Origin of the sequence: Parabacteroides sp. 20_3 (assembly GCF_964238835.1) — a bacterium.
Taxonomy (GTDB): domain Bacteria; phylum Bacteroidota; class Bacteroidia; order Bacteroidales; family Tannerellaceae; genus Parabacteroides; species Parabacteroides distasonis.
Map to the genome: position 1 here is coordinate 1 of NZ_CAXSNO010000003.1, position 57,671 is coordinate 57,671.

Genomic DNA, 57,671 nt, shown 5'->3' on the forward strand with positions numbered 1-57,671 from the left:
GTTTTATTATCCTCGCTCCGGAATCCGTTATTGTAGTCCAAAGTCATACTTCTTTGACGGTATCAATCCGGAAAATTTCTTCTCCTATACTTGTACTACTTGTTGAATTATGTAAATCTCTCAAAGAACTCTCTCGCTATCGTTTCTCGATTGCGGCTGCAAAGGTAAGGACTTTTTTTTAATCTCCAAATTTTTCGGTGAAAAATTCTCGATTTATTTTCTCTCGTCGATCTCCGGGCGGTTGGAAATTATCGCTTGGCCCAGCCAACCTCATCCCCTACCCAAGGATACCTCCACGTTTCCATCATTTCTGAAGCGCCGTTCTCTCTCGAATGCGGGTGCAAAAGTAATGCTATAAAACATACGGTCCAAATTTATCGGGCATTATTTTTCAAGTTTTTTACGGCAACGGATATCGGGTACATTATAATATAGGATACCCTATTTAGAGTCTATATTCATCTAAAATAACTAAGTTCGCATCAAAATAGAGTTGGAAGAGAGTGTCGAATTTCGTTTTCGAGTTTGTTAGCCGAACCTTAAACCTATTTCTTCATCCCTCGTACGGGAAACTAATCTGAATGCCACACTAAATTAAAAAATTATGTCGAGACCAATCAAGAAAGGATTAAGTTATTTTCCACTGGACACCGATATGCTGTCCGATCGAAAAATACGTCGCTTATTTCAAAATTATGGATGCGAAGGTTTCTCCACCTACATGGCGATCCTGTGTGAAGCGTATGGCACCACGGGATATTACATCCGATACACGGACGATTTCTGTTTTGATATCGGATTTACGCTCAATCTGAAGGAAGAACAGATCCGTGAGATCATCGGATTTTGTGTTGAGATCCGATTATTTAATCAGGAACTATTCGCCCTGCAAGGAATCCTCACATCTTTCGGAATCCAATCCCGCTATCGGGAAATCAACAAGCGGAGCATATCCCGTATCTCCCCCGAATGGGAAATCCGGGAAGAGACCGCCCCTATTTCTACGGTAGAAATATCGGTTCCTGTTACAGAAACCCCGGTTTTAGCGACAGAAACAGCCCCAAAAGGAAAAGGAAAAGGAAATAAAACAAACACGGTAACAAAAATTCAAGCTAGAAATGAACATTCGACCTCAAATGATAACGGAGAGGCAGGCCGCAGAGCCGAGTTACTCCAAATGGCAGCCAACGCCACAAGCGCTAGCCGACATGCGTAAACGATACGGAGACGCCCAAGGTTTCCTATCGATATTCACCCCCGATCTACAGATCGCCGCCGCCCGTCACCCGGAGCGGACCTATACGGGCACGGCCCCTACGCTGGCCACGATAGCCGTCGGCTACGGTGAACCGGTAGCTATCGTATGGATCTGCATCCAGCTGGAGAACGTAAACCTGTTCGCGGGGGTAAAAGAGAAAATGCCCGTCAGCCGCCAAAAAGAGCTGTCAGCCTTGATTCTCACAGAGTACCCATTTTTAAAGGCTTCCGAGATACTCCTTTTCTTCCACCGGCTGAAATGCGGACGGTACGGACGCTTCTACGGATCGGTGGATGCCTTGACCATCACGACCTCGCTCCTGCAATTCATGGACGAGCGACGGAAAGAGAGCGTCCGCTACCGGCAACCGGACACGGCAGCTCCCGCCACGACCACCCCCTCCTCGAGTGGTATCACGTATGAAGAGTATTTAAGATTAAAAGAACAAAAACAGCAACACCATGAACACGAATAGAATCTATGGCCATCAAGAGTTGGCCCTTTTATATTTCCCGAACGTACTCCCCTCCTCGGCCTCCACGCAATTGACCCGTTTCATCCGCCGGGACCCGGAGCTACTGTCTGCCCTCGAAGCCATCGGCTATCGTAAAGGCATCCGCCTTTACACGCCCTTGCAAGTGCGGACCATCGTCGATCATATGGGTGACCCCGAGAATTGGAATCTTTAATTTCCAAGCCTCAATTATCAATTTTCCATTATTAACGGCATAACGGTGATTTCTCCCGTAATCCAACTCTTTTTTTCGAGCGAATCACGGCCGTAAATGTTCTCAAAAAAACACGTACATGTTTTTCGAAAAACACGTACGACTTTTTCCGAAAATACGTACGTCTTTTTTTCGGGTACAAATCCCGACATTGACCGACACTGACCGACTGCCCTTTTTTCAGTCTCTTACCTTTGCGGAAAAAAGAAATGATGAATAAACTTGTATGTATCGGGCTAATTATCCTATCCGCATTGTCTTGCTCGGTTTCACGAGATAACAAGCAAAGGCTGTATAAACACGAGAAAGACTCCCTCTCGGCAATCCGTATCGACCATCTCTTTCGCCAAGCCAAAAGCGACAGCCGGAATCACCTATCGGCCACCCTGCGCCAAGTAACCTTCTCTTCCCCCGACAGTTCCGGGCGGCAATATCCGCTGTCCGTGACCACCGCCACCCTGCAAGAACAATCCCGGCGATCGGCAACAGACACCTCTTCCCTATCCAGCGCCCAACGATCCACGCAAACCAGTACCGCCACGCACGTATCGCAGGAGAGCAAGGAGCGAAAAAGACAGGCGACCCCTTGGTGGCTATGGCTAGCGCCGGGCCTTGCCCTCATCGTGATTCTCAAAAAACGACCTCGACAAAATAAAAACTCATCCTATGAACCATAAAAGAAATAAGTATCAGAAAAGAATAAATATACAATTAACAGTAGCCGTGATGTTATGCCTAGCCGGCCTCTCGCTGCTGTTCATGGGATTCTGGTGTAGCCCCACGGGAGAGATCCATAATTCCGTATTAATCGGCTTCGGTGAGGTCTCCACTTTCGCCGGCGCCCTATTCGGGGTGGATTACAAATATAAGGAGAAAAGGAACTATTAAGAAATAAGAAAACGGTAGGTGATAGTATAAATTTTTTTATTACTTTTACCCCTTACATATAATGGACTTATGAGAAAAACCTTTGTTTACCTCTTAATACTAGGCTTAACCTATTTTATTTCTTGTGATAGGCCAAACCATCACCCTTCAATCTTCCAGAAGGTAGAGAGATTAATGCCCCAACATCCGGATAGCGCCTTGGCACAAAAACAGTGGGAACAAGCGGCTTTATTATCCAAACGCTATGAGTTATCGCATGATTCCATAGAAAAAGCACGTCTGGAACAAGAGCTGGAAACAGAAAAGAATAAATGTATAACCTTGAGCAAAAGAAAAGACGTTCTAACCTATGTCATGTAAAAAAATAGCGGAATAAACAATAAATAAAATAATAGGCAAATGAAAACATTCAGTTTTATAGGAGTAACCATCCTGTTTGTAGTGACAGGGTGTGGAGGCAGTCATTCATCGACCGATGAGTTTATTACCGTAGATGTAAATGAAAGTTATTCAACCAAAAAAGAACTGGTACTGCAAGACTTCATGGATGTGGAATACATTCCTCTGGAAACAAACGATGAGTTTATTAATCAGGGATATGTACAAGCGGTTGGTGAAAAATACATAATAGTGGCAAATTATAATAATGATGGGAATATATTCGTATATGACCGGAGCGGAAAGGCCATCCGTAAGATAAACCGTAAAGGACAAGGAGGGGAAGAATATATAAATTTTAGATGTGTTACGTTGGACGAAGAAAACAATGAAATATTTATAAATGATCACTATAAGAAAAGAATAAAGGTTTATGATTTAGAGGGAAATTTTAAACGCAGTTTGAAGCAGAAAACAGAAGGTGACTCTCAGTTCTATTGGGAAATATTCAATTATGACAAAGAAAATCTGATTTGTTACGATGAAATCAATGCTGAGATACCCTTCCTGCTCGTATCGAAGCAGGACGGGAGCATAACCAAGGAAATAAGACCTTCCTTTAAAGAGAAGAAGTACTTTTTTCAAGTCTTACGGATGGAAAATAGTACAAGAGCTGCCGGACCGGGATCTTACAGCAGAATCACTCCGTTTAATGGTAATTGGATTCTATTAGAACCCTCATCAGATACGATCTACACATTGATGCCCGATTGCAGTTTACGTCCGTTTATCGCACGAACGCCACCTATCCATACCATGGATCCGGAAGTGTTCTTGATTCCGAGGTTGATATCCAATCGCTATTATTTCATGGAAGGTATAAAAAACGTATATGATTTCAGGAAAGAAGAAGGATTCCCTAAAACCTACTTTGTGTATGATACCCAAGAAAAGGAGTTTTCTAGGTATATTATATACAATGGAGATTATACTTCTAAAAATGAATTCTATATGGTTATGCTGACCCCTATCAATGCCCAAGGTGAATCATGGGCTACCCTGAACGCTTTCGATCTTTGCCGGGACTATCAAAAGGGAAAGTTGAAAGGCAAACTAAAAGAAGTGGCCGCGACATTGGAAGAGGATGACAATCGGGTGGTAATGTTGGTGAAATCTAAAAAGTAAAAAAATATCAACAGTGATGGAAAACAATTCATCAGCTGGTGGTCATAGGGAATCACGCCAACACGAAGGATGCCGTCATCCGGATAAGGCATTGGAACGATCTGAGGTGAACATAGAGGGCTTTACTACCAACAAAAAGAGCCTCAATAAATGCTAGACAACACCTTTACGAAAATATCGGAGATATTATTTGCTTATATACAGGAAGAAGTATATGTTTGTCGTGAGGACTCTGTAAACACAAATCATCATTCCATTTTCATGGAATGATTCAACTTGTGTAATATTCATTGTTTAAATAAAAAAACGCATGAATAAAATCATATATTACGTATCGATCACGTTACTAACGGTTGTTTCCTCATGCGGAAATAAAGAGACAAATGTATCCAGAAAGTTGACCTTGGATAATTGCCCGGTCATAGCACAGGTTATTAATCTGCAAGGAGATCCGGTGACTAATTTAGACTTTTCTTCCGTAAAGGATACATTCAATTTACCATTAAGCTCCTTGCTATCTTCCTTTCAAGTTATTCGCCTAGAAAATTCGGAAGACGCACTGACCGCCGCAGGACAAGATACCCATATAGCCGTGAGTGACCATTATATTTTAGTGAAATCTTTTAGGGCAGGCTCTTCTTGTAAGCTCTATAACCGTAATGGGGATTTCATCAGAAAGATCTCCTCCCAAGGACAAGGGCCGGATGAATATAACTTATCTATTTATGATCAGTATTTAGATGAAAATAATAATAAAATCTATCTAATGGAGATTCGTGCCTCTAAGATATTAGTGTTTGACCTCGACGGGCAGCCACAAAAACACATTCCTCTGGCCTATATAACCCATAAAGGACGATTTGTTATCAATGACGAGAAAAAAACAGTAACCGTCATGTGCATACCTTTTCAGGGAACTCCCACCGCATTGATCTGGACACAGGATTTCGAAGGCAATATCATCCAAGAATATCCGGTCTCCGACCAATTCATGTTGATCCCAAGCACTTACGATTATGAGGTACGGTAGTCCTTGAATACCAACGCTTCCGACTTCTATCTTCATAATTGTATAGCCTCGCAAGACACACTTTATCATTATGACATAGACTCGAATACGCTACACCCTGTTTTTACGATGCATACGGGTCATGAGCCGATCTGCCATTATTTCACGGAGCTGCCCAATCACTTTCTAGTCACTTGGTATACGCAAACCTCTTGGAATAATGAGTTACCCCGTTTCCCGAAAATCCTAGTAGACAAACAAAGCCTTAAAGGTTGTTTCGTGAATTTGAAATGGAATATGCTAGGGAATATAGATGGGCCTACCAATCCGTCCTTCAATCGAGGTTATTTCACTGCGATCATGGAACCTTACGCATTAAAAGAGCAATTGGAAAAAGTTTTGATTTCCAATCAAAAACTATCTCCGGAGGTGTTGAGAAAAGTAAAAGAGTTGAATAATCGAATTACCGATGATGATAATTGTATCGTCTTTATAGGAAAATTGAAAACAAAATAAAAGAAACATGAAAGCCATAATCACAATCTCAGCGATATGCATACTTTTAACGGTAGGATGCAATCGAAACCCAGAGAATCCGGATAAGTTGCGAACCATACTTTTCGAGCGATGCATAGAGACAGAGCAAAAGATGAAAATCTCCGAGATAGCCGATACCATTGAGTATTTAGAGTTGAAGACTCCACATGATATCGTAATCTCCCGCATCTTAAACATTGTCTGCGGTGATAATTTCTGGTTGATTCACACAAGGCAAGGAATTTACAAATTTACGAGAACCGGTGAATTCGTTAAACAGATAGGCCGTCAAGGACAAGGACCCGACGAATATCTCTATATTCTAGGCATAGATATAAATCCTACTCGAAAAGAGATCATCCATGCGGATACGCAACAGATCTTATATTATGATTACGATGGAAATTTTCTTCGGAAGGAGAAAATTAATGATTACTTTTTTAATATAGTCTTTGTGGATTCTGTATTATGGACTTGTAATCTTTGTATGCATATAGATAAATATATGGCTTGCGCATTGAGTTTAGCGGGTGATACCGTTACTGTCATGCCCAATCCGAATTATGGGATAGAGAGTCTCAACGAGGGATTTTCTTTTGTCTCCTCCTCTGAATTGAGAGAATTCTCGAAATATAAAGAGAATGTTTATATGAAAACCCGCTCGTCAAGAGATACCGTATATCAGTTATCGGGAACAAAATGGAGACCTTATCTCTATCTAGATATGGGTAAATACCAGATGCCCATAGAGTACGAGGCTTGGTATTCCGAGGACGCATATAACAAAAATGCGATTAATTATTGGAATATACCAAGATTGGAGGAAGACGATCGTTACTTCTTTTTCACCGCAGTCAGGCAAAAGCAGACTCAACGGGGAGAGAATGAGAATGATTACAAATTCGTGATTTACGATAAAAAAGAGAGGGAGGGTTTTGTTGTGAAAAATGAGGACGGGATGAAAATCACCGACGATATTTTAGGTGGCCCCAATTTCTGGCCTCGTTGGAGTACTAACGACCTATACATTACGACCATGGAATGGTTCGACCTAGCGCAATGGATAAAGGATAAGAAACGCACCCTATCCCCTACCTTGCAAAAACAGTTCGAAAGTTGGGGAGAGGACACAAATCAACTGATCGTGTTGTGTAGAAAAAAGAGAACAAATATTTTGGCATTTGGGCAAAGAAGATAATCCCATCATAATATTAATGGAATAATTTTTGGTAGTACGAGCAAACTGTGTCAACTAAATATTTTTCATCCGTTGTCATATCCGGCTGAGCCAAATAGACATGAACCTATCATACACGATATACCCATCCGGTTGCCTCAATATAAACTCCTTATCTATTAAGATCCTTAAGGAAGTATTCACGCTACTCACCGCCTTCAAATCATACTTTTTGATGAAGGCGGCAGCATTGACCTCCCGGACAATCCCTTCCTTGGCGATCGCTTTCAATAGCTGGATTTGATTAAATGTCAACAATTGGAAATAAGTCTGGTAGGTATATTCTTCTTCCCGTAAGATCTCCATCATGAGAGAATCAAGAAGCTCCGGAGAAAGTGTTTTTTCCGGTAAAGCGAAGAGACGGTTCAAAAGATATTGCACATACCAAGTATGCCCATCTACCCATGTGTACACCTTATCAAATATTTCTTCCGGAAGCTCCTTCCCTTCCTTCTCGAAGAAAGAATGGGCAAAGGAAAAATACACCTCCTTGCTGATCTTGTCTAAAAATAATTTTTGGGTGGATTGATAGAAGGGGCGCTTGATTGAGAAGAATATATATTCCATCAAGTGCTTTTTACTCCCCGAAAAGATAAAATGAACATTCGGCAAAAATTGAATATAAGAACGCAATAGGCCTTCCACCCCTTTCTCCGGATATTCCATGATTTGCTGGAACTCGTCAATAGCCAGATAACATTCTCTTCCAGACTGCCGCAAGTAGTCGAAAATCTCCTTCAGCGTCTCCTCCTCTTTCGAAGGGACGATATCCAAGGATACAGACGGAATGCCCGATAACTCATCCATTGTTATCACGGGACGGCAACTCTTAAAAAAAGAAAGCAAGGTCTTCAGCGTAGATTGAGAGAGACTATCCAGCTTACCTAAGATTTCCCTTCCCAACAAAGCGACAAACTCACGCAAATTTTGAGTAGAGAAAATATCTAAGTAGAAGCACTTGGCATTCTTCTCCTTTTCTTGTAGCGTATAAAAAACATTCTTGATCAAACCGGTCTTTCCCATACGGCGAGGGCTTACCAACGTGATATTTCTCCCATTATGAAGAGCGGATAAAATCACTTCAGTCTCTTTCTCCCGATCACAAAAATATTCTGGACCTTGATAACCAACTATTAAAAAAGGATTATTCATATTCAGCATCTTATTTGCATTACGCAATTCACGTAACGCAAATTACGTAATAAAAAACCAGAATAACAAGTAAACCGACTACTACTTACATATCCCGACACTCACCGACACTCGCCGATTCCCGTTTTTCAGAGGCTCTATCTTTGCATTGTCATTAGTAATTAACCTTTTAAAATTCAAAATTATGGCAGTGAAATTTAAAGTAGTAAAGCGTAAGGTATTGAACGGCGCAGAGAAAGACTCAGTAAAGAACTACGCGATCGCTAAAACGTCGGGGACTTCGGACCTCAACAAATTATGTAAACTGATTTGCTCTCGCTCCACGCTTTCGTCGGCGGACGTGAAAGCGGTGCTCGATTCATTAAACTGGGCGATGGATCTGGAACTTTCCTCCGGCAACGTGGTGCAATTGGGAGAATTTGGAAACTTCCGTATGTCTATTAACTCCGAAGGAACGAATACGCCCGAGGACTTCGACGCCACCAAGATAAAGGGGGCACGTATTATCTTTTTCCCGGGCTCGGCCCTGCGGACTACCCGCAATGAGGTGAATTTCGAGCCTCTGGAGGTTACGAAAAAGAGCGCAGATTCTGATAGCGAAAGCCCGGACGAGATATGAGAAAAATTGACCTGATCGTGATTCATTGCTCGGCAACCCGTGAGAATACGGATTATAGCCCGGAGCAACTGGAGAGTGACCATAAGGCACGGGGATTCCTCCGTGCCGGTTACAACTTCTACATCCGTAAATCGGGAGAAGTAGTGAACCTGCGCCCGCTAGAGCAAATTCCGGCTCATGCGAGAGGACACAACAAACACAGCATCGGGATTTGCTACGAGGGTGGACTGGACATCACCGGACAGCCACGGGATACCCGCACACAGGCTCAAAAGACCTCGTTGTTACGTTTGATCCGGCATCTCTTAATCTGCTTTCCCGGCTCATGGGTCTGTGGGCACCGGGATCTCTCGGAGGACTTAAACGGAGACGGGACGATCTCGCCGGATGAATGGATCAAACAATGCCCCTCATTCAACGCGATCCCCGAATACAAAGAACTCGTGTATGAGCTACGAAAAAAATAAGTAAAAAATCTATGCTCCCACTAAGGGTTTTCAAATTTGGTTGCGACTATTAGTATAGAAACAACTTAAAATGGAGAATAGCATAGATCATATTATCACAAGGATATTAAGTGGCAACAGCTCCTCGGAAGATTTTCTTTCGCTGAGCGAATGGCTGAACGCAGACGAAAAGAACAAAAAAGAATTTCGGTTGCTAAAGAGTTATTGGGATGCGGAAGTCTCGTTCAGCCATTCCTTAATGCCTAATGTGTCCCTCGATAATTTGAGAAAGAAGATCGACGATCAAAGCAGGCAAAAGAGATTGAGGCTGATCCGTTTCATCGCTACTCCCATTGCGGCGGCAATCGCCTTTCTTGTTCTGTTTTTCGCTACGACGCACTTAAATACCCGGGAAGGGAAGGTTCAGCAATTCTATACCTATATAACCGATAAAAATAAATCTCATTTTACATTGGATGATGGTACGAAGATCATTTTGAACCGGAATAGTCGCTTTACCTACTCTGACGCATACGGTACGGATCAGCGAAAGGTTAATTTGGAAGGAGAAGCCTATTTCGAGGTGGCGAAAAATCCGGAAAGACCTTTCATCGTCGATATGGGAAATGCCTCCATACGGGTATTAGGAACGACCTTTAGTGTAAAAGCCGATAAAGGGAAGGATCAGATCACAGCCGTCCTGCTGGAAGGGTCTATCCGTTTCGAAAGCCCGACACAACAAGTCTTACTAGCTCCCGACCAGCAACTTACATTCATCCGTTCAACGAACAAGATTGATATCCAATCCGTCAACGCAAAAGAAAATCTGGCATGGAAAGACGGCTTGCTAAAGTATAAATCAATAGCGCTTTGTACCTTGCTGAATGAGCTTGAGAAAAAATACGAGATCCCGATCCATATAGAAAACAAGAAACTGATGGACCCGAATGTCACTGTATCCGGAACATTCAGCGAGGATCAATCTTTAAAGGAGATTTTACAAGTAATATCTCGCAGTTTGCCGATCAAATGGTCACAAAGAGATGGAACTTACTATATTCAATAAAATAAAAATATCAACACATCTTAAAAAAAACAAGCAATGCCTATGAGATAACACGGATCATATCTTTCAAAAAAAACAAAACCGGCTGCAAAAATACAGCCGGCCCCATTAAAAAGAATTAATTCCTGCTTCTGCTACTCCACGACCAAATTTTGTGGCAGACGCATATTATCAACCTTTTATCAGTACAAAAATATGGAAAATGTTTCGTATTATAGGTCTTTTAGGTCCAAAGACTTAAAAAAAATGCTCTCGGTCCTAAAAATGTCCTTTATTTTACTTTTCTTGACACTGTTCCAAGCGGTAGCGACTAATTCCTATTCACAATCTGTAACGATTTCCGTGAAGACGGATCAGGCCCCGCTAACCGATCTATTCGCTATTATAGAAAAACAAAGCGATTTCTTATTCTTCTATGTGGATTCTGACGTAAAGAACGTAAAAGTGAGCGTGAACGCAACCGATAAGTCCATAGAAAATATCTTATCGCAAGCACTACGCAACACGAGTTTGAAATATTCGATCGAAGGACGGAATATCAATGTATTTAATAAAAACATTGTCGCCCAGCAAACTAAAAAACGTATTACCGGTGTCGTTAAAGATGCGGAAGGAAACGCTATTATCGGCGCTAACGTTGTCGAGAAAGGCACGACCAACGGTACGATTACGGATCTGGACGGTAAATACATGATGGAAGTATCCTCAAACGCAACCCTTGAGTTTTCCTATATCGGTTACATGACACAGTTGCAACCGGTAGGCGGCAAAAACGAGATCAATGTAAACCTGAAAGAGGACACTCAAAAACTGGACGAGGTAGTCGTAGTAGGTTACGGTACACAGACAAAACGTGAGATTACCGGTTCTATCACCAATGTGACCGCTGAGGATTTCAACCAAGGTCTGACTCGTAACGCAGCGGATTTGTTACAAGGTAAGGTGGCAGGTTTAACGATCAATACGGGTTCCGGCGACGTAACGGGCAACTCGACGATTCAATTAAGAGGTATGTCAACCTTGCAAAAGGACCAAGGTCCGTTGGTTGTTATCGATAATGTACCGGGCATGGACATGTCTACGGTTAATCCGCAGGATATCGAATCTATCTCTATCTTGAAAGATGCGTCTTCAGCCGCTATCTATGGTTCCCGTTCAGCGGGTGGTGTTATCCTTATCACTACGAAGAAAGGTTACGCCAGCAAACCGACCATCGCTTATAATGGAGCGTTCGGTGTATCTACCTTGGCCAACAAGCCGAATCTGCTGACGGCGGACCAATGGCGTAGCTATACTTCCTCTACCCCGGGTAAGGATGGTAAGGATTTTGACATGGGAGCGAACACGGATTGGTTCGACGAGATCACGAGAATCGGTTTCCAACAGGATCATGCCGTGTCTTTATCAGGAGGTGGTTCACACCATAACTATAGAGGTTCCCTTTCTTATATGCAACGTGAAGGTATCGCACGCGATAACTCCATGAACCGTTACAACGCCCGTTTCCAATTCTCCCAACGTGCGCTGGAGGATCGTTTGAAAGTAAGCATCACCGGCGTGGCTACCGTTACGGATAACGCACCGACAAATACGACAAACTTCTTGCTTGCCTACAATATGATTCCCGTACGTCCGGTTAAGCTAGAGGATGGATCTTGGTTCGACACACGTGAATACGACCAAGGAAACCCGGTACGTAACCAGAAAGAGAATACACATAAGAACCGCATCAATAATTTCTATGGAACCGCTGATGTCGGTTATACGATTATCGATGGCTTAGAGGCTAAAGTTCTTTTAGCTAAAAGCCGGAACACGGAAGATGAGAGTAAATACAGTAGCATCGAGTCTCAAGCCGGCTACAACGATGGCGGTAAGGCCGAACGTTGGTCGAGATTGCGTGATAAGGATTTGATGGAATGGACCGCCAATTACTCGGCCGAGTTCAATAAGCATAAGATCAATGCCTTGATCGGTTATTCTTGGGAAGAGGAGAACTATGAGGAGACTCACGTACAGACCCGTGGTTTCGTCACTGATTTATTAGGCGCTAACAATTTGGCCGCAGGACAAAACCTGAACCCCGGAGACGCGGAGTCTGAGAAATGGCAAAGTCGCCTGATCTCTTTATACGCAAGAGCCAATTATAGCTTCAATGAGAAATATATGTTGACAGCTACCGTACGCCGGGATGGTTCTTCCAAATTTGGAACGAATAACAAATGGGGTACCTTCCCTTCCGTTTCCGTGGGTTGGAATATCACCCAAGAATCATTTATGCAAAAAGTAAACTGGCTTAACGACTTAAAGTTAAGTGTCGGTTATGGTATCACTGGTAATCAAACAGGATTGGACCCCTACAAAACCCTCGAGCTTTACGGCACAGATGGTGTATATTATGATACCGGTTCTTGGTTGCCTTCTTATAAGATCAGCCAGAACGCCAATCCGGACCTAAAATGGGAACAAACAGCGATGTTGAACATCGGACTTGATTTCTCCGTATTGGATAGCCGCCTAGGAGGTCGTATCGAATGGTATAACAAAAAGACCTCTGACATGCTTTATACCTATCCGGTACCAACCCCTCCTTATTTATATAATAAGATCATGGCAAACGTAGGTGATATGCGTAATACGGGTATCGAGCTGAGTTTGAACGCAGACGCTATCCGCACAAAGGATTTCGACTGGAACATTTCCTTGAACTTGGCTCACAATGAAAATGAGGTAACTCGTTTATCCAACGATGTATTCACGATGGATAAGATCTTATTAGGTGACGTATTCATCCGGGGTGGAAGCTCCAGTGGTACGCACGTATTGGAAGAAGGACGCCCTATCGGACAATTCTACGGTTTGGTTTGTAACGGTATTGACGAGAACGGTAGATATATCTTGGTAGATAAAGACGGCGACGGCGAGATTTCCGATCCGGCGGATTACGACTACATCGGTTCCGCACAGCCGAAATTGACTTACGGTATCACCAACTCTTTCCGTTACAAGAATTTTGACTTATCATTTTTCTTGCGTGGAACGATCGGTAATGATATATTGAATGCGACCCGCATGGCATACGCTCAATCCGGATTCCTGCCGGGAACGAATGCGCTGGACGATCCATTGACCTATACGTTAAGCGAAACTCCTAGATTCTCCAACTATTATTTAGAGAAAGGATCTTTTATGCGTCTCGACAACTTGACTTTAGGATATAAGATCAAAGCTTTGAACGGTATCCGTGTTTATTTCACGGCACAAAACCTATTCGTTATCACGAAATATAAAGGTCTTGATCCCGAAGTCCCTATGGATTCAGGAGACGGTTTAACCCCGGGTGTAGAACCTCGTGAATTTTATCCGAAGGCACGCACATTCTCTGTTGGATTAAACTTGAATTTCTAATACATAAACAGTAACGATCATGAAAAGATTATTCAAAAATATAATATGTGCCGTACTCGCTCCGGTAGCGCTTGTCTCTTGCATGGATTTGGACGAGAACGTATACGACAAACTTCCTACCGACGAATTCGGGACAACGGAAAAGCAGATCAACGCAATCATGGCTCCGGCATATCAATCTTTGAAAAATATGCTAGCCTACGACGGTCCTTGGGGGGCGGCCGATATGACAGCCGATATCTTGATGGCACCGACACGTGTAGGTGGTGACTGGTGGGACGGTGGACAGTATATGGAACAATGTATGCATAGCTGGAAACCGAACTCTTACTCTGTAGAAAATTGCTGGGATTATTGTACGGGAGGCCTAACTACGGTTAACTCCGTATATAATATTATAGAGAAAAGCGAAGCCATGAGCGATGAGCTTAAGCTTCAATACTTGTCCGAGTTAAGAGGATTACGCGCTTTCTGGTATTATGTAATCGTAGATATCTTCGGTAACGCTCCACTAGTGACAGATTTTGAGGATACCTCCTTGCCCTCCAGCACAAGCCGTGCGGACATTTATAAATATGTGGTTAAGGAATTAACCGAGATCATCCCGAACTTGCGCTCCGATGTATCAGATGCCAGCTACGGTAAGTTTACGCAAGGTGCAGCCCGCATGGTATTGGCGAAGATGTACCTCAACGCCGAGGAATGGATCGGTGAACCGAACTGGAAAGGTGTTGTGGAGCAATGCGACGAGATCATGAAACTCGAATATATCATCGAACCGAATTGGAAAACCAATTTCGAGGTTCATAACGAGGTATCGCGGGAGATCATTCTCCCGATCTGCTACAAGGCATCCGATGAGTGGGGCAACTCTATCCATCTTTGGACATTACATTATCTGGATCCCGATGTATTAGGTTTCACCGGCGGTATGTGGAACGGTATCAACGCCCAACCGGATTTTGTTCGTACATTTGATACGGAAGATCCTCGTTACGAAGGTTCGTTCTTGATCGGCCCGATGATCGACCCTAGCACGGGAGAGATTTTGAAAACGACCCTAGGACATGACTTGATCCATACGATCGACTTAAATGTGGTACCGGGAACAGAGAAAACCGATGCGGACGGTAACTTAACTCCGTGGGGCGAAGTTCACCAAGAAGACGGCGCACGTATCAATAAGTGGGTATATGAGAAAGGCATGCAAAATACCAATATGGAGAACGATATCGCTATTTTCCGTCTGGCTGATGTATACCTAATGAAAGCGGAAGCCTTGGTTCGCATGGGCGGGGATCTCGGTGAAGCTACTCGTCTGGTAAACGCTATCCGGGAAAGGGCTTATGGTAATTCCGATCATAATTACACGAGCGTGACATTAGATGATATTTATAACGAGCGTGGTTATGAGTTGGCATTCGAATTTGTCCGCCGCCAAGATATGATCCGCTTCGGGACTTATCTGAAACCGAGATATATGAAGCCGAAACAGACTCCGGAATATCGTAAGATCTTCCCGATCCCGTTCAAGGCTTGGCAGAAGAACAATAATTTGGTTCAGAACCCGGGATATCCGGCATTCTAATCATATCAGTCTGTTTTTAATATCAATTCTTTAGACCCCAATTCAATTATTAATCATAATATGAACAAATTTATGAAAGAGGTAAATAAACAATCCAGTCCGACTGGAATCTCTAGAAGGGAATTCCTTGGGATGGCAGCCACAGGCGCTGCCGCCCTTACGATCCTGCCCAGCTTTACCGTAGCGGGATTAGGACATGTAGCTCCCAGCGATAAGCTTTATATCGCAAAAATAGGCTGCGGCGGTATGGGAGCCGCCGATTTGGGTAGCTTAATGAATACGCCGCATAAGAACGCGGCGATCACCTGTCTGTGCGACGTGGATGACCGTCAATCTGTCGACGCTCGCAAGACCTATCCAAAAGCTAAGTATTTTAACGACTTCCGTGAGATGTACGAGAAGGAAGGTAAGAACTTCGATGCCGTATGTATCTCCACCCCGGATCATAACCATGCGATCCAAGCTTTCGGCGCTATGCGGATGGGTAAGCACGTATATCTGCAAAAACCGATCGCGCACGATATTTACGAGGCACGTATCCTTACCGAGGCTGCCAAGAAATATAAGGTCGTGACCCAGATGGGTGACCAAGGTAACTCTTGCGACGGTATGCGTACCCTTCGTGAATGGCTCGAGGCAGATCTGTTGGGTGACATCCAGAAAGTATATTGCTGGACCAACCGCCCCGTATGGCCACAAGGTATTCCTTGGCCGAACCAGAAACCGCCTGTTCCTAAAGGCTTGAATTGGGATTTATGGTTAGGAACAGCGGAGTATGTAGACTATGTGGATAATTTGGTTCCGTTCAACTGGCGTGGTTGGTGGCGTTTCGGTACAGGCGCTCTTGGAGATATGGGTTGCCACATCATCGGCCCTCCATTCAAATTGCTTCAATTAGGTTATCCGACCGAGGTTTCTTGCAGCACGACCAATGTTTACTCCGGAATCTTCGAAGAAGCCTATTATCCTGAAAGTTGCCCGGTAGCCAGCTCGATCCGTTATAAATTCAAGAAGAAAGACGGAAGCGACTTGAGCCTATATTGGATGGACGGCGGTATCATGCCGGAACGTTTCGAGGAGATCGACCCAGATGCCGATATGACCTGCACGATGGGAGACTTGGATATGATGGACGTGGAAGGCGCAACCGTATTCGTAGGTACGAAAGGTATGGCTTCTTGCGGCTGGGGTGGTTCCGATCCAAGATTCTGGCCGAAGGGGGTAAAGGCGAACAAGAAACCTTTATTCGACAAAGACGTGAACATTCCTCATAAATATAAACGTATCGAAGGGGGTACGAATGGCCACTATTGGGCATGGATCGACTCTTGTATCGCAGGGTACGACAAGGCGGACGTAGAATCTCCGTTCGAAGGATACGCCGGTCCGTTGACGGAGACCGTATTGATGGGTAACTTGATCTTACGGAGCCATAATATCCGGGAACAAGTGAAACATAACGACTCGATCTACGGAGAGCGTGAAGGCTTCATCTATCCGGGAAGAAACAAGACTTTCCTATGGGATGGAGCGAATATGCGTATCACCAATTTCGAGCAGGCGAACCAATTCATCAAGCGGAAATACCGCGATGGATGGGAAGACCTGAAGTTATAAAAGCTAACAGGAATCTAACGGTAACCTAACAGGAACCTAACAAATTCCTAATAATTATCTAACAAGTTTCTAACAAACAACAAACATTCATAATAGCGATGAAAAAGATTTATAGCAGTATTATGGCCGTAGCCTTATTCGCATCGGCCTTGTCATGTACCTCCGGCGGTAATACCAACGATGCCGGAACGCAAACCGCCCAAACCCAAGCCCTCGATAGCGACGGTATCCCTACGGGAGGCGAGTGGATCACCATGTTCGACGGCAAGACCTTGAACGGATGGCGCGGCTATTGCCGTCAGGATGTACCCCAAGGTTGGGTGGTTGAAGACGGATCGATCACCTATAAAGGTAGCGACAATAAGGCAGACACGGGCTTCGGCGACTTGATCTACGACAAGAAGTTCAAAAATTTCGTTTTCGAGATCGAATGGAAGATCGACAAGGCCGGTAATAGCGGTATCTTCTATACAGCGCAAGAAATTGAGGGTACACCTATTTATTACTCCAGCCCAGAATATCAGTTACTCGACAACGAGAATATGCCGGACGCATGGGAAGGTTGCGACGGTAACCGTCAGGCCGGTGCCGTATATGACATGATTATGCCGGATCCACAACCCGTAAAACCGTACGGAAACTGGAACAAGACGAGAATCGTTGTCTATAACCAACGCGTGATCCATTACATGAACGACGTGAAAGTGCTGGAATTCCAGTTCGGTACACCGGTATGGCGTGCGTTAGTGGATCATAGTAAGTTCAGCAAGTTCAGCACGAGTCCGGAGAAATGCCCGGAAGCTTACGACTTGATGCTACAATGCGGAAAACAACCGGGTTACATCGGTATGCAAGACCACGGTTATGGTGTTTGCTTCCGCAATATCCGAATCAAAGAGCTCTAAAATCGTATGAGAATAGAGATTTGTCAATCTTATGAGGCATTAAGCCTTAAGGCAAAAGAGATTGTTACCTCAGAGTTAGGGCAGCACAAGGCACTTACGCTTTGTGCCGCCACTGGGGGCTCTCCTACCCGGATGTATGAGTTGCTGGTAGAGGAAGCCGGTCGCCAACCGGAATTATTCTCCCAATTCACGGTACTAAAGCTTGATGAATGGGGAGGGATCCCGATGGACCACCCGGGTACGTGCGAGTCGTATCTACGGAACTATTTCGTAGGTCCGCTTCAAATCCCGGAAGACCGGTATATAGCGTTCCAAAGCGATCCGGAGAACCCTGAGGCGGAATGTGAGCGGATCCAACAGATACTGGATCAAAAAGGCCCTATCGACATTTGTATATTAGGAATAGGGATGAACGGCCATATCGCCTTGAACGAGCCGGCTCCTTCCTTGCATACGAATTGCCATGTGGCTCATCTGTCCCAGAAATCCTTGCAACATCCCATGATCGCCGGGGATACGGAGAAACCGGGATACGGACTGACATTGGGCATGGCGAATATCTTTCAGTCACGCCTGATTATCCTTCTTATCAACGGGATAAAGAAAAGGGAGATTACTCAAGCTTTCCTTGAACAGAAGATCTCGACGGAGTTGCCGGCCTCCTTATTGTGGCTGCACCCGAACGTGATTTGCCTGATCGACGGGGAAGCGGCGCATAGTTCTAATTAAGCTTTTACAATTATCATGAAATACGCTATCGCATTAGACATTGGAGGAACAAGCATAAAATATACTCTTGTGAACCAGAATGGCGACATTCTTTACGAATCGTCGGAAACCACACAATCAAAAGAGAATCCACGCCCATTATCCGATACCATAAAAAGTATCGTACGGAAAATGACAGACTACGCCCGTTCCCGGGATTGGGGGATTTACGGAATTGGCATAGGTGTACCTTCCGTAGTAGATAATGGGGTGGTTCTCTTTGCCAATAATCTTCCTGAACTAGATAACCAACAATTGGATCTTGCGTTAGCGGAATTTAATCTACCGGTATTCATCGACAACGACGCAAACCTTATGGGGTTGGGCGAGGTGATATATGGGGCGGCTAAAGGTCTCTCCGATATCGTTTTCCTGACGGTGGGTACCGGCATAGGGGGTGCCTTGTTCTTGAACGGCCGGCTTTATGGCGGCTACCGGAATCGGGGCACCGAACTTGGGCACTTAATTATTCATGGTCTGAATGGGAATCAATGTACTTGCGGAGCGTCCGGTTGCCTAGAGGCACACGCTTCCGTAAGTGCGTTGATCGCCTTATATCGGCAATTATTGGAGAAGAACGGACGGGAGATACCTTCCCGTATCGATGGAAAATATATAGTAGAGCGCTATAAAGCTCAGGAGAAAGAGGCCGTACTCGCTATGGAGGATCATTTCCGGAATCTGTCCCTAGGCGTAGCGAGCCTTATCAACATTTTCGCTCCGCAAAAGGTGATTATCGGCGGAGGCATTTCGGAATCCGGAGATTTCTACATTGACAATATACGGGAGCAGGTCGGGAAATACGTGATGAAGGAAACCTCGTACTTCACGACTATCGAGCTTGCCCGATTAGGAAATAAGGCCGGATGCCTCGGGGCGGCGGCATTGGTGTTTAATCATTGAATCTATCTATCATGAATAAGAATAATTGGATCGTACTCCTCATCTTGTGTATTTGGTTTGTCATTTCTTTTGTTACCAATATATTAGGCCCTATGCTACCGATGATTATCGATAGTTTTGGGCTGAGCCTGACATTGGCCGCTTTCTTACCGTTCTCGTTTTTCTTGGCATATGGCATCATGTCGATCCCGGCAGGAATGATCATCGAGCGTTTCGGGGGAAAGATTTCCTTATTGATCGCTTTCAGTCTGGCGTTTTTGGGTGCGGGGCTTTTCGTCATATTCCCGACCTACCCTATCGTATTAACTTCCCTTTTCGCTATCGGTCTGGGCATGGCGATGCTACAGGTGATCATATTGCCTTTGATGCGTGAGGCGGGTGGAGAGAAAAAATATGCCTTTAATCAGGTATTGGCCCAGATCGTATTCGGGGCCGCTTCTTTCATGAGCCCGTTCGTCTTGGCCGGACTTATGCGGAAATTAACCGGTGAGGATTCGGCAAACGACTTCTTCATCCGTTTCCTCAAAGGGATAACGCCGGAGAGCTTACCTTGGAGCTCGCTCTATTTTATCTTTACGATTGTTTTTGTCATCATGTTAGTGGTTATCTCTTATGTCAAATTCCCGAAAGTAGAATTAAAGGAAGATGAGAAGGCGGGAACGGTACAGAATTATAAGGAATTGCTTAGGCAAAAACAAGTTATATTCTATTTCTTAGGGATTATCGCTTATGTGGGAACCGAGCAAGGATTGGCGAATTGGATGAGCCTTTTCTTGAATATGTATCATGGGGTCAGCCCGGAAGGAGCCGGGGCTACTACGGTTGCTTGGTTCTGGGGATTGATGTCCATCGGCTGCTTGTTGGGATTGGTGATCGTTAAGTTAATCGACTCAAAGCTGATGTTACGTATCTTCTCGATGATAGCGATCTTTAATTTAGCGATAGCGCTCTTCGGTCCTACGCAAGTAGCGATTATCGCTTTCGCTTGTTGCGGCTTCTCGATCTCGATCATGTTTTCGGTGATATTCGCCTTAGCCCTTAACTCCGTGGATAAGCATCATGGGGCTTTTTCCGGTATCTTGTGTACGGGTATTTTCGGTGGGGCATTGATTCCGTTCATCATTGGTGGACTTGGAGATCTGATCGGGTTGCGCTATTCCATGTTTTTCCTATTTATCACGCTGGGCTATATCTTGAGTATTTCCTATTGGGCAAAACCATTGGTCAAGAATGAGACCGTCAGTCTTAAGGAATTGTTGAAGCAGTTAAACCGTACAAAATAAATATGTATATCTTTGGCCTATAAAATTATCATCCATGAAAAAAGAATCAATCTACCTCGTTCTGGCATTTTTTATACTTTGCGCTCACTCTTTATATGCGAATAAAAGCGTGCGGTTGGCTTCTCCAAACGGAAAGATCAAGTTTTCCTTGGCTTTGGATAAGAATAGCCCGGTATACAGCGTAACATTTAATAAGCAGACCTTGATCCAAGACTCCCCATTGACGCTGACTTTCGATAATGGGGCGTTCGGGGAAAATGTAAAGATCAACAAACCCGTGTTCAGCACGAAGGAAGAGACCTACGAATTGATCGTCGGTAAGGCGAAACATATACATAGCCTTTCCAAAGAGGTAATCATCCCGCTAGAGGAAACCGTTCAGCCTTTTCGCAAGATTAATCTGGTCGTAAGGGCTTTCGATGACGGTATCGCCTTCCGCTATGAGTTTCCGAAGCAAAAAGGATGGGATTCGTATATCATGTATGACGAGGGAACCACCTTCAACCTACAAAGTAACCCGAACGTAACCACTTTATTCCTCCCCAACTACCAAAGTTCCCACGAAGGTAAATATACGGTCACGGATTATACCGACATGGATAATAAACGATTGATGGATATGCCCGCCCTGTTCTCTTTCCCGAACCATGTTTATATGGCGATTACCGAGGCGGCGGTTCGTGATTACGCCGGTATGTACCTATGGAAAGAAAACGGGGCTCTTCTCGGGAAACTATCACCTAAACTGGGACAAGAGCGTATCAAGGTAGAGGCATCCCTACCCCATCAATCCCCTTGGCGGGTCTTGATGATCAGCGATCAAATCGGTTCCTTGATAGCGTCCAATATCCTTACGAATCTCAATGAGCCTTGTAAGATAGAGGATACGTCTTGGATTAAGCCGGGTAAGACTACTTTTACGTGGTGGAACGGAAATGTCGTTCCGGATACGACTTTCCTTGGCGGAAACAATTTACCCACGAATAAATATTACATTGATTTCGTAGCCCGTAACGGATTGGATTATCACTCGATCTACGGGAACGCCGAGCAAGCTTGGTATGACGAGGATGGAGCCGGATTCGGTTCTCCGGGCCCGAAAGCGGACATCTTGAAAGTCGTTCCGAGCCTTAATATGCAGGAGATTTGCGATTACGCCAAGAGCCAAGGCGTACGTATCCATTTATGGACCAACTGGAAGCCTCTGTACGCGAAGATAGACGAGGCTTTCGCCCAATTCGAGAAATGGGGAATCGCCGGTATGATGATCGATTTCATGGATCGAGACGATCAAGAGATGATCCGCATCCAAGAAGAGTTCTTGGCGAAGGCGGCCAAGCATCATCTATTCGTGCAATTCCACGGAGCTTGCAAGCCGTCTGGATTGAACCGTACCTATCCCAATGAGTTCACCCGCGAGGGTACGCTTAATTATGAGCATTGTAAATGGGACAAGGATACCGATGCGGATCATGACATCCATATGCCTTTTACCCGTTTATTAGCGGGAGCGACAGATTATCATTTAGGTGGTTTCCGCTCTTTGCCAAGGGATAAGTTCAAGAACCAAGAACGTAACCCTTACGTAATGAGTACCCGTTGCCATATGTTAGCGATGTACGTGGTATTAGAGAGCTATCTCGGCATGATTTGCGATACGCCGGAGGCTTACGAGGGACAACCGGGATTCGAGTTCCTGAAAGCCGTGCCTACGACTTGGGACCAAACAGTCGTTCCGAACGCTTCCGTCAATGAATACGTAACGATCGCCCGCAAAAAGGGAGAGGATTGGTTTGTCGGTACGATCAATAACAGCCAAGCACGCAGTATCGATGTAGACCTCAAGTTCTTGGATAAGGACAAGAAATATAAGATAACGATCTATAAAGATGCTGAAGATACGAATATAGACTCGAACAAACTCGTAAAAGAGGTTAAGGAGATCACCTACAGGGATAAAATCACCCTTCCGCTGGCCTCCGACGGAGGATCGGTCTTTCATATTCAACCCATCTGACGCAATCCACCCACTGCAACCCGGGTTGCAGTGGTACTGCAAGGCTGATGCAGTAATACTGCAACGCCCATACAGTAACGCTGCAACGCCCGTGCAGTAACAAGACACAAAGCTTTCGGATAAAAGCAAGTATTGGAGGAACCGGAACAATTGATTACTTTTGTCCTCAAAAGTATATAAATGAGTTACAATTGGAATACACGGACGGAACTTTTGTTTGGAGCCGAGCGTATGGAGCGCTTATCCCGTAGCCATGTATTGGTAGTTGGGTTAGGAGGTGTGGGAGCTTATGCCGCCGAGCAGATTTGCCGGGCCGGAGTAGGAAAGATGACAATCATAGACGCCGATACGGTAAACGAGAGTAATATCAACCGCCAATTGCCCGCCCTTCATTCCACCCTAGGGATGCCGAAAGCCGAGGTCGTAGCCAAGCGTTTGCTCGATATCAATCCCCAGTTGCAACTAACCGTCCTAAATGAATTCCTGCGAGACGAACGGACGGAGGAGGTACTCCTATCGGCCCCTCTCGATTTCGTGGTAGATGCCATCGATTCCCTAAGTCCCAAAGTATTCCTCATGTACCAGGCTTATATCCATAAGATACCCATCGTGTCCTCCATGGGGGCGGGCGCTAAGGTAGACCCGTCCTTGGTACGGATTGCGGATATCTCCAAGACAATCAATTGCGCCCTTGCGAAAGCGGTGCGGAAACGGTTGCGTCCTCTAGGCGTAAGCAAGGGGATTCCCGTCGTATTTTCCACCGAGTTCGCCGATCCGGACGCCGTGATCGAAGTTGAAAACGAAACATGTAAACGTACGACCACGGGAACGGTCTCTTATATGCCGGCCACGTTCGGTTGTTTCCTTGCCTCGCACGTCCTAAGAAACTTGATATGATACAAACCGAAGGAATAACGAAAAGTTTCGGAGCCTTACAAGTATTGAAAGGCATCGACCTCACGATAAACAAGGGCGAGGTTGTCGCTATCGTAGGCCCTAGCGGGGCGGGTAAGACAACCTTGTTGCAAATCATCGGCACGCTCGACGCACCGGATAGCGGGCGGCTGGTTATCAATGGCACGGAGACAAGACGATTGGGCGATAAGGAATTGGCGGCTTTCCGCAACCGGAATATCGGCTTCGTCTTCCAGTTCCATCAATTATTGCCGGAGTTCACGGCCTTGGAGAACGTGATGATCCCGGCACTGATCGCCAAGGAGAAATCGGCCGTGGCCGAGAAGCGAGCGAAAGAGATGCTGGACTTCCTGAAACTCTCCGATCGCATGGCACACAAGCCTGCCGAGCTATCCGGCGGAGAGAAGCAACGGGTAGCGGTAGCCCGTGCGCTTATCAACAATCCGGCGGTTATCCTAGCCGACGAACCTTCCGGAAGTCTCGATACCAAGAACAAGGAAGAATTGCACGCCCTCTTTTTCGAGTTAAGAGACCAGATGAACCAGACGTTCGTCATCGTGACGCATGACGAACAACTGGCTACAAATACAGACCGTGTAATCCATATTAGAGATGGAGTGGTAGAAGCTGCTTATTGAACCCGCAGCTTCACCGTCTTCTGATCGTGGGCGATCTCCGTACGGATAATGTAGATGCCTCCCGGGAGATCGAACGTATAAGTCGGACGAGCGGGATATAAGGTACGTACCAAACGACCCATCGGTGTAAACACTTGTATCCGCTTCAACGCCTCGCTAGCACTGGCCACTACCCTACCCGATACGGCGGAATAGACAGAGATAGATTCCGCACCGCCTACCCCCTCATTACCAGTAGGCGAGCCCGCACTTAGGAAATAACGTCCATGGCTGCTGCCGTCCAAACGCAAGGTATACGTATCGTCCGACAACTCCGTACTTTTATGAGTTACGGCATCGTACAGGTAAAGCGTCTCCGCCCAATCGCCGATACCCTCTATCGTCAGTGTAACCTCGCCCTTACCCTCGCCGGCATATACGCCAAGGGGCACTTGGTCGATTCGTCGTGCTACGTTCACGCCCACGGCACGAGTCCCGGCAATAGTGTACACCTGCGGGATCTCCTCCAGTTCCGTATCCAGCAAGATTACGGCATCCTTATCTGCCTCATAGCTGTTCGTAGCATCATCCTGCCGCGTCAGCAAGGCCGTGCTGCGATATGCATCTCGCTCCGCTGTCAGCCTCAAGACCGGGTTCTTGGCCGTAGCGGTACGCAAGGAAGAAGAGACCTTCTCCGGCTCTCCTTGCATCATGGAGGGATCGAAATGAACGACCTTCAGATCGGCACCGGTTGTCGTACCTTCCGCTTTCGTTTTGGCCGCATCTTTCAGCTCTACAAAGAAGGCCTGCATAGGGGCGATAACGGCTCTGGAAGTAGCATCAGTATCTCCATTTTCCCATGCCACATCAGGCGTACCGACAACAAGACCCTCTCCAATCTTCGTATCCAATGTCCAATATTTTTGCGCTAAGATAGTCTCATTCTCTTTCAAGAAACGAACGATATCCAACGGATACATATACGGATTACCCAACAGGAAGTGCTCACCGTCGCCATCAGCAATGACACGGACGGTTCCATTATCCGTATTCCACCATTCTTCCGTTCCATTCGCATCTGTCAATACCATCTCGATAGGCTCGTTATCCGCCAGCTTGCCGGCATTGATCCGTTCCGCTAAAGTCGGGGCTTTGGTCATGGCTTTTGTCAATGGCTCGTATTTGTACCCCGTATCCGCTTTCGGTAAGCGTACCAATACTTTCTCGCCCAAGCCGGTCGCATTCTTCTTTTCTACGCTGGCATAGAATCCCTTTCCCAAAGCGTAGGGGACGTTCACATCATTGTATTCACGGCTCCAATTGGATTGGACTATCTCGTAATTCTTCTTGTCTAATTCATCGTTCCCCAAAATCAGATTGGGATTCTTATTAAGATTCGGATCTACCGGATCGACCTCACTCTTCGGCACGTACATCGTGATCGCCTTGTCCCAGGCTTTCTGGTAGAAGGCAGGGGCTTGGCGGTCGTTGTTGGCCGTGTTGTATTTGATATCAGCGAAGGCGTAGGTATTCTGTCGGCCCGTGTTCTTTACGGTGTACATATCACCGGCGAATACACTTTGCAAAGGCGATGCCATCCAATACTTCGCATCAGGTGTCATCTCGAATTCCACACGGGCGGTGTCGTACGTCAGGAATTGCTGACGGCGTAACTGCGCCTCGGGTTTGAAATAGATGGCCTTTACCTTATTTATATAGTACGGGGTTACGATCGTACTATCTCCGTCTTTGTCTACCGCCATATCATATTGGATATACTTGGTAGCCTTTGATGAGTTCGCTTCGGGAATCTGTAACAAATGATCTTTCGTCTTCAAGCCTTCCAATTCCAGCGTCTGCCCTTCCGGGATCGTGATACGGGTGAAATGAAGCGGGGCGAAGGCGGCGGTCAAGTCTGCATCATTGCCGTTGGCATCCGCATTGTTTGTTCCGTTTGGATCTATATACAATTCCCCTTTCGTAGACTGATGCCAGTTTCCGTCATTATACCATACTTCGGCATTCGGGCCTTTCCACGTCAAGTATTCCGGTACGATCTTGATAAGTAAGGTAGCATATCCCTCGCAAGAGCCTTCTACGAAAGTTCCGTTCTTATATTCACCGAATGGAATATAAAGTGAATAGATTTGCCCTTCAGCGAATTTTTCATAGGCACCCTCCTCAAAGGTCATCGAGAATAACCCGCCGCCATTATCAGTTTCAGTTTCAGCTTTCGCAGACAAAGCCGTCAAATTACCTACCTCTATATAAGTCTGTCCTTGCCGCAAGAATATAGTCGTAGCGTTACCGTTAGGTTTACCCAATTGGTCAGATCCTTCCATACCCATTGTCAAGCCTCTTCCTTGAATAGGAATATTGGTTATGCTTCCCTCCACGATATTCGGCAAGCCGATACGCAGGGGCACATTGGGATAATGCTCCATATCTTTCGGGTACTCCACATCCGGAAAGCCGGCTAACAATGTCGGGGCGGGAGCGGCTTCCAATGTTTTTTCCTGAGGTTGTTCGCAGAAAAGCCACTCGCGTCGATTGCCTTCAATAATTTTCTCTGGCAGATAAGGAATCGCTACCACTTTTTTTACCCAACGGAATTCCGCATATCCAAACTTCCCGCCAATCACTAATTTTGGCTCTGTGTCCACATCACCTAAGAGCAATGTCTTCAATTCCTTAATTAAACGCTGATCCGTATATTTGTCTTCACAATACTCAATCAAAGCTTCCGCCGGGAAAGACAAGGCTTTCTTGTCATCAAGAAGTTGATCTCTATAAGACCTCAATATCCCATCTAATGATTCCCCATACCTCTCATTGAACGACGCAAATTCCAGCGAGTCGCCCAAGAACCAATCGAACGTATATGAATAATCCTTGAAAGCTTCTATCTCTTTAAACTTATTCAGTTCCCCTGTCGGATTTTGGTTATCATCTAACTCTTCAACCCATACGGTCGCTTCCTCAATCTGACTGATCCGTCCCTCGCAAGCAATCATGCCCTCCGGCAAATCACTTTTGGTATTCGCTACGACCGTGAAGGAAGGGAGTACGGTGAAAGGGGTGGTCAGCAAGCAAGGATCTTGGAAACTACTTCCCGCATAGGCATTCGGGAAATCCACGACTTTATCGCTAGTAACTGTCGCGGCCGCACTAAAGATTACCACATCATACTTACCGGAGGCAGGCTCTACCTTCGTCCCGCTTCCGTAAGGTCTCTCACCTTTATATCTCAACTCAGTCTTGTCCACATCAATGGCACTTAAATGGATGATGTTTGAATCTTCCCCATCCCACCAAGGCACACGAGGACGAGAAATACCCATTACCGAACAAACGGCTCGTATCAGTTCTTCGTATATATCGTCATATCCATTCATTATTCTATCTATCTGGTCCCCTATTGTTTGCGGATCAGGAATGTTATAGTCCCATTCTGAGTCTGATTTACCACAAAGCTTTCCTAAATTTTGTTTCAAATATGCGATATACTCATCTTTCGGGAACGGATCCCCATTTGTTTTTTGGGCACCCTCTTCTATGTCCTTATCCCAAACTCCTTGCTCAGCTGCATCATATAAGAAATCATTGATCATACGCAGGTTTACGACAATTTGTCGTCGCATCGCAGTTTCATAATTTGTCAGATCCTCAAATCCTTGATGCTTTAACCCATCTTTAGTCGGAACGATAATACGATACACTTTGCTTCGGTTGTTATAGTTCTCATTCTTATAGTCCTTCAAATCCGTATTCAATGTAATCCAATCGTATGGTTTATCTATAGCTCCGGTTTCCCTTTTATCGGTAGCTCCAATATAAACGTTGCCGATCGTAGGATTAAGATGACTTTCCCTTTCCTTTGGATCTCCACCCATCAAACCATAGCGGTATTTCCATATATGCTTTGAATCTTCCGTTATTTTATTCCCCATATTCAGATCGGACAATACATCCGGATTAATGCTCCAACCCATATTCTTGAGCAGAAGTTCGTAATCCGTGGCAACGGTCAAGTTGGCAGAAGAGCACACGTCTACTCGCTTTACGTCGATCTTGGGCTTGGTACGGTAGATACGCAAGCCGTCGATAGCGTAATCCGCGCCGTTAGCATGGATTGTGTTGTTTTGTACCTCCAGATAAAACTCTTTATATACACTAATATTTTGTACTAAAGAGAAAGTATAAACTAACTGTTGCCATTCACCGAGACAGTCATCTCCATCTATCGCATCACCGGAAGTAAAGCGATGCAAAATATCCTCTTTACCATCCTCCTTTCTCCCAATAAAAAACAGATTAATATTAGGAGGAAGATTCGCTGTACCTTTACCTGTCATATCATTCACCCAAAAGTTCACTAAAAGTCCCGTATTCGCACAGATAGTTCCCTGATCTAACGGGATTTTAACCAAACGTCCCGGCAAGTTCGCAGCATCCACATAATAGAAATATCCTAATTTTTTACCTTTTGTATTATAATAGGTTCGATCATATACTTCTTTATCCACACCACTATTAGCAAAAAACCAAAAATTTTGTCGGTCATCATAGAAGACTTCTTTCTGTTTGGATATACCTTTAACATTTGCTGTACGGAACAATCCATATTGGTTTTGAAGTGTTTGAAAACGAGGATCCCCCCCCCATTTACCATATGCTTTTTGTATTTTATAATTATAAGGCGCATAACCTGTCATGTCCCGCTCTAACCAATATCCTGCAGTGTTTTCTTCAGTAGGGAAACCAATATTTGATATATTTCTCAGAGGTTCGGCCTTTAACTCTTCAATCGTTATCGAATCTTTTCGGTCGAAGTTTATATAACCTATCAACTCATAAAGTTCCTGATTATCGTCCGGATTTCGCGCTGGATACTTCGACCTTTCCGGATCTTTTTCCAACATAAAACCGGCACCCTTCTGCTTAATAATATTATACCGATAAATCAAGGGACTCTGATTCTCTAATGAATCAACCGCCCAAATCGTCAACTTCGTAGTATCTTTAGTAAAAGATAAACTGTCTACCATTGTTTTCCAACGATTCAACTCTTTTACAGTCCCATCTATAGCATATTTATACTTCTCCCCCACAATGAGCTCTCCGTCTGTATACCAGGCATAGTTATTAGCGGTCATACCTATTTGCACATTGACATTTCTCGCATCCTCTGAAACATACAAATTTTCTTCGATAAAAGGTTTATCAAGGATATTAGCACCGGAAGTTTTAATCCGTTCCGCAATTTCAGATGCAGGCCGAATTATAAACTTATAACGTACTGAAAGTTCAGGTTCGGTAAATGTTCTACCATCTGCGCTTATTTTATAATCATCCGCATTCAAGCTCACATCGCAAAAAACACTATCCTCTGCCACTACATCCATATCATATACGACAGTAGAAGCTCCTGTCGCATAATTACCAGCATCTTTATTAAAAAATCCTTTATACCAAAACAGAGAAGTATCAATCTTTCGTAATGATGTCCTATAAAGCTGATTACTTAATGAACCTCCATCTACATAAGAACCATCCGTCATAGGATTTATATCTTTTCCTGTTATACCCTTGCTAGTCAAATTCCCATTTTCATCAAATCGATACCAACGGACATACCAACGATAATTTTGATCAGTACTTCCATCATTGTTTCTCAGCTCGGGTATAAACAACTGTTTCTCTTTGCCTTTCTGAAAATACACCGTATCCACACGCTCCGAAACAACTTGACGTTTGCCAAATTTATATTCTATTTTTGTAATCTGCGCCGGCGCAACCGCACTAACAGACAAGATCAACAAGCAAGTTAATAACAAGGATTTATATCGTAGGTTGATTGATGGTTTCATCCGTCGGGTCCTCCTTTCTTAGTTTTAGTTACTATATTATGGTTATTGTTTGTAATTTCTTATCTTGATGGTATAAGGGATTTGCATCTCTTGCTTCTCCTGATCCACGTAATAGTTTATAATGAGCGTGAGGATGACCGTGGCCTCCGCTTTTCCACCCAGTTCTTGGGTATGGATCGTGAAGGAGCCTTTCTTTCCTTCCTTGACCGAAGCCTCGGGAAGGTAGAAACGCTGTTTCTTGTCACAATCCTCTCCATTTACGGCCGTAATAAGGTGCTTATCATCATCTTTCACTTGGATCGAACTAAATTTCACCGTTTCCGGGACTGTTTCATCCTGCGGGAGACCTTTGATCGTGAAATCTCCTGTCACGCCTTCTATCCTAGATATCTCGAAACGGATCGACAAGTCACCGGCGGCTTGCAGGGTATGCTCAACAGGCGTCAGTATCTGCACGCCCGTCTTCTCACCATAGACCAAGGCGGTCGGGTAGACCCCGATGGGGAGGCGTTGCTCGGCTACTTCCAATTTCGTCGTGATGTTGGTTATCAAGACAGGGATGACCAGCAGGTCATTGCGGCGTACGAAGTCGAAGCCCGTGAGGTGCTCCGTACGAGGGCGGCCTTCGATCTCTACACCGAGGTGGATGCCACCGCCGTTCTCTCCGACGGCCGCATTGGTTTCAGGAATGTAGCGAATATAAGCTCGTTTACTACCGTTCTCGCCGTCCACAGGTTTGGCTTGTATTTCTTTTTCATTATCACCGGGTTTGATAGATTCAGTATAAAGATCCTCTAGACTTACTACAGAAGGATTCGCATCTTTCGGAAAAGATGGAACCAAAGGCTCTTCCAAGTCCTTGTCATCCTTAAACTCCAAATAATTCTCATTTCCCCAAGGCAAGAGCCAAATCGGCAGGCTTCCCTTGCGGAGGTTCATGATGTCCAATCGGTTTACGGTTATGGATTTATCTAAGTTATTGGTTATCTCCACTTGCACCTTGCCGATCATGCGGATCAAGGGAATCTCGAATTTGTTCTCTGCCGGAACGGGCAATACCGTATGCTTTTGGGCGTAACTGCTCATAGGGATGCGCTTTCGAGACGCTTCCTCGCCTCCGAATTTACCCTTTTTCTCCTCATTCCTTGTATCGATACTCGTTCCCGAGTCCAATATCTTCACCTCCGACAGTTCCGCCAAGGAATGTGCCCCGGTAATTTTTTGATACAACGATGTACCATCTTCCAGCGACTGCAAATTGGCGAACGCATAAAAAGAGTATTTGCCGAGAGGCAACTTCATCTCTACCTCCGTACGAGAATCAGGATTATTGATACCCGGCGTCCACGTACCATTGCTAGATGTATATCCGGCCAATTCAACGTTCTCATCATCATACGCCACCACCAGCCAGTCCGTGATGTCTCGCTCGTATTGATCCTCTTCCTCTTCCCAAAAATCCGCCTTCGTCATCATCTCGCCGGCTTTCGTTTGCGGCGGTCGTGCCGAGCGGGAAGTCCGCAGGGTGATGGTCACGACACAACTGTTCGGGTCATCGTTGGGGAGATCGCCCCCCCGGTCTTCGCCGCAGGCTACGCAGAGCCAGCAGAGGCAAAGACCGGCGGCGACCGCCATCAATTGGTTATATAGGGTATAACGTCTCATCATTCGCGCTATTTAATAAATCTCAGTTTACAATATACCATCGTTGATACGGATCACCCAGTCTTTCACCTGTATCTTGAAGCAGGCGTACCCTACGATCGTAGGGTCTTCCGGATCAGGCCCATCGGGATTATCCGGGTTGTCAGGATTGTCAGGTCCCGGCGGATCCGGAGGCGTAGGCTTATCCGGGCAATCGGGGCATACCTTCGGCGTAAGGAAGAAGATGATCGAGTACTCATCCTGCCGGTCCAGATACTCCTGCGGGGAGATACGGTGCCCCTCCATCTTGGTGAGAAGGAGGTAATCGTTGAGGTTCACGTTCAGCACATCCTTCTCCCATCCGTGGTGACGGATGATGAGGCGGTAGTTGCGACCCGCCATCAGGCGCATGGTGTTCATCTCGGCCACGGCCACGTATTGCCCGCCCACGGTAGCGCCGGGAGTCGGGTCGGCTCCCAGCTCCACGTTCTCCGTATAATAAGGCAGGTAGTGGATGGTGGGATCTTGCAGCAGGGAATTGTCGTAATCCATATACCCGTTGTCGGCCACGATCCGGAAGGAGAAGTTATTCACGTCCATGTCCTCCCCCATCACGTTTTGCAGCACGACACGTAGCTTGTTGGTATTCTTGGCGAGGCTGATCACCTTCTCCTCGGGCATGTCGCGCGTCACGGTGAAGGTATCGAGGCTATGCCAAAGCGGGTGCAGCTCGTTGGGTTGTGTCGTATCGTCCTCACGCAAGGTACGTACCTTGACGTCTTGCGCCCTCTCGACAGCCCGCGACGCCTCGGCGGGATCGTTCCACGCGTAACTGCCCTTGTCCAGCCCGGCCCAAGAGACTACCTGATAGGTACCCGGCTCCATGTCGAGGGCGATGGAGTTCCGCTCGTCCAGCTCGCTCTTCTCGATCCGCCGCTGGAAGAGGAAGTTCCCTTCTTGGTCGCAGAAGAAGAGCGTAACGAAGTCTACCTCATGCTGGAAAGCGTCGGCGAATTTCATATTATAGTCGTACTTGAAATACAGCCGGAACTCGCAAAGCGGCAGCGAGTCGTCGTGTATCCAATCGCAAGCGTATAGCCCCACGGACAAGGCAGCTACGCCAATCAACTGTTTGCAGGTATGAAATAAACGGTTCATAATCATTTTATTAAGATACACAGTAATCCTCCGCCCGTACTACCGGGGATGGAGGTAAACCATGATGCCCATTATAAGGTTCTTATGATGGGCATCGTAAGGTGGCTTGGATGGGCATCGTAAGAAGCTTACAATGCCCATCGTAGGAATCCCCCGGAGGGGTAGGGTTAAATAATGATGTCTTTGTTCGTACGTTTCACCCAATCTTTCACGTAGATGGTGACGTCGATGGTAACATCATCCGTCTCATCCGGTTTGTCCGGCGTATCCTTACCCGGCGTGTAAGGCAGCGGGTCACCTAAGCCACGCACACCCGTCACGTACAATTGGTACACGTTGTTACGCACGATACAGAACTCCATCACGCCCATCATACCATCGTTCCCGTTATCGTTATGACGGATCCAGAACTTGTAATAGCTCTTTCCGCCTTTGTATAAGGAAACGTTGTAGAATTGGTACAAATTACCGATCTGATCCGGGGTGAAATCATTCGGATCAGTGTAGGTATCAGGGAGATGACCACCGCCATTCTCATTTTGTTTCTTTCTAAATTCAGTATAGCATAGGAACGTTATTAGCTCTTCCTTCCAGTTTGTTTCGCCCTTAATCATGTCACTAAGATATTTCTTAAACGCGATCTCAAATCCGTTCTGATCAGACATGGAATTAATCGCCTTTTGTACATCAGCAAAATTCGGTAATGTTACCCCATCCCAGCCATTCATTAAGCCTTTCAATAAATTAGGATTCGAACCCTCTTCCAAATTAAATGCGCAAGCGGCAACAGACGGAAGATCTTTATAGACAGAACGGACAGTCGCACCCTCACCGTTCTTATGGACTGCCAAAAGGAATGTTTTATTGTCATCTAAAGGAACAGACTCAATAGAACCCGTTTCTTGATTATAGAAACTGACTTTAAAATTATCACTATCTGGCATAAACTCAGACTCGAAAATAACGCCGGTAGAATAACCATTTACTTGCGCCTCACGATCCAACGTGTTCTCCTTGGTGTACACGACGGGGTAATATATTCTATCATTCAATCCTTTATAAAAAGCTTCAGTATTAGCATCAGGAATCTTAGCCATATTCTCAACCCTATTTAAGTCTTTGTTTTCCGGATTAAAATAGTTGATATAAGAGTCCTCGAATTGAGTCCAAGGATCATCGCCTTCATTCATAGGTACCTTTTTTCGGTTGATCGACGGATCCAGCACATAATTATAAGAGCCATCCGCATTATTTAGCACCGTCATAGACCATACTTCATCACCCAAATATTTAAAGTCATTACCACTTTTAGTATAACTTCCAACCATCGCATCCGTTAAACTTGACCCTTCGCCAAAGTTCTTTGTCGCTTTAGGAGAGACCTGCTTAAACACGTAGCAGTTACCCTTCCATTGGTTCACGACTTTGTAACCCGTCAATTTGAATGAGCCTTTATTCTTTACCGGAGAGCTTTCGAGTATTTTATCTGTCTCTAATACAGCAGCATATCCCAAGTCGATACGTGCGGCCATACGCTCCACGAATACGGTTGTTGTCGCCGGTTTCGTCTCATCTGTATTTTCCACGGAAATGCGAACAAGCGAATTCCCTATGCCATCTACGCCTTTCATCTTGTGCGTAGACATAATGAAGTGATCCGCTTTCGAAACCTGATTAGTGCCAGTCCATAAATCCTTTAAAGTTACTCTGTCTCGTAAGTCACCCAAAGTAGTAATACCCTCTATTCTATTTCCGGCATTAACTACTGTAAAGACTTGATACGTATGTCCTTCTGTTGTCAGCTCCTCATTCATCGTCACCTTCATCGTCACTTTTCCGGCACTGTCATGATTAGGCTCGCCACCTCCACTCGGATCAATACCGGTCTTAGATTCATACCAACCCTGTCCGGCAATCTCTAAATTTTTATTTGCGTCATCATTAAAGAAGTCCAAGGGGTTAGTGCCAAATGTATTACCGTCATATTTCACCAAGAAGATATTAACATCATACACCTTACCCTCATTAGCGCCATCGAACTCTTCCAAGAAACCGTTGCCGTCCTCGCCCCATCCGGCACCACCGTCATTAGGATTAGAAGGAGTTCCTCCCGCCTTCGTCAATGCCCCCTTCGACACCGTGGAGACGTTCACTGTCATATAGACTTTGCCGCCATCGTCCTCACCACCGGAATTGCCTCCGTTTTCGATATCATCGGAGCAACCCGTAACCGCCAGCAAGAAAGCGGCGGCCGCGCTTAATAAATAATTCTTTTTCATGTTTCTCATCCGTTTTTATATTTGACACTCATTATTATCATCCTGCGATCACGACTCTCGCCATCAATCAGCCAGTTCCTCCCGCTTCGCGGCGATCTGCCTCAAGTTCTCCTCCACCTGCGAGGCTACGGAAGGATCGTCGGACAACTTACCCAGTAGAGCCTCCGCCTCGTCCAACCGGTTCTCCAGCATAGCGATGGCCGCCTCCGCCAAGGTACGCTCCGCGGAATCGGAAGTCTTCGCCAAATAACGACGGGCCGATTCCAAGCGACCTGCGTCGATCGCCGTAAGGGCGGCGTTCAGGTTCGACACCGGATCGTCCGGATACATACGCACGGCAATCTCGAACACCTCGCGGTAAGTGTCGCTACCCGGTTCCATCGTCTGCGCCACCTGAAACATCTCATTTAGACTCAACTGCCTAGGGTCCGAATAGATCAGCTCACGGGCCTCCTCCACCGTAAACGAACGGATCGTGTAGCGCACCGCGTAATCCGAATGGCGCAAGGCTGGATAAATATCGCGCAAGAGCACCCGATACGAGGCCCCCCCGTTCAACGCCTTCAGCTTCGCCTCGCGGCGGTCGTAATCCTTCGGTTCGTCCGCACGGATGATGGCCAGCAGCTCCTCCTTGTCCGCAAGCGAGGAGTTCTCCACCCGTTTCTCCAATCCGGCCCAGTCCTCCGGCTCGAAATCCACTGTGAAATGGGCCTGCTCAAAGTGGTAAAGGCCCTTCACATATTCGATCAACGCCTTGGCGCGATGCTCGGCCAAATAAGTGTTATGCTTATAGGTACCTTCGGGCGATGCGAAACCCTTGATATATACCTCCGTGATGGTAGCGTAAGGATCCTCCTTCACCGACGACACGGTCTCAAGGATCTTGCGTAACTCCGAGGGATTGTCGCGATACTCGGGATATATCTCCGTGCGGTTTACCGGGAAGTCGAGGAAGGCACTTCCTTCCTTCACACGCTCTTTCACACGTTCCGCCTCCGGCGTGACGTAGGCCAAAAGCGGCTGCAATACCACAGGCTCCGCAATTCGGATCGGGAAAAGCGGCGACTTATCATTACTCAACGCCTCCCAGCCGCAACCGCAAAAATCGGTTACCAGCGACACCTCCGAACGCTCCATCCACTTGACGAAAGGAATGGAGGCATAGTAATCGAACGTCTGTTCCTTCCCATTGTAACGGCGTAAGACACACCCCCCGTTCGCCGTCGCGTCGCGCCCGGACCGGTCGTACTGGATCTGGCGGTTACGCCCGTTCACGATCACGGGAGGCAAAGCCCTTACGCTATCGCCCCGCTCGATCAGCGGCGTACAGACCAAACTCCGGTTGGCCGGTAGCGACAACTCGTCCAACGCTAGTTTCATATCAATTATCAAGCGATCGCCCACATGCTCCACCAACCGCTCCTTCACGACGATGGCGGTAGCCGTCTGCTGCGCCTGTACGGGAATCGTAGTACCCACACAACCGGCCAAACAAGCGATCCCAAGTATCATCCATCCTTGTAGATTCTTCATTTTTCAGTCCTCCATCGATTTAAAATTGGTAAATGAGATTGATCGCCGCCTGCGTAGGCCCGAAGTAATGCTTCTTGATCCCTTCTTGCTTGCGGCCGCAATTCGCGCAGGGATACTTGTCCGACTTCAAGTACAGATAGCCCACGCCCACCGTGGCCTCCAAGTTCCAATGGCGAGACAGCAGCCACGAGTATCCATAACTGATACCGGCTCCCGCGCCCCATCCCTGGTGACGCTCGCCCTCTGTACCCAGCCATTTGATATCGGCTACATTATATAATAGGTACGGAGTATGCACGCCGAGGAAATGGCCGTTAAACGTCTCGCAAAACCAATACCTCAACTCCGGGTGCAGACGCAAATGCTTCAGTGAGCGGCCATAACTCCCATCATCGTTCTTGCCGCTGAACGGATTCAAGCCTGCCTCCAACTCAAGTGTCCAATGACGGGCGAGATAAACTTCAGCCCCCAAATTAAACGTGGCAGTAGCCCAATAAGGAATATTGCTCTTGATCCCAATCATGGAGCCTTTCCCTTCGACCGGCACCCCCTGCGCTCTCGAAAGAAACGGGACTGCCAACAAGAATAGCATGAAAATCGTCTTCTTCATTCTTTCTTATTCATTATGGTTGTTAATCTTATATCTTCTCACCCTTCTGCCCCTCAAGACCCAACTTCCTAAAATCAACTAACGGCAAGAATGGCCCGTGGACTTATTTATGGAATAAGGTTTAGCGTTTCAAAAACGTCAGCGGAGAATAAACGTTAAACAACATTTTATTGTCGTTTATATAGTATATCAATAGACCACACGGAACGTTTCAGAAAAACATGTACATGTTTTCCTGAAAAGACGTACATGTTTTTTGGAAAACACGTACATGAAATCCAATAAATATTATGGTGTTTCTATACAGCTATCAATCAATGGCTTACATATAGGCCTATCCAAACGAGCTTATTGTATTATTTGTTTTTGATATTCAGGAGGAATTTGTAGAGTATAGAAATTCCTCTTTAGTTGAGAGAGTGAATCAATAAAGGTGAATATGGTTCATTTTAAAGACATAGCTTCCCCTAAATTCCTTATTTGGTGAAAAGAACTTGACAATTTTAATGCAGAAAAGTTGTGATAATAAAATATTTATTATGTATTTTTGTGAACTAATAGGGAGGAAGTTACTATTTTAACGCTAAAACTCCTTATTCCATAAATAAGCTCACAAACCATCCATCCTTTTCTCAAGAATCCGATTTACAGAGCCTATCACCTTCATGTTCGCATGAGCCAAACGTGATATATCCAATTCTTCCAGATAAAAACGAGTCGTTTTCTCCGACGAGTGCCCCAACGCCTGGCTGATCAAGGCCATCGGCATATCGCAACGTAAAGCTTCTGATGCCCAGCTATGGCGAACAACATACGACGTAAACGGATTCGGTAACCGTAAAGTTTGCCCAATCCGTTTCAGCCGGGCATTATGCCGAGCCAAGCTACGCTTATACCTCAAATGGTCCGGATTCCCGGGCGGAAGAATCGGGAACAAATACGGTGATCCGCTCGCTCGCTGCCGATCCGCGTATTTCCGGATCAATTGCAACATACTACTGGTTATCTCCAACCGGATCATACGTCCTGTCTTATGACGGTGATATACCAACTCATTTCCCCGGATATTCTGCCTCGTCAAGTACGCTATATCCACAAAAGGCATCCCGCAAGCCATAAAACTGAATAGGGAAAGATCTATCGATAATTCCACTTGCGGGTCATCCGCCACCTTGATCTGAGCAATTTGCTGAAACAAAGACGCAGGAATCGCACGCCTCGCCGTCATCGCACGCCGGAGTTTCAAATTCTCAAACGGATAATACGACGCAGGAATCAACGACTCTTGGCAAGCCGTATTATAAAGCGCCCGCAAACTACTGATATACGTATTTACCGTATTAGTAGCTAATCCTTTTCCCTGAAGATACGTGATGAAATCTATCACCAACGCACGATTCAAATCGGCCAAACAGAACCCCGGGTTCTTCACGAATCTTAAAAAATGCCTTACGGCCACCTCATACAACTCAGCTGTCCCTTCTTTCTTTAACTGCCGTTTCATGTCTCTTCGTTTTCCCATATAATCCATCAATGAGATTGCTAACTTTTTCTTACGTCCTCGTTTCATACTCCTTTCACTAAATTATTTATACTTTACACGAACAAATTAATTCAAATTATTACTTTTGCTCCTGAAAATAAGAAAATAGGTAACAATTAAAAGCATAAAAGCAACAATAAATAATATGGCAAACAATCGAGTCACATTCGGTAGTAAATTGGGCGTAGTACTAGCTACCGTAGGATGCGCCGTCGGATTGGGAAGCGTATGGCGCTTCCCGTATATGCTGGGAGCAAACGGAGGTGCGGCCTTCCTACTGGTCTACATACTTTTCATGATATTCTTGGGCATTCCGGTAATGATAACCGAGTTTTTCATCGGCCGGCATTCCCGCAGCAACACGGTGGGTTCTTTCAAGAAAATGGCTCCCGGTACAAAATGGTGCTGGATTGGGTACAACGGTATCTTGGCCGCGTTTTTGATCTTAAGTTATTACTCGGTCGTCTCCGGTTGGACGCTTGAATATGTTTGGCAAACGCTAAGTGGCCGTTTGTATGGACAGCCGGATATAGACTATACGGCCGATTTTCAGGATTTCGCTTCCAATGTCTTCCGTCCGATCTTTTGGATGGGCGCTTTTATCGGGTTGACTCACTTCGTGATTGTCTCGGGTGTAGAAAAAGGTATCGAACGGGCCTCTAAGATCATGATGCCGCTTTTATTCTTGATCTTGCTGATCATGTGCGTACGTTCCGTGACCTTACCGAACGCTGAGGCCGGATTGCTTTTCCTTTTCAAGCCAGACTTTAGCAAATTGACTTCCTCAGTGGTCTTGAGCGCACTAGGACAGGCTTTCTTCTCTTTGAGTTTGGGTATGGGCTGCTTGATCACTTACTCCTCTTACTTCGGGAAAGATACGAATATGCAGGCCACCGCTTGGCAGGTGACAATCATTAATACGCTTGTCGCCGTATTGGCCGGTATCATGATATTCCCGGCGGTATTCAGTTTCGGCATCACCCCTTCCGCTGGCGCGGAACTCGTGTTTATCACGTTACCGAACGTATTTGGGCAATTACCGCTGAGTGGCTTGTGGTCCTGTATTTTTTATATCTTGCTAGCGATGGCGGCACTGACTTCCACGATCTCTTTACATGAGGTAGCTACGGCCTACGTTCTTGAGGAGTTCCATATGACACGCAAGAAAGCGGCTTTGATCGTTTCCTTAGGAGTCTTTTTCTTAGGTATTTTCAGTTCACTCTCATTCGGGGTGATGAAAGGATTCACGATTGGAGGCTTGGCCTTTTTCGACGCGCTGGATTACTTGACCGCCAAGATCATGCTACCGCTGGGAGGTATGCTCACTTGTATTTTCGTAGGTACACGTGTCGATAAAAAAGTATTGAAAGCCGAGTTGACCAATGAGGGGACTCTTAAGTTCCGTCTTTTCGGCGCTTACGTATTCTTTATGAAATATGTGGCCCCAATCGCCATCGGTATCGTATTCTTGAACGAATTAGGGATCTTGAGATGGATTACCGGTAAATAATACCGAGAATTCCTTGTCAATAGAAACGGAACTTCTACCTTTGTCGGTGGAAGTTCCACAAATCAAAACATAAGACTATGAAATGGCGTGATTTACTTTATTTCTCCAAGGGGGAAAGGCAGGCTCTTACCCTACTCCTTTCCTTAATAGCGATGGCATGGATCGCAATTATCGGGACGGATTTCTACCGTTCCCAATTTCAAACAGTTCCATTGGTAAACACCGGAATCAAACAAGATTCCTCACGGATCTATTCGAATAAAACACCTTCAAATTCCATTCGGAAAGAAAAAGAATCCCATTCGAACGAAACTAAAATCCCTTCCGAATGGAAATCCAAACGCATCCGAAAGGAATCAAAGCCCCATTTTCCCTCTTATCCCCAAGCAGAAAAATGGCCGCAAGGAACGGTTGTCGAATTAAACTCGGCTGATACCACCGCCCTTAAAATGGTTCCGGGAATTGGTAGCGTTTTTGCCAAGCGGATCATTAAATACAGGGACTTACTAGGAGGATTTTATTCCGTGGAACAACTAGGAGAAGTATATGGTATTGACGAGGATCGCTATGAAGCGATGAAATCGTGGTTTTCCGTGGACCCGTCAGTTATAAGTCATCTATTTGTCAACCAACTGTCAGCTAAAGAACTGGCCAGTCACCCATATGTCAGTTATAAACAAGCTAGGATCATCGAGAAAATGATCCGGAAAAAAGGGAAATTACAAGGTTGGGAGGATTTATCCCTATTGGAAGAGTTTCCGGAGCATGAACAACAACGATTACGATATTATCTTTCATTCCATTGATATTTTCACTATGTTTGTAACAAAACATATTCTGTATGATCTATCTGAAGCAAGTCAAATTACTGGACCCGGACTTGGTAGCCGGCAATCCCGAAGAACTAAAATACCCGTATAAGGCTCCGGCGGTACGTTTCACGGAATCATTCATTTTCCGCAAGCCGGTTACTTTCCTTGTTGGGGAAAACGGGGCGGGAAAATCTACTCTGCTGGAAGCGATGATGAGTAAATATGAGGAGAGGGATGAGGAAGAACCGGGTATGCTCTATGACGGAACCGAGGCCTACAAGATTTACGCCAATGTCTTACCCGAGCATATTAAGCTGATCGAGACCCGAAAACCGGAAAAGCATTTCTTCTTCCGGGCAGAATCCTTTTTTAACCATGCGGCCGAATTGGATAGGCAAGCCCAACTGGAATTACGTAAGTACAGCAAGATCTACGCCTATAAAGCTTACGGTGGCAGGAGTTTATTGGAGCAATCGCACGGCGAGAGCTTTCTCAGCGCTTTCCTGAATTATGCCAGCCGCAATACATTATTTATATTAGACGAGCCGGAAGCCGCACTCTCCCCACAACGGCAGCTGGCCCTTTTGGTGCGTATCCATGAACTGGTGAATAACGGTTGCCAACTGATTATCTCCACGCACTCCCCGATCTTGATGGCTTATCCGGACGCGGACATTTATGCCATCGATGATACCGGAGCGCACATCACCCCGTATGAGGAAACAGAGCATTACCAGCTCACTAAATATTTCCTCACGCATACGGAGCAAATGATGAAAGAACTGCTTGGGTGAGATTACTTCTCCCAAGCATTTACGATCTCGGCAATGTAAACGATATGCGCATTGCCGTTCTTCTCATCATACCAACGAGGGAAAACGCTAGGATCTAAAAACTTAGCCTCCTCGATCTCGGACTTATAGACCACTTTGCATTCCAACGTAAGGCGAGCTTCCTCGAATACAGGATTACCAGCCTCCGTAAAGAACGGTGTCAACCCCGTAGCGGCCACTTTATCAATCTCCCGGCCGGATTTAGAGCCACAAATGCTATGGGCTTTCCGGTGCTCCGGTCCTAGGAAAGTAATCGTGAACTCATTTTTAGCGTCGATAAACTCACGGGTATAACGCTCCGGACGAATAAAAGCAAACACCACCGGACGGTTCCATAACACTCCCACGCCGCCCCAACTGGCAGTCATCATATTAAACTTCTCCTTATCACCGGCGCTTACCAGCATCCACTCCTTACCAATCAACTCGATAAAGTTGTCTTTGATCTCATTCGGATTAATCGCTTTCATATCTCATTTTATTTTCCCTCAAAGATATAAAATATTCCCTTATTTACCGGTACTCATTACCCCCGAGTCATTATCGGCATTATTCACTTTCTTCTGACCAGCGCTAAATTTACGGCCGAAAGAGAAGTTATAGGAAATCGTCGCCACAAACAAACGGGAACTTTCCTTGATGTAATTCGAACGGTGGAAAGAGGCGTATTGGTTCCAGTTCTCGGTCTCCTGCTTATAGTTATCCGTAAACGGATTAAAGACACGCAAGCCAACCATCAAGTCTTTATGCCTATAACCGAGCTGGATTCCTTGGATATTCTCACCCCCACTCATCGTCTCGCCCTTAAACCAGTTCCAATTCGTCATCAACATATACATGAGTGACCAATTCTTCCAAGTAACGGAAACATTCGCGTCGCACCACCAGTTCGTATATCGATGCGTGTAGGTATTACCGTTACTCATATAATGGTTCATACCACCATTGACTGAAAATTGCAAGATGTCCTTGATCGGACCGACCCGCAAGTTGACGGAAGCGACAACCCGTTGCCAGTTTTTCTGATTATCCCAAGTCTGGATGATCTTATTCCCTTCCAGATATTTCTCGTCCATGATAGCGTCCGGCTGATACTCATAAGCGCCCAAGGCATTCACGTAAAACAGACCTTTGCGAAACTCGTAATTCAATTCCGTATAATAACTCATATAAGACTTCAAGTTAGGATTACCCCGCTGTATTTGCAAGGAATCGATCACTTGGTCGATAGCGCTCAGCTCACCCAAAGAAGGAGTCACATTCCCCATCGTTGATTTCAAACGGATGGAAGATTCCCCGGGCAAAGCATAAAACAAGGTCAACCGGGGACTCACCGTATAACGTTCATAATCCGCATCCTCACCCCGTTGGCTATAAGACGATCGATTCACGGTCACACCCAATGAGTAATCCAGTTTTTTCACCTTTCCCTTGAATTCCGCATATACGGAACTCTCCATCTGTTCCATATGCGTCTTATAGTTATGCCCATTGATATAACTGTTATCCGAGAAAGATTGGTTATGGCGTAAACCGCCGCTCAACCGATTACCATTCGTTAATTTCTTCTCATAGATAGCCTCGCCGATAATCGAGTATTTATCACCATCCACCACATTATTTACATCAGTCAACAATTGTTCATGTTTACTCTCTTGATAGATACGGGTCGATTTCGTTTGGTTATAAGTCCCTACCACGTTAAACACCAAGGTCTGGTTATGCTTCAAATTCCGTTGGTAATACAAATCCAGCGCAGGAGCTTGATAGGCTGATCCCGATAGATCGATCATATCCACTTTATCCTCCGGATTCGCCTTATTCATCAAGACTCCTTGATAATCCCAATGCGGTTGATGATTATTCCGGTAGCGGAACGTGGCGTTAAACATATACTTATCCGGCTTTTGATAGCTATAGTTCACATTCAGGTTATGCATGAACAAACGAGCGCGCGAAGGTTCGCCTATTTCCACACGGTTCAAGGTCGTTCCATTCGCTAAATGGAACTCTTCCTCGTTATTCCGTTTCATTCCATAGAAATCACGAGGACCGATCCGATAAGAAGCGCCCCATTCCGAGTTCTTATGATTGATCTTTCCCCAAGCATTATGTTCACCCCACATGGAATTGATACCTTGCGCCATGTCCAGACCAAAACTACCTCCCGTATCCGGCCGGCGAACAATATAATCCAGCACGATATCGGCATTACCATAACGTAAGCCCGGGTTATCATGATATTCTATACGAATGATGTCCGAGGGATTCAAGGCCTTGATCTCATCCTGTTCCACCTTCACGCCATTGATACGCACTTGGACTACCCCATTTCCCGTGGCCTTGATCTCACTGTTCAACAAATCCACCTGCACTCTCGGTAGCATCATCTGCTGCAACAAATCCATACCGTTTCCCGAAGCCTTCATCTGGCGCTCCGATGGGAAGACCACTTTTTTATCGGCATGGCTCGTCTGGGCAGAGGCGCTAACCGTCACCCCGTCTAAGGATACCGCATCATCATTTAAGGATATTTCTCCCAAAGAAATATTCTTGGACAAGCCTTCCAAGGAAATATACTCCGTCTTAAAGCCTAGACTAGAGACAGATAGAATATAACTCCCTTTTTTAATCTTATTTAATAAAAAATGCCCCTTCATATCCGTAGTCGTACCCGCTACAAAAGAAGAGTCCATTGTTTGCAATACCACATTTGCAAATTCCAAGATTTCTTTGTTGCGAGCGTCCCACACCATTCCCTTTATCTCTAAGTTCTGAGCAAAAGCTCCCTGTACCATACCGCCTAGCAGTATGATCCAAATCATCATCCGTTTCATTTTTATCGTATTTTTTCCGAATATAGCAGGGTGGCCTTTCCCGCTTATCATTTGTTTCTAACTATAAGACGACAGCCGTTTGGAAAACGTTACAAGAAAATGATAAAAAAATAATATTTCGATGAATTTGCTTCGTAGATACGTATCTTTGTAACCAAACAACAGATTATAAATCATGGAGCTATTGAATAATTGGATCAACGGAGTCAACGATATATTATGGTCATACATCCTTATTATCATGTTATTGGGATGCGCCGTATGGTTTACGATAAAAAGTAGGTTCGTACAATTCCGCATGATTGGCGAGATGATCCGATTATTAGGCGATTCTGCCGGGAAAGGAGAAAAAGGGGAAAAGCATATCTCCTCTTTCCAAGCCTTCGCCGTATCTTTAGCCAGCCGTGTAGGGACCGGAAACCTAGCCGGTGTAGCGACAGCCGTAGCGATCGGCGGATCCGGATCCGTATTCTGGATGTGGCTGATCGCTTTATTGGGTTCTTCCAGCGCATTCGTGGAATCTACGTTAGCTCAATTATATAAAGAAAAAGGGAAAGACTCGTTCATTGGCGGTCCCGCTTACTATATGCTACATGGTTTGGGGTTACGATGGATGGGCGTATTATTTGCCGTATTGATTTCGATAACCTTTGGTTTTGCCTTTAATTCCGTGCAAAGCAATACCATCTGCGCAGCTTGGGAAGGCGCTTTTGGCATCGATCATGCTTGGATCGGGGCGATTCTTACGGTACTTACGTTAATCGTCATATTCGGAGGTATTCAGCGCATCGCGAAAGTAAGCAGTATTGTCGTACCGGTCATGGCATTAGGATATATAGCATTGGCGTTGGGAATCGTACTGTTTAATATTACCCGCCTACCCGCTGTTATAGAAACCATTCTGTCAAACGCTTTTGGTTGGGAACAGGCGATAGGCGGCAGTGTCGGAGCGGCGTTGATGCAAGGGATTAAACGAGGTCTATTCAGTAATGAGGCCGGTATGGGATCGGCACCGAACGTAGCGGCTACGGCGCATGTCTCCCATCCGGTCAAACAAGGATTGATCCAAGCATTAGGCGTATTTACCGACACGCTGATTATCTGTACCTGCACAGCGTTCATCATCTTGTTTAGCGGAGCGCCATTAGACGGCTCCATCAATGGAGTCCAGCTCACGCAACAAGCTTTGAGCAACGAGGTGGGTAGCATCGGCAGTACGTTTGTCGCTTTAGCGATCCTTTTGTTCGCGTTCAGTAGTATTATCGGTAATTACTATTACGGAGAAGCGAATATTCGTTTTATCACGTCCAAGAGAAGTGTCTTATTTATTTACCGTATATTAGTCGGTGGAATGGTCATGTTCGGTGCGTTGGCTAGTTTAGACTTGGCTTGGAGCCTAGCAGACGTGACCATGGGACTGATGACGATCTGTAATTTGATCGCGATCTCATTGTTGAGCCGTCAGGCGTTCCTATTATTACAGGATTACGTAGCCCAAAAGAAAGCGGGTATTAAAAGCCCTGTATTCGATAAGAACAAGATACCCGAGTTGAAAGACAAAGCGCAGTGTTGGTGATCAGACAAACGTATTGAAGTATGATAAAAAGCAAGATGATAAGCTTTTACATAGCGGTCATGATGATATGGACCTGTACGGTAAAAGCTCAAGATGATAATAAATCCCTAATCCACAAAATTGGATTCGACGTACGTCCCTCGTATGTCGCCCCGACTAGCAAATTCCTAAAAGATGATGGCTATGGAAACGGGCTTACTTTACGTAAGGCGGCTTCATTCCATTTGAAATACGGGTTCCAACTGAATCCTAACTCTAAGGAGGGCCAGCTCTATCCGCACACTTACCAAGGAATAGGCATCTCTTATAATACCTTTGGCAATCGGCAGGAAGTAGGTAATCCTTGGGCGGCGTATGTTTTCCAAAGTTCCCGCATCGCCAAGATCTCTTCCCGGCTATCCTTCGATTATGAATGGAATTTCGGAGCCTCATTCGGGTGGCATCCGTATGATGATAACAATAATTACCGTAATAAGATCATCGGTTCTAAGATCAATGCCTATATCAATCTGGGATTTTTCCTCAACGCGAAACTATCCCGTTATTGCAACCTGCTCGTCGGGGCGGATTTAACGCACTACTCAAACGGAAATACTCATCTTCCGAATGCGGGATTGAATACGATTGGCGGCCGGATCGGACTCGTCTACACGCTCAATCCTATCGAGGAAAGCCATCATGAGATAGGTACCGCACGTTCCTTACCGGCAAATCAATTATACCTCTCCAGCTTTTGGCAACGTGTCAGTTACGATGTCATCCTATATGGTGCGACCCGTGCTAAGGGGGTTATGCTAGGTGATGAGGCCCATATTTTTCCAGGTCAGTTCGGCATCCTTGGATTCAACCTCAACCCGATGTACAAATTCAACCGGTTCCTAAAAGCAGGTATCTCCCTAGACGGCCAATATGACGAAAGCGCAAATATTTATTCCGACGAGATCATCCAAGTCGGCGAAGAACCCCGATTCTACCGCCCGCCCCTACACGAGCAAATCGGTATCGGCCTCTCCGCCCGTGGCGAGTTCACGATGCCATTCTTCTCGATCAATATAGGAGTCGGACATAATTTATTCTACAACAAAGGCGACCTGAAAGGATTATACCAGATCCTAGCCCTCAAGGTATCGGTTACACGAAATTTATTCCTGCATGTCGGATACCAACTGCACAAGTTCCATAATCCGAATAACTTGATGTTGGGAGTTGGGTATAGGTTCCATAATAAATAAAAGATAATATCCCGCTTGCTAAGATTATAAAGTTCAATCGTTCATAAAATCTAAGAAAACATATCGATCAAACTTCTTTTTGAAAGTAAAATTGAAGCTGTGCCTTTCATCTTTACTTGTAAGTGGTATAGCTCTATATCCTTTTTTTCTATAATAAGCTTCGTAGAGAAGAAGTTGTCTCCCGATACCGTAACAATAGAATCTTCTAACCCTTCTATTTCCGCTTTCAATAATCCATACTCTGATGAGGCGTACCCTTCAAACTCAATATCGGCCGACATACCTTTATGAACTTTCGTGATAAACCGGTAAGGTACAAGTGCCGTCACTTCCACATACCGCTCATCTACCTGTGTAACAAAAACACTCACCGTCACATTCTCCGGATAAGGTATAAAGCATGCTACCAACGCTAAACAGACAAGCACTGTTGTCAACATCCCGATGCCGTCACGCACGATTCCACCTGGAGCCTTACCAATTATCTCCTGTACCTTCTCACTACGCAACTCTATATTATCATACTCTGCCATACGCATATACCTTTCTCATTCTCAAGACCCTAATTCCAATTGATTCTCCACTAAATTATAATAAGCACCACGTTTTTCACACAATGATTTGTGATTCCCAACCTCAACGATTTTCCCGTTATCAATCACAATGATCTGATCCGCATTTTTCACGGTACTCAGCCGATGAGCGACAACAACTACGGTCTTACCTCTATAAAAATCATTCAAGTTCCCCACGATAACCCGCTCGTTCTCGGCATCCAACGCATTAGTGGCCTCATCCAAGAAAATATATTCCGGATTTTTATAAACAGCCCTAGCTATCAAGATACGTTGTTTCTGTCCTTGACTAAGCCCAACACCATCCGGACCGATTTGTGTATTGTATTTCAATGGCAGTCTCATAATAAAACTTTTTATATTCGATATATCTACGGCCCGGAGTAACCGCCCCGCATCAATCTCTCCATCATCCACGGCAATATTTCGTGCGATCGATTCAGAAAAAACAACCCCATCCTGCATAACGACACCGCATTGACGCCGCCACCATTTCAGATTCAACTCACTAATTGGGGTATTCCCGATACAGATCTTCCCTCCTGATACCGGATAATAACCTAATAACAATTTAATCAACGTAGTTTTACCACTGCCACTGGTACCGACAATAGCGGTCACCTTCCCTCCGGGAACCGTAAAACTCACATCATCTATCGTCTTTCGGAGACTGTGCGGATCATACTTAAAATCGACATTCCGAAAAGACAAATCCCGGTTATCATCCGGATAAGTAGCCAAAGAGTCGGAATGGTCCTCCTCATTCATTTGCGCATGGATCTCATTGATACGATCCAAGCTGATCTTCACATCTTGAGACGCATAAATGAAGTTCATCAATTGTTCAACCGGCCTGTTCAACTGCCCAATAATATATTGTACCGCCAGCATCATACCCAAGGTCATCTGTCCCTCCAACACCGAGGTAGCTGCCAAAATCGTTATCAAGATATTCTTCACTTGGGTAATACATACTCCACCGGCCTCTTGTGCCTGTTTCAACTTCAAGCTACGCATTTGCAAATGAAATAATCCAGCCTGTACATCCTCCCACTCCCAACGGCGACGTTGCTCGCAATCCTGCAACTTGATCTCCTGCATAGTGGTGATGAACTGGTAAGTCTTATTATTATTCTCCGCCTGTTTCTCAAATAGTTCATAATCCAGCACCTTACGCTTACGCAAGAAAAATGCGATCCATACGCCGTACAACACGCTCCCCATCACGAAAATCAGAAATATCATCTTATCATATATCAATAGTACGATCCCGAAAACAACAAATGTCAAAAACGAGAACAAAACCGTCAATGACTGAGTTGTGAGAAATTGCTCCACCCGCTTATGATCACCCATCCGTTGTATCAAGTCTCCCATCAACTTTGTATCGAAAAAACCCATCGGGAGCTTTAGTAACTTAATAAAGAAATCCGAGATAAGGGATATATTGATGCGCATGCTGATATGGAGCAAGATCCATCGCTGGATAAAATCCAAGATCGTTTGGCTGAAAATAAGGGTAAGTTGTCCAAGCAAGATTAGCCAGATAAAGCTCAAATCCTTATGTGTGATACCCACATCAACAATCGCTTGTGTCAAGAAGGGAAAGATTAGCTGCAAAACGCAGCCTACAATCAACCCTAAGATAATCTGTCCGAAATAATATTTGAATTGCTTGAAATAACCAAGCAAAAAAGCGAAAGTACGTTTTCCCGCAGCCTGAGTAGATTCTTGTTGATAAAAAGCAGGCGTAGGCTGTATGATCATGGCAACTCCCTTATCCTCTCCTTTCGAGCGGACCGTTATCCAACGATCCACAAAATCCTTCTCCTGATATTGCATCAGACCATTTCCCGGGTCCGCCACGTAGTAAACACTTTTCCTCCCTTTTCTGGATTTGATCTTGTAAAGAACTACAAAATGATTCTGGTTCCAATGTAAGATCACAGGTAACTCAACTTTCGCTAACTGATCGATAGACATTTTTCCGCAAGTTGTTTTCAAACCTAATTCACCTGCCGCCTCGCTAATGCCCAGTAAGGATACACCGTCCTTACTGGCAAAGCATATCTTAGAGAGAGAATCTATCGAATAATTCTTCCCCAAAAAGGCACAAATCATCCGTAAGCATGCGATACCACACTGCATCGCATCGTGTTGTCGATAGAAAGGGAAACTACGCATAAGAATATTTATTTACAATCTGTTTATAACGTCTTGTCCTGCTCCCGAACCTTTGTATTTATTTCGTCCCATATTAAATTTAAACCGAACTGTTAGCCTGACAGACTCACTATCCAATTTAGCTCTTTGATAGGCAGTATTGATACCACTATACAAATCTATATTCTGTCGGCTTAAATGCCCTACATCAAACCATTGGAGATTAAAGCTCAAACGATCCTGCAAAAATGATTTCCGTAAACTTAAATCAATTTCCCCTGTCTGATTTAATATATAATTTTGTGATGCACCTTTTGTCTGATAAGAGAAATCAGCACGCACCACAAAACCTTTTGGCAAACTAAACGCATTATTGAAGTTAAACATCAACATCGGCTTATTCATAGCTTTGAAACCGTCCATCCAAGGAGTATCGAACCATTGTTTCCTAAGCCCTATATATGCCATTGGCTCCCAAAGACCAATTTTAGGAGACAAAGAGAGGGATGCGTTCAAACAATCCAGCTGTCCTTCGTTACGATAGGTTACGAACACTATTCTTGGATCCTTATCATAAGGATCTGCCACATTCAATATTACATCGTTGAATCGTTGATAATCCAAAGATAGTTGAACCCACTGATAAGATAAATCCAATCTCAAACTATGAATAATCTCCGGCTGTAACTTTGGATTTCCACCTTTATAGGAAAAACGATTTATATATACAATATTATTACTTAAATCCCCATAGTCCGGACGATGGATTTTCTCTGAATAGCTCAACTGGCTTTGAACTCGTCCTATAGGATAAGACAAAGAAACAAAAGGAAACAAGTTATCATAAGTCCGCCTAAGATCTGAATCTCCGGAAAACTTATCTTGGAAAGAATAATTCACATGCTCATATCGAACTCCCGCAGAAACATCCAGATTTCCCCAAGAACGAGTATAATCCAAGAAAGCCGTTTCCGTCTTCTCCTTTGCCACATTACCCGTACTTGGTAATATAGCTTCCTCATTTTTATAATACTCGTTTTTTTTCATGCTTGCAAATTCACCTCCAAATGAGAAATCCCCCCCCCATAAAGGATGGGATAAGATTAGTTTAGCAGCAAATAAATGAACTGAATTATCTGAAAAAGAACAAATTGCGCGATCATCAAAATGTAAGCTACTCTCCTCTGCATAATCCTCTGCATAATCTTTATTCCATAATAAATCTGCGTTAAAATCAATATTTAATTTCCCGATCATTCCTGTATAATAAGCATTTAATTGTTGTTTAGGACCTCTACGTTCATTTGTCCGACTGTTATTCTCCCAGTAGTCGTACTGACTCTCATTCGCATATACCTGACTCCTCACAAAAGACACTTTCGAGTTTTTAGGCATAGCATTGATTGAATAGCGGACTCCTGCCGAATGCCTTTCATTAAACTGATTGTTAATCCCAATATTCCCGTCATAAATATGCCGCTTATAATCCGTATCAAACGTATAATTTTGTCGCCACAACGTATCTAAGCATGTAATCTGCTCTAACGTACTTTCTTGATAAAAATTCCGCAATGTATAAGCGAATCCCCCAAATAGGTCTAATCCATTTTTGCTATATTTGAGATTAAATTGCTCCATGAGTCCGGACTTATGCGACTGTTCCACACGGGAACGTACATCCAGCCCCAACCCTTCACCAACCGGACGAGCCGTCCGAATTCGTATAACCGCTTTAACACTTGCATCATATTGGACTCCTGGATTATTCAACACTTCAACCCTAGCAATATTCTCCGATCCAAGCCTTTCCAGTTCTGACAAATCACGAACCAAGCGTCCATTCAAATAAATAGAAGGTGTACCTTTTCCAAACACGGAATAGGCACCATCTTTACCTTGTACACCGGGTATATGATTCAACACATCACTAGCTGTTCCTATTTTACTCAGCAAGGAATTTTGTACATTTGTAATTAACTTCCCATTTTTCAATTCATATACAGGACGATGAGCTATAACCACCGCTTCTCCCAACACCAATGATTGCTCTGGGATCACGATAACGCCTAGGGAACCAATCGTACAATTTCTAAAAACAGTTTGGAAACCAACAGATGATATCTTAAGTAAATAATTATCATCAGACGGAACCGGTATAAGAAAACCTCCATCCTTATCACTTACCCCTCCATCCACAAAAAAAGAATCTGTAGTCATAACAACCACATTCGCATAACTTAATGGGGCATTATTGTTATCTTTCAAAGTACCTGAGATTGCCTGAGCCCCTAAAGTGAACACAGTCATCCACCAACCTGCAAAAAATAGCAAAAACCATCTTTTTTCTTTCCCACCCATTTTCATATTGTATTATCTAATCATTATTATTAAATCTCTAAAGCGTTTCGCTTGCAATAAGAGACAGAGGAAGTAAATTTCTTGCCCTCAAAGACGGGCTTAAGTCTACAATTTTTCAATGCACATTGTTTTTTAAACTGACATTTTGGACAATCATCCAAATCATCCAGTCGAGTTATTCCTCTGAATCTATCCAATTTAGATGATCTCCAAATATCATCTATACTTTCATGTAACAAATTTCCAATGACATATTCCTCATGATCAAAAGCATAAAAACATGGATATATATCAAGATTTTCATCCATAGCCAAAATACTATTCCCCGCTGAACAAGCGATAATATCACTCTTTTCTTTTTCTACCAAAGAAAGGTCGTCGGACAATTCAAGTCTACGACCATATTTCTTATGGGCTTCATTATACACTCTATATACTTCTTGACTCTCATCCTCACTCAAAAACAAATTTTTATTATCACCAGCTCTTCCTACGGGACGCAAACAATTCAAGAACAAGACCTCTGCTCTCAAGAAATCTAATGTAAAAGAAATCATATCCCGTATTTGATAAAAGTTTCTTTTATTAATAGAGCAAGTTATTCCAAATTTAACACCTGCATCTCTCAATCTCAATAGTTGCCGAGAAATTACATCAAAAGCTCCCTTTCCCCTAGTGAAATCATGAGTCTCACTATCCAATCCATCCAATGAAATCCCTAAATGGATATCACCCAACCGGAGGATTTCAATATCTCTATCCTTTATTAGCATACCATTAGTCAAAACAATTGTCTCAAAATGCCTTTTAGATAATTCAAGAAGAATCTGATCAAAATTAGGTACCGTGAAAGGTTCTCCTCCCGTTATTTTCAAAGTTTTCAAATTAATCCTATCAAATTCACTGAAAATGCGGGAAAATACATCTATACCATATTCTCGTATCCCAAATTTTGGAGAAGCTCCTTCAAAACAATGTTTGCAAGCTAAGTTGCAATGTTTAGTAATAACAAAATCTATTCGTCCTGGACTTATTTCTGTCAATGGTGACAAATTCTTCTTATCTTTATAAAAATCAGGTATACAAAATGATTCCTTTGTCGGAACTAATAAGTCTATGAACTCCGGATTTCTCAGAAAAACCAAAAAATCATCCATATTGATACCCATATTCTCGAATTTTTCTTTCACGTATCCCAAAGAAAGGGACGAATGTCTAAATAAATTTAGAATAAAGAATAGCTTGTATGAGAGTTCATAACGTTTTTGAATAGACTTATTATATAATGAATACTGATCATCAAGCCCTTTTCTTAGTACATAATTTTGATTTATAGTCAATTCATCTTTCATAATTTATTCTATATAAAATTCCATGGATTCAAAGCACGTTCCTCAACCCATGGAATTTAATTAATATTTACATGTATTATTTCCACATACGCCATAAAATGGATTACAAATTACGACTCCTTTTCGTCATCTTTTTTCCCATTACAACAGTTGCCGATGACAGACCCATCACCATCCTTCGCGACCTCAAACTCTGTTTTCAGAATTCTGGCCTTCCCGCCTTTAAGCAATTCTAAAGACTCATTGTCGATTGCTTCAAAAAGCTCTACAGTCATGTGTTTTGTTTCCATGTCTCTTCAAATTAGATTTTCGTCCTACTCATAAGCTTTTCGGAATTCGCTCCTATGTTATACAGATAGGTTCTGTTTCTATTTATAAATTACCGGTAAATCAAAAATCACCTAAATAATTTTGGCTCTTAATCGGATAGCCTATGTCATCAATAACATGATCTTCTATCCATATCCATTCTCCATCCACATTTACCCATTCCCCTCCACGAATCTGAGATAACTCAAATTCTGTAAGTTTTTTAAATTTCAAATTTTCCATATTCTCTGTTCTTTGTTCATAATGTAAAGGAAGAGGTTTTCAAACAAATCATTTATAACGAAAACATAATATTTATATCATTATTTTCAAACTCTTTGGTTATATTTGCGTAATCAAATCAATTATAAGATGAAAAAATTCTATTATATAACACTAATAGCCATGACTGCAATTACCTGTATACAAATAGGTTACACAAATAACCTATATAATAATTATAAGAAAAAAGAAATAATCATGATAAATAATCATTTACTGATCGCTATTGACGAGGAGCTTCATCTACGAAAATTAGTTCCTAAATCAACTGATAAACGTCTTATAACATATAAAAGATTAGAAGACATGACTCCCCAAGAAAGGGATAGCCTATTAAAGATAACCAAACCAGGGGATACGATCAATATAGATCAAGCCAGAACACAGAATATAGGCACAAGTGTTGGAGAAATGATAGGGCAGCTACGTCAAGATATGGCCTTTAGCGAAGGAAATCCTTTAAACTTAGATACCCTTAACCATATCTTCTCTGATTCTATCCCCCCAAATTTAGCCTATCGTATCGTACAATATGATAAGGATACGTTAGCCATCGATTCTGTCGGGTATAGCGGAAAGAAATCGTGGAATTATGTCTCAGAGCTATTTCCAATAGGAACCAAGGGACATGTATTCTTACAGGTTAAAGCGGCCATTCCCTGGTTTGAATTTGTCTGGCATCAATTATGGGATTTGATCACCTCTTTATGTATCATGTTGGTTACTTTCATATGTTTGGCCATCCAATTGATAGAGATTAAACGGCAGAATGAGCTATTACGTAAGCGAAAAGCTACAATAAACGGTACCATCCACGACTTAAAGTCCCCACTAAATAGCGTGGTCACGATGTTAAGCTGGTTCAAGGCCACCGAGAATGATCCGCAAAAGAGAAAAATGATAGAGACCGGGCTTTCCAGCATAAAGCATCTGGTATATACGATCGAATCGCTGCTGGTAATCGCCCGGAAAGACGAGCACCGGATCGTTCTCAATAAAACGAGGGTGGATGTCCCGAAGCTAGTGGAGAAAAACAAACAGGAATTGGCATTTCTCTATCCGGAGAAATACGAACATATCCATATCATAAATCAATTGCCGGAGGGCTTCACCGTACCGGCCGACAAGATGTACATAGACAACGTCATACGGAACCTGCTGGAGAACGCCTTGAAATACTCGGACGAGGAGGTGGAAGTGACGGTGACAATGGAGACAAAGGAGCAGATACTCGCCGTTTCCGTGAAAGACAATGGCTGGGGAATCGCTCCTCAACACCAGAAAAAGTTGTTCACCCAATTCTACCAAGTTCCTCGCGACGAGGATAAACTCCGAAGAGGATATGGAATCGGCTTGGCGCAAGCCAAATATATTATAGAGGAGCATCAAGGGGAGATAAAGGTAAGCAGCGAGGAAAATAAAGGTAGCCTATTCACCTTTACGGTCCCACTTCAATAAATCAAGAAAAACAATCGATCATGGGAAAAATAAAAGTCTTATTCATCGATGATGATATAGCATTGGGAAATGTCGTTACGGTAGCATTGGATAGTCTTGGCTATGAGACTTATTACCAGACATCCCTTGTAGCCATCCGATCTGTCATTAAAGAATTATGTCCGGATATCCTCATACTGGATGTAGAGATCGGGCAAAAGAATGGTATCGAAGCTACACCCGAATTGAGGCTTATCTTACCGGATATACCCATCCTTTTCGTATCGTCGCATACCGAAAGCTCTTTTGTGACGCAGGCATTGGATGCCGGAGGGATCGCATATCTGAAGAAACCTTTCGAGATTGATGAGTTAGTGGCTTATATCAAGAGACATACAAATACCTCATCGCATGCTTCCTTCCTACAGATAGGACAGCTCACTCTCTATACGCAAGACTATATCCTGATGAAAGGAGAACAAATCGTAAAGAGGCTCACCCTATCCGAGGGTAAATTATTGACACTCCTTGCCAATCATCCGGATGAAACCATCAGCCGACAAGAAATGGAACAGGAACTCTGGGAGGATGGCTATACGAACGAACAGAGCTTGAATAACTTTATAGCGAAACTCCGCAAGTACCTGTCCGAAGACGATACCCTGGAACTAACCACTATACCCAAGGTAGGCTACAGGCTGGCAACAAAACATAAGCCCGGGATTTGAGCATAAGTTCCATAATCCTCGCTAGCCACTCATCGGATAATCGGGAGAAAACGCATCATACATTTTGTATGATACATTTTGTATGATACATTTTGTATGATATTTTCGTTATCTTTGTAAGCAAACAAAAGCGTATAAGATATGGCAACTTCTAAAGTAAATCCATTTCCTACAACAGGTTATATGGGGAGAGAATATTTTTGCGACCGGGAAGAGGAACTTTCATCCTTGAGAAAATTCGTGGAAAACGGAATGATATCTATGCGAGTCAGTCCATAAAGGAATTTACGGAAAGTTTGTCACAAGCCATTTTGCAGCAAATCCCGGAACAGAAAAGTATCGGGAAACGCTTTCTGGATCTACTGAAAGGTTTCCATCCGATCCTTTCTTACGATGCGCTAACAGGACAACCGGAAATCAGTTTTGAGTTTACCGAACAAAAAGGCGCCGAGAAAACCTTGGCGGCCATTTTCCAGTTTCTGGAAACCCAAGATCGAAGAATATTG

49 protein-coding genes (1 of these 49 running past the window's edge) are annotated in these 57,671 nt (G+C 44.5%); 33 read left to right on the plus strand and 16 right to left on the minus strand.

Annotated elements, in window-relative coordinates; all coding sequences use genetic code 11:
- The 12 genes from ACESPU_RS06980 to ACESPU_RS07035 all read left to right on the plus strand — a co-directional run.
- The coding region (locus ACESPU_RS06980; RefSeq protein ID WP_373133223.1) for a hypothetical protein at positions 1–182 on the plus strand (182 nt) is incomplete at its 5' end.
- 422 nt (positions 183–604) lie between these two features.
- Positions 605–1,216: a DUF4373 domain-containing protein gene (locus ACESPU_RS06985; protein ID WP_048926875.1), complete on the plus strand. Its 612-nt coding sequence runs from the start codon at positions 605–607 to the stop codon at positions 1,214–1,216.
- The gene (locus ACESPU_RS06990) at positions 1,119–1,733 is read left to right on the plus strand and encodes a DUF6633 family protein (protein WP_081024259.1); all 615 of its coding nucleotides are present in this window, start codon (positions 1,119–1,121) and stop codon (positions 1,731–1,733) included. Before ACESPU_RS06985 ends, ACESPU_RS06990 begins: the two co-directional genes overlap by 98 nt.
- Positions 1,720–1,947, plus strand: a complete 228-nt coding sequence (locus tag ACESPU_RS06995; protein ID WP_005863971.1) for a DUF4248 domain-containing protein — start codon at positions 1,720–1,722, stop codon at positions 1,945–1,947. The genes ACESPU_RS06990 and ACESPU_RS06995 overlap by 14 nt, the downstream gene beginning before the upstream one ends.
- Positions 1,948–2,195: 248 nt before the next feature.
- Positions 2,196–2,663, plus strand: coding sequence for a hypothetical protein (locus ACESPU_RS07000; protein WP_227154314.1), 468 nt, complete (start codon positions 2,196–2,198; stop codon positions 2,661–2,663).
- The gene (locus tag ACESPU_RS07005; RefSeq protein ID WP_005863967.1) at positions 2,653–2,874 is read left to right on the plus strand and encodes a hypothetical protein; all 222 of its coding nucleotides are present in this window, start codon (positions 2,653–2,655) and stop codon (positions 2,872–2,874) included. The genes ACESPU_RS07000 and ACESPU_RS07005 overlap by 11 nt, the downstream gene beginning before the upstream one ends.
- A 69-nt stretch (positions 2,875–2,943) precedes the next feature.
- Complete coding sequence (locus ACESPU_RS07010) at positions 2,944–3,234, plus strand: hypothetical protein (protein WP_005863966.1); 291 nt, start codon at positions 2,944–2,946, stop codon at positions 3,232–3,234.
- A gap of 39 nt (positions 3,235–3,273) precedes the next feature.
- Positions 3,274–4,437 carry a 6-bladed beta-propeller gene (locus ACESPU_RS07015; RefSeq protein ID WP_048926877.1) on the plus strand — a complete coding sequence of 388 codons (1,164 nt, stop codon included), beginning with the start codon at positions 3,274–3,276 and terminating at the stop codon, positions 4,435–4,437.
- A 16-nt stretch (positions 4,438–4,453) separates the two neighbouring features.
- Positions 4,454–4,594 (plus strand): hypothetical protein, encoded by a 141-nt coding sequence (locus tag ACESPU_RS07020; protein WP_005863964.1) that lies wholly within the window; start codon positions 4,454–4,456, stop codon positions 4,592–4,594.
- 153 nt (positions 4,595–4,747) lie between these two features.
- The gene (locus tag ACESPU_RS07025) at positions 4,748–5,467 is read left to right on the plus strand and encodes a 6-bladed beta-propeller (protein WP_229040570.1); all 720 of its coding nucleotides are present in this window, start codon (positions 4,748–4,750) and stop codon (positions 5,465–5,467) included.
- A gap of 108 nt (positions 5,468–5,575) precedes the next feature.
- The gene (locus tag ACESPU_RS07030; protein ID WP_229103509.1) at positions 5,576–5,962 is read left to right on the plus strand and encodes a hypothetical protein; all 387 of its coding nucleotides are present in this window, start codon (positions 5,576–5,578) and stop codon (positions 5,960–5,962) included.
- Positions 5,963–5,969: 7 nt separating this feature from the next.
- Entirely contained in the window at positions 5,970–7,181 is a 1,212-nt protein-coding gene (locus tag ACESPU_RS07035) for a 6-bladed beta-propeller (RefSeq protein WP_008773300.1), read from the plus strand.
- A 75-nt stretch (positions 7,182–7,256) separates the two neighbouring features.
- Here the strand turns inward: ACESPU_RS07035 and ACESPU_RS07040 are convergent, their stop codons facing one another.
- Positions 7,257–8,372 (minus strand): ATP-binding protein, encoded by a 1,116-nt coding sequence (locus ACESPU_RS07040; protein WP_005863959.1) that lies wholly within the window; start codon positions 8,370–8,372, stop codon positions 7,257–7,259.
- A gap of 184 nt (positions 8,373–8,556) precedes the next feature.
- Here ACESPU_RS07040 and ACESPU_RS07045 point away from each other — a divergent pair, with 184 nt between their 5' ends.
- The 13 genes from ACESPU_RS07045 (at position 8,557) to ACESPU_RS07105 (ending at position 24,545) form a co-directional block, all read left to right on the plus strand.
- On the plus strand, positions 8,557–8,991 hold the full coding sequence (locus ACESPU_RS07045; protein WP_048926878.1) for an HU family DNA-binding protein: 435 nt from the start codon (positions 8,557–8,559) through the stop codon (positions 8,989–8,991).
- On the plus strand, positions 8,988–9,458 hold the full coding sequence (locus ACESPU_RS07050; protein ID WP_009016469.1) for an N-acetylmuramoyl-L-alanine amidase: 471 nt from the start codon (positions 8,988–8,990) through the stop codon (positions 9,456–9,458). Before ACESPU_RS07045 ends, ACESPU_RS07050 begins: the two co-directional genes overlap by 4 nt.
- A gap of 70 nt (positions 9,459–9,528) precedes the next feature.
- Positions 9,529–10,503, plus strand: a complete 975-nt coding sequence (locus tag ACESPU_RS07055) for a FecR family protein (protein WP_048926879.1) — start codon at positions 9,529–9,531, stop codon at positions 10,501–10,503.
- A 264-nt stretch (positions 10,504–10,767) separates the two neighbouring features.
- Positions 10,768–13,911, plus strand: a complete 3,144-nt coding sequence (locus tag ACESPU_RS07060) for a SusC/RagA family TonB-linked outer membrane protein (RefSeq protein WP_008773298.1) — start codon at positions 10,768–10,770, stop codon at positions 13,909–13,911.
- A gap of 19 nt (positions 13,912–13,930) precedes the next feature.
- Complete coding sequence (locus tag ACESPU_RS07065) at positions 13,931–15,499, plus strand: RagB/SusD family nutrient uptake outer membrane protein (protein WP_005863947.1); 1,569 nt, start codon at positions 13,931–13,933, stop codon at positions 15,497–15,499.
- Positions 15,500–15,571: 72 nt separating this feature from the next.
- On the plus strand, positions 15,572–17,116 hold the full coding sequence (locus tag ACESPU_RS07070; protein ID WP_057327059.1) for a Gfo/Idh/MocA family protein: 1,545 nt from the start codon (positions 15,572–15,574) through the stop codon (positions 17,114–17,116).
- A gap of 98 nt (positions 17,117–17,214) precedes the next feature.
- Positions 17,215–18,021: a DUF1080 domain-containing protein gene (locus ACESPU_RS07075; RefSeq protein ID WP_005863943.1), complete on the plus strand. Its 807-nt coding sequence runs from the start codon at positions 17,215–17,217 to the stop codon at positions 18,019–18,021.
- 6 nt (positions 18,022–18,027) lie between these two features.
- Positions 18,028–18,750 (plus strand): galactosamine-6-phosphate isomerase, encoded by a 723-nt coding sequence (locus tag ACESPU_RS07080; RefSeq protein WP_057317643.1) that lies wholly within the window; start codon positions 18,028–18,030, stop codon positions 18,748–18,750.
- 15 nt (positions 18,751–18,765) lie between these two features.
- Positions 18,766–19,692: an ROK family protein gene (locus ACESPU_RS07085; RefSeq protein ID WP_005863941.1), complete on the plus strand. Its 927-nt coding sequence runs from the start codon at positions 18,766–18,768 to the stop codon at positions 19,690–19,692.
- A gap of 11 nt (positions 19,693–19,703) precedes the next feature.
- The gene (locus tag ACESPU_RS07090) at positions 19,704–20,975 is read left to right on the plus strand and encodes an MFS transporter (RefSeq protein WP_005860621.1); all 1,272 of its coding nucleotides are present in this window, start codon (positions 19,704–19,706) and stop codon (positions 20,973–20,975) included.
- Positions 20,976–21,009: 34 nt separating this feature from the next.
- On the plus strand, positions 21,010–22,992 hold the full coding sequence (locus ACESPU_RS07095) for a glycoside hydrolase family 97 protein (protein WP_146375857.1): 1,983 nt from the start codon (positions 21,010–21,012) through the stop codon (positions 22,990–22,992).
- 180 nt (positions 22,993–23,172) lie between these two features.
- Positions 23,173–23,889: a ThiF family adenylyltransferase gene (locus ACESPU_RS07100; RefSeq protein WP_036611158.1), complete on the plus strand. Its 717-nt coding sequence runs from the start codon at positions 23,173–23,175 to the stop codon at positions 23,887–23,889.
- Positions 23,886–24,545 carry an ABC transporter ATP-binding protein gene (locus ACESPU_RS07105; RefSeq protein WP_005863932.1) on the plus strand — a complete coding sequence of 220 codons (660 nt, stop codon included), beginning with the start codon at positions 23,886–23,888 and terminating at the stop codon, positions 24,543–24,545. The genes ACESPU_RS07100 and ACESPU_RS07105 overlap by 4 nt, the downstream gene beginning before the upstream one ends.
- Here ACESPU_RS07105 and ACESPU_RS07110 read toward each other — a convergent pair.
- The 7 genes from ACESPU_RS07110 to ACESPU_RS07140 all read right to left on the minus strand — a co-directional run bounded on the left by ACESPU_RS07110 (position 24,539) and on the right by ACESPU_RS07140 (position 39,188).
- Positions 24,539–30,394 (minus strand): hypothetical protein, encoded by a 5,856-nt coding sequence (locus ACESPU_RS07110; RefSeq protein WP_373133224.1) that lies wholly within the window; start codon positions 30,392–30,394, stop codon positions 24,539–24,541. The two genes, ACESPU_RS07105 and ACESPU_RS07110, sit on opposite strands and share 7 nt — an antisense overlap.
- Before the next feature lie 42 nt (positions 30,395–30,436).
- Positions 30,437–32,062, minus strand: a complete 1,626-nt coding sequence (locus ACESPU_RS07115; protein ID WP_192918730.1) for a hypothetical protein — start codon at positions 32,060–32,062, stop codon at positions 30,437–30,439.
- Between the two features lie 24 nt (positions 32,063–32,086).
- On the minus strand, positions 32,087–33,196 hold the full coding sequence (locus ACESPU_RS07120) for a FimB/Mfa2 family fimbrial subunit (protein ID WP_373133225.1): 1,110 nt from the start codon (positions 33,194–33,196) through the stop codon (positions 32,087–32,089).
- A 167-nt stretch (positions 33,197–33,363) separates the two neighbouring features.
- Complete coding sequence (locus ACESPU_RS07125; protein WP_373133226.1) at positions 33,364–35,475, minus strand: Mfa1 fimbrilin C-terminal domain-containing protein; 2,112 nt, start codon at positions 35,473–35,475, stop codon at positions 33,364–33,366.
- Between the two features lie 63 nt (positions 35,476–35,538).
- Positions 35,539–37,008: a DUF3868 domain-containing protein gene (locus tag ACESPU_RS07130; protein WP_270646190.1), complete on the minus strand. Its 1,470-nt coding sequence runs from the start codon at positions 37,006–37,008 to the stop codon at positions 35,539–35,541.
- Positions 37,009–37,027: 19 nt separating this feature from the next.
- The gene (locus ACESPU_RS07135; RefSeq protein WP_005863920.1) at positions 37,028–37,618 is read right to left on the minus strand and encodes a DUF3575 domain-containing protein; all 591 of its coding nucleotides are present in this window, start codon (positions 37,616–37,618) and stop codon (positions 37,028–37,030) included.
- A gap of 610 nt (positions 37,619–38,228) precedes the next feature.
- Positions 38,229–39,188: a site-specific integrase gene (locus ACESPU_RS07140; RefSeq protein WP_122145556.1), complete on the minus strand. Its 960-nt coding sequence runs from the start codon at positions 39,186–39,188 to the stop codon at positions 38,229–38,231.
- Positions 39,189–39,306: 118 nt separating this feature from the next.
- On the opposite strand from ACESPU_RS07140, the gene ACESPU_RS07145 reads away from it, so the two are divergent.
- The 3 genes from ACESPU_RS07145 (at position 39,307) to ACESPU_RS07155 (ending at position 42,277) form a co-directional block, all read left to right on the plus strand.
- A complete protein-coding gene (locus tag ACESPU_RS07145; protein WP_122144398.1) occupies positions 39,307–40,671 on the plus strand; it encodes a sodium-dependent transporter in 1,365 nt (454 codons plus the stop codon).
- Between the two features lie 77 nt (positions 40,672–40,748).
- Positions 40,749–41,477: a helix-hairpin-helix domain-containing protein gene (locus ACESPU_RS07150; RefSeq protein ID WP_122297806.1), complete on the plus strand. Its 729-nt coding sequence runs from the start codon at positions 40,749–40,751 to the stop codon at positions 41,475–41,477.
- A 35-nt stretch (positions 41,478–41,512) separates the two neighbouring features.
- Positions 41,513–42,277, plus strand: a complete 765-nt coding sequence (locus tag ACESPU_RS07155) for an AAA family ATPase (protein WP_158532690.1) — start codon at positions 41,513–41,515, stop codon at positions 42,275–42,277.
- 2 nt (positions 42,278–42,279) lie between these two features.
- On the opposite strand, the gene ACESPU_RS07160 is transcribed toward ACESPU_RS07155, so the two are convergent.
- A complete protein-coding gene (locus tag ACESPU_RS07160) occupies positions 42,280–42,786 on the minus strand; it encodes a flavin reductase family protein (protein WP_008778870.1) in 507 nt (168 codons plus the stop codon).
- A gap of 39 nt (positions 42,787–42,825) precedes the next feature.
- A complete protein-coding gene (locus ACESPU_RS07165; protein WP_373133227.1) occupies positions 42,826–45,153 on the minus strand; it encodes an outer membrane beta-barrel protein in 2,328 nt (775 codons plus the stop codon).
- 175 nt (positions 45,154–45,328) lie between these two features.
- Here ACESPU_RS07165 and ACESPU_RS07170 point away from each other — a divergent pair, with 175 nt between their 5' ends.
- Positions 45,329–46,729 carry an alanine/glycine:cation symporter family protein gene (locus ACESPU_RS07170; protein ID WP_373133228.1) on the plus strand — a complete coding sequence of 467 codons (1,401 nt, stop codon included), beginning with the start codon at positions 45,329–45,331 and terminating at the stop codon, positions 46,727–46,729.
- A 20-nt stretch (positions 46,730–46,749) separates the two neighbouring features.
- Complete coding sequence (locus ACESPU_RS07175; RefSeq protein WP_122144402.1) at positions 46,750–47,961, plus strand: acyloxyacyl hydrolase; 1,212 nt, start codon at positions 46,750–46,752, stop codon at positions 47,959–47,961.
- Between the two features lie 50 nt (positions 47,962–48,011).
- On the opposite strand, the gene ACESPU_RS07180 is transcribed toward ACESPU_RS07175, so the two are convergent.
- The 6 genes from ACESPU_RS07180 to ACESPU_RS07205 form a co-directional block, all read right to left on the minus strand.
- Positions 48,012–48,494, minus strand: a complete 483-nt coding sequence (locus ACESPU_RS07180; protein WP_034526594.1) for a hypothetical protein — start codon at positions 48,492–48,494, stop codon at positions 48,012–48,014.
- Between the two features lie 21 nt (positions 48,495–48,515).
- Complete coding sequence (locus tag ACESPU_RS07185; protein WP_122144403.1) at positions 48,516–50,720, minus strand: peptidase domain-containing ABC transporter; 2,205 nt, start codon at positions 50,718–50,720, stop codon at positions 48,516–48,518.
- Between the two features lie 12 nt (positions 50,721–50,732).
- Complete coding sequence (locus ACESPU_RS07190; protein ID WP_158556954.1) at positions 50,733–53,057, minus strand: outer membrane beta-barrel family protein; 2,325 nt, start codon at positions 53,055–53,057, stop codon at positions 50,733–50,735.
- A 29-nt stretch (positions 53,058–53,086) separates the two neighbouring features.
- The gene (locus tag ACESPU_RS07195) at positions 53,087–54,409 is read right to left on the minus strand and encodes a radical SAM/SPASM domain-containing protein (RefSeq protein WP_008778877.1); all 1,323 of its coding nucleotides are present in this window, start codon (positions 54,407–54,409) and stop codon (positions 53,087–53,089) included.
- A 110-nt stretch (positions 54,410–54,519) separates the two neighbouring features.
- Positions 54,520–54,699 carry a hypothetical protein gene (locus ACESPU_RS07200; protein ID WP_008778878.1) on the minus strand — a complete coding sequence of 60 codons (180 nt, stop codon included), beginning with the start codon at positions 54,697–54,699 and terminating at the stop codon, positions 54,520–54,522.
- Positions 54,700–54,799: 100 nt separating this feature from the next.
- On the minus strand, positions 54,800–54,961 hold the full coding sequence (locus tag ACESPU_RS07205) for a bacteriocin (protein ID WP_008778879.1): 162 nt from the start codon (positions 54,959–54,961) through the stop codon (positions 54,800–54,802).
- 237 nt (positions 54,962–55,198) lie between these two features.
- Here ACESPU_RS07205 and ACESPU_RS07210 point away from each other — a divergent pair, with 237 nt between their 5' ends.
- From ACESPU_RS07210 to ACESPU_RS07220, 3 genes are all read left to right on the plus strand, one after another.
- The gene (locus tag ACESPU_RS07210) at positions 55,199–56,458 is read left to right on the plus strand and encodes a sensor histidine kinase KdpD (RefSeq protein WP_227154312.1); all 1,260 of its coding nucleotides are present in this window, start codon (positions 55,199–55,201) and stop codon (positions 56,456–56,458) included.
- Between the two features lie 20 nt (positions 56,459–56,478).
- Positions 56,479–57,165: a response regulator transcription factor gene (locus ACESPU_RS07215; protein WP_122144404.1), complete on the plus strand. Its 687-nt coding sequence runs from the start codon at positions 56,479–56,481 to the stop codon at positions 57,163–57,165.
- 200 nt (positions 57,166–57,365) lie between these two features.
- Positions 57,366–57,671, plus strand: partial view of an ATP-binding protein gene (locus ACESPU_RS07220; RefSeq protein WP_122144405.1) — the 5' portion only. Its footprint extends 672 nt past the window's final position; 306 of the gene's 978 nt are visible here — the first part of the coding sequence; its start codon is at positions 57,366–57,368; its stop codon lies off the right edge, out of view.

What these genes read in the sequence shown, in the direction of transcription:
- ACESPU_RS07215 (WP_122144404.1), top strand. Translation starts at nt 56,479, where the DNA reads ATGGGAAAAATAAAAGTCTTATTCATCGATGATGATATAGCATTGGGA.
- ACESPU_RS07010 (WP_005863966.1), top strand. Translation starts at nt 2,944, where the DNA reads ATGAGAAAAACCTTTGTTTACCTCTTAATACTAGGCTTAACCTATTTT.
- ACESPU_RS07135 (WP_005863920.1), bottom strand. Translation starts at nt 37,618, where the DNA reads ATGAAGAAGACGATTTTCATGCTATTCTTGTTGGCAGTCCCGTTTCTT.
- ACESPU_RS07120 (WP_373133225.1), bottom strand. Translation starts at nt 33,196, where the DNA reads ATGAACCGTTTATTTCATACCTGCAAACAGTTGATTGGCGTAGCTGCC.
- ACESPU_RS07130 (WP_270646190.1), bottom strand. Translation starts at nt 37,008, where the DNA reads ATGAAGAATCTACAAGGATGGATGATACTTGGGATCGCTTGTTTGGCC.
- ACESPU_RS07045 (WP_048926878.1), top strand. Translation starts at nt 8,557, where the DNA reads ATGGCAGTGAAATTTAAAGTAGTAAAGCGTAAGGTATTGAACGGCGCA.
- ACESPU_RS07160 (WP_008778870.1), bottom strand. Translation starts at nt 42,786, where the DNA reads ATGAAAGCGATTAATCCGAATGAGATCAAAGACAACTTTATCGAGTTG.
- ACESPU_RS07185 (WP_122144403.1), bottom strand. Translation starts at nt 50,720, where the DNA reads ATGCGTAGTTTCCCTTTCTATCGACAACACGATGCGATGCAGTGTGGT.
- ACESPU_RS07190 (WP_158556954.1), bottom strand. Translation starts at nt 53,057, where the DNA reads ATGGGTGGGAAAGAAAAAAGATGGTTTTTGCTATTTTTTGCAGGTTGG.
- ACESPU_RS07065 (WP_005863947.1), top strand. Translation starts at nt 13,931, where the DNA reads ATGAAAAGATTATTCAAAAATATAATATGTGCCGTACTCGCTCCGGTA.
- ACESPU_RS07110 (WP_373133224.1), bottom strand. Translation starts at nt 30,394, where the DNA reads ATGAAACCATCAATCAACCTACGATATAAATCCTTGTTATTAACTTGC.
- ACESPU_RS07170 (WP_373133228.1), top strand. Translation starts at nt 45,329, where the DNA reads ATGGAGCTATTGAATAATTGGATCAACGGAGTCAACGATATATTATGG.
- ACESPU_RS07180 (WP_034526594.1), bottom strand. Translation starts at nt 48,494, where the DNA reads ATGGCAGAGTATGATAATATAGAGTTGCGTAGTGAGAAGGTACAGGAG.
- ACESPU_RS07210 (WP_227154312.1), top strand. Translation starts at nt 55,199, where the DNA reads ATGATAAATAATCATTTACTGATCGCTATTGACGAGGAGCTTCATCTA.
- ACESPU_RS07155 (WP_158532690.1), top strand. Translation starts at nt 41,513, where the DNA reads ATGATCTATCTGAAGCAAGTCAAATTACTGGACCCGGACTTGGTAGCC.
- ACESPU_RS07115 (WP_192918730.1), bottom strand. Translation starts at nt 32,062, where the DNA reads ATGATGAGACGTTATACCCTATATAACCAATTGATGGCGGTCGCCGCC.
- ACESPU_RS07100 (WP_036611158.1), top strand. Translation starts at nt 23,173, where the DNA reads ATGAGTTACAATTGGAATACACGGACGGAACTTTTGTTTGGAGCCGAG.
- ACESPU_RS06995 (WP_005863971.1), top strand. Translation starts at nt 1,720, where the DNA reads ATGAACACGAATAGAATCTATGGCCATCAAGAGTTGGCCCTTTTATAT.
- ACESPU_RS07070 (WP_057327059.1), top strand. Translation starts at nt 15,572, where the DNA reads ATGAAAGAGGTAAATAAACAATCCAGTCCGACTGGAATCTCTAGAAGG.
- ACESPU_RS07145 (WP_122144398.1), top strand. Translation starts at nt 39,307, where the DNA reads ATGGCAAACAATCGAGTCACATTCGGTAGTAAATTGGGCGTAGTACTA.
- ACESPU_RS06990 (WP_081024259.1), top strand. Translation starts at nt 1,119, where the DNA reads ATGAACATTCGACCTCAAATGATAACGGAGAGGCAGGCCGCAGAGCCG.
- ACESPU_RS07125 (WP_373133226.1), bottom strand. Translation starts at nt 35,475, where the DNA reads ATGAAAAAGAATTATTTATTAAGCGCGGCCGCCGCTTTCTTGCTGGCG.
- ACESPU_RS07050 (WP_009016469.1), top strand. Translation starts at nt 8,988, where the DNA reads ATGAGAAAAATTGACCTGATCGTGATTCATTGCTCGGCAACCCGTGAG.
- ACESPU_RS07040 (WP_005863959.1), bottom strand. Translation starts at nt 8,372, where the DNA reads ATGAATAATCCTTTTTTAATAGTTGGTTATCAAGGTCCAGAATATTTT.
- ACESPU_RS07085 (WP_005863941.1), top strand. Translation starts at nt 18,766, where the DNA reads ATGAAATACGCTATCGCATTAGACATTGGAGGAACAAGCATAAAATAT.
- ACESPU_RS07200 (WP_008778878.1), bottom strand. Translation starts at nt 54,699, where the DNA reads ATGGAAACAAAACACATGACTGTAGAGCTTTTTGAAGCAATCGACAAT.
- ACESPU_RS07025 (WP_229040570.1), top strand. Translation starts at nt 4,748, where the DNA reads ATGAATAAAATCATATATTACGTATCGATCACGTTACTAACGGTTGTT.
- ACESPU_RS07105 (WP_005863932.1), top strand. Translation starts at nt 23,886, where the DNA reads ATGATACAAACCGAAGGAATAACGAAAAGTTTCGGAGCCTTACAAGTA.
- ACESPU_RS07150 (WP_122297806.1), top strand. Translation starts at nt 40,749, where the DNA reads ATGAAATGGCGTGATTTACTTTATTTCTCCAAGGGGGAAAGGCAGGCT.
- ACESPU_RS07055 (WP_048926879.1), top strand. Translation starts at nt 9,529, where the DNA reads ATGGAGAATAGCATAGATCATATTATCACAAGGATATTAAGTGGCAAC.
- ACESPU_RS07165 (WP_373133227.1), bottom strand. Translation starts at nt 45,153, where the DNA reads ATGAAACGGATGATGATTTGGATCATACTGCTAGGCGGTATGGTACAG.
- ACESPU_RS07075 (WP_005863943.1), top strand. Translation starts at nt 17,215, where the DNA reads ATGAAAAAGATTTATAGCAGTATTATGGCCGTAGCCTTATTCGCATCG.
- ACESPU_RS07080 (WP_057317643.1), top strand. Translation starts at nt 18,028, where the DNA reads ATGAGAATAGAGATTTGTCAATCTTATGAGGCATTAAGCCTTAAGGCA.
- ACESPU_RS07140 (WP_122145556.1), bottom strand. Translation starts at nt 39,188, where the DNA reads ATGAAACGAGGACGTAAGAAAAAGTTAGCAATCTCATTGATGGATTAT.
- ACESPU_RS07000 (WP_227154314.1), top strand. Translation starts at nt 2,196, where the DNA reads ATGATGAATAAACTTGTATGTATCGGGCTAATTATCCTATCCGCATTG.
- ACESPU_RS07195 (WP_008778877.1), bottom strand. Translation starts at nt 54,409, where the DNA reads ATGAAAGATGAATTGACTATAAATCAAAATTATGTACTAAGAAAAGGG.
- ACESPU_RS07060 (WP_008773298.1), top strand. Translation starts at nt 10,768, where the DNA reads ATGTCCTTTATTTTACTTTTCTTGACACTGTTCCAAGCGGTAGCGACT.
- ACESPU_RS07005 (WP_005863967.1), top strand. Translation starts at nt 2,653, where the DNA reads ATGAACCATAAAAGAAATAAGTATCAGAAAAGAATAAATATACAATTA.
- ACESPU_RS07020 (WP_005863964.1), top strand. Translation starts at nt 4,454, where the DNA reads ATGGAAAACAATTCATCAGCTGGTGGTCATAGGGAATCACGCCAACAC.
- ACESPU_RS07095 (WP_146375857.1), top strand. Translation starts at nt 21,010, where the DNA reads ATGAAAAAAGAATCAATCTACCTCGTTCTGGCATTTTTTATACTTTGC.
- ACESPU_RS07015 (WP_048926877.1), top strand. Translation starts at nt 3,274, where the DNA reads ATGAAAACATTCAGTTTTATAGGAGTAACCATCCTGTTTGTAGTGACA.
- ACESPU_RS07205 (WP_008778879.1), bottom strand. Translation starts at nt 54,961, where the DNA reads ATGGAAAATTTGAAATTTAAAAAACTTACAGAATTTGAGTTATCTCAG.
- ACESPU_RS07030 (WP_229103509.1), top strand. Translation starts at nt 5,576, where the DNA reads ATGCATACGGGTCATGAGCCGATCTGCCATTATTTCACGGAGCTGCCC.
- ACESPU_RS06985 (WP_048926875.1), top strand. Translation starts at nt 605, where the DNA reads ATGTCGAGACCAATCAAGAAAGGATTAAGTTATTTTCCACTGGACACC.
- ACESPU_RS07035 (WP_008773300.1), top strand. Translation starts at nt 5,970, where the DNA reads ATGAAAGCCATAATCACAATCTCAGCGATATGCATACTTTTAACGGTA.
- ACESPU_RS07175 (WP_122144402.1), top strand. Translation starts at nt 46,750, where the DNA reads ATGATAAAAAGCAAGATGATAAGCTTTTACATAGCGGTCATGATGATA.
- ACESPU_RS07090 (WP_005860621.1), top strand. Translation starts at nt 19,704, where the DNA reads ATGAATAAGAATAATTGGATCGTACTCCTCATCTTGTGTATTTGGTTT.